Source organism: Cyanobium sp. FACHB-13342 (assembly GCF_014697415.1).
In the GTDB taxonomy this organism is placed as follows: domain Bacteria; phylum Cyanobacteriota; class Cyanobacteriia; order PCC-6307; family Cyanobiaceae; genus Cyanobium_A.
On record NZ_JACJRT010000016.1, the window covers coordinates 1 to 55585 of the forward strand.

Below are 55585 nucleotides of genomic sequence, written 5' to 3' on the forward strand. Positions count from 1 at the left end.
ATTTTCGCATCCAGTAATTCAAGCAGAACAGGCTTTTGGATTCAAAGCCCTGTCAGTGACGCACGCACAGAGCTCTTTTTAGACTTAGGCACCGCCGAGACAACTGGTGATGGCTATTTTATCATTAACGCATTTACCCTCTCGAATGGAACGATTCAATTTGCTACTCCGAACGACGGACTTGGTGGCAGAGATTTGTACTTTGGCTATGCCATAGATACTTCAACCAGCGTTGTCGATCCAAATATTGACCTAGACAATAATATTAATTCAGGTGTTTGGCAGATCAGCCCGAATCCCGCATATGGAGGAACATTTTTCAGTGGCACCAGCGGCTTGATTTCCACATACCTTCCCATATTTGATCAAGCTTACAGCAGCAATAACGTCCTATTTGGGTATTCACAGATTAAGTCAAGAAAAGGGTACGCAATCACTCTTGACACGCCCGCAGCGACTCCATTCTTTATTTCCAACAGTACTGGGGCTATTTACAGCGATGCGAGTACAGCATCGTGGGACGCCAAGGGAGCACGTGCTTTTGGAACTGGGTATCAAGTGCTGCTGGATGGCACGGGAACCTATGCAGGCAAGGGCCTGGTCTGGACCACCAATAGCGCTGGGGTCATTACCGGCAGCAGCGGTTGGCTTTCTGCCGAGCGGCTGTGGCAGTGGGAAAGTGCCTTTGGGGTGGAGCTGAACGATGATGGAACAACAGGGTATGCCGCTGTTGATGTGGTTGGTGGGCGCCTAGTGCGCCCGATCGGAGCTGTTTATGGGGGGACCTACTACATCGACCGTGATGGCGATGGGGATACGGATGACCTGCTGAAGCTGCGCAACAGCGAGGGTGTGAGTTACCGGGATTCCAGTTCGGGATCATGGGACGCCAAGGGAGCACGTGCTTTTGGAACTGGGTATCAAGTGTTGCTGGATGGCACGGGAACCTATGCAGGCAAGGGCCTGGTCTGGACCACCAACAGCGCTGGGGTCATTACCGGCAGCAGCGGTTGGCTCTCTGCCGAGCGGCTGTGGCAGTGGGAAAGTGCCTTTGGGGTGGAGCTGAACGATGATGGAACAACAGGGTATGCCGCTGTTGATGTGGTTGGTGGGCGCCTGGTGCGCCCGATCGGAGCTGTTTATGGGGGGACCTACTACATCGACCGTGATGGCGATGTGGATACGGATGACCTGCTGAAACTGCGCAACCGTGATGGGGTGAGTTATCGGGATTCCAGTTCGGGATCATGGGACGCCAAGGGAGCACGTGCTTTTGGAACTGGGTATCAAGTGCTGCTGGATGGCACGGGGGCCTATGAAGGTCAAGGCCTGGTCTGGACCACGAACAGCGCTGGAGTGATCACGGGCAGCAGCGGTTGGCTCTCTGCCGAGCGGCTATGGCAGTGGGAAAGTGCCTTTGGAGTGGAGCTGAATAATGATGGCTCACTAGGTGACCCCAAGCGAAGCGAAGCACCTTTAGATTTTGCAAAACACTTTTGGAGCGTGATAGCTCTATCATATGCATTTAGCGGCATTGGGTTTGAGGCCGATACCCAGCGGTCGACAACATCTCCGATTGCTCAGTACGTTGAGACATTCAAGAACGAGCTAGTTGATATTTCAGAGATATCAATAAACAGTCTTAAGTTCAGCAGCTCTTACAGCGAAAAGGCTATTGATTATGGCTACTTTGAAGAATACGCCGTCGCTGAAAACTTTAGCATGGGGCTATTTATTGATGGCGATATACGCTGGAGCTTTTATGGCGCAGACGATAATACTCTGTGGGCTGGCAATCCAGATAGCTATGAAAAGCTAAAATCGCTTGAACTTGCAGCAAGCCCTGGGGATGCGCCTTATTTATATGGCGGCAAAGCTTATGAGTTTATAGCAATGCTTAATGAGCAGAATCTCTTTAGCTCTAGCGGATTTAAAACTATATCTCGGGCGGCCGCCGATTTGTTGTCAGACAAATCTCTTTACCGTGAATACGATTGCTTATTTCCTAGCGAGGAGAAATCGGACATAGCCAGGTCATTTATGGTCCGACAAACCAGCTCGATCGAAACTTGGCTAAGCGATGGCATTTTCCTGGCTGACACCAATCAAACATCATACAATAATTACGAAGATTCGAGTTTCTCATCTTATTCTGCTAGTTTTCTATTTACGTTAAGCGGCGTTCTTCTTGGGACATATGAGGAAGATTATGAATACAAATATTACCTTCCAGAAGACCAATACAGATCAGTAGAGTTCGGCAATATTTTTTACAACCAAAATAGCCTGGGGACGCAGAGCATTGAGCAGCTAAAAGCTGTCTTCCCCTCAGAAGTATCAGCGATCCTCAAGGCGCAGCAGCCCTCTCCAATATTTGTTGGCTACGAGGGAGCCCAATTAGGCTTTGACTGGCTCACTGGCTTACCAAGCAGTAATGTCGCAGAAGAGGTAGAACTAGTTGCACTCATAGGAGCCGACGCCGCTGTATTTAATCCGAACCAAGTCTATATAGCACTTGAGGATTGTGATATCATGACAGGCAACGGTTTCGATCTCATCATCCTTGCTGATGACGTCAACAACGCTGATGCAAACTCTGTTCCGACCATCCTTGACTTTAATTCCAGCAACGACAAAATACTTTTACCCATCGACACCTTCTCGGGCTTGAGCGAGGGCAATCCTGGCATTATTAATCCAAACTTGCTTGCATTTGGGAAGGATGCAGACACCGCAAGCCAGAGAATTATTTACGACGCTACTATTGGACATTTGTATTACGACTCCGATGGCAATGGCAGCGGAAGCAAAGAACTTTTAGCGTATTTCTTGGATAATCCAGTTCTAACCGCAAATAATTTTCTGCTCGGCTGAAAACCCGCCAAAACGAGCTGGTCGACAGGATTTGTTTCAATCGGCACCAGCGGTGAGTTGCCCTTTCTTTGAGGGAAATTTCATTTTTTGCCGCGACGCGAGACGTAGAGCACAACTACTGTTTCGCAACATGAACACAAGGTGCATTGAAAGATCTACTTTGAAATCTAAAACTGCCTGAAGACTTGGGCGGATCACTGATCACTGAATAATCCCTGAGATTTACATAAATCTTGCAGATGCGGCCGCCTTTATTGGTTCAGATAGTGGTTCAGACGGTTCTTGCTGTTGACTCACAACTGGATCTGGATCAATCCAGTGTTCTTTTGCGACGCTGATAGTTTCCTCAAAATTAACGCCAGCACTGCCATCTGGCCTACTTCAAAGCCTTTCAGAAGCCAAACCATCTCCACATACCAATCCCCCCAATGGCTTGTGCCGTGGCTTTTCTGCCTCAACAGCCACCCTCTTTCCCTCTCCCGCAACCCTTCTGCCATCCCAGCTCGCTCAAGTGGCTGTGATCGACCACCGCACCGTGATCACCGGTTCCTTCAACTGGAGCCCATCCGCCGCCCATCAGAACGACGAAACCCTGCTGGTGTTCGACTCCCCTCTGCTCGCCGCCCACTTCACCACCGAAATCGACCGGCTCTGGAAAGGAGCTGAGCTGGGCATCACCGAGCGGCTGGCCCGCAAACAGGAGCGGCAGCGAAACCGGTGCGGGAGTGGGGTGCAGAGGGGGTGAGAGGCAGCAGGGGTGGGCAGGTCAACCACCACCCGTAGGCTTTGAGGAAACCTTGAACACCACATCTGGGGATCTGCCCCTACGATCCGGCGGTGCGGATGGGTCAACAACACCGATGAAGTCCTTGGTGAAGACCAGCAGCCTGGTGAAGTCCCTGGCGAACTCCCTGATCCTGCCGGCGGAGGACACCGCCCCCGCCCCACCGGTCGTGTACACCACGGCGATCCGCTGCGACGGCAGCCTCAGCGAGTCCCTCGCCGGCATCAGCCTGCTGGCCAACGAGTTGGGCTTCACCCACGCCCCGGAAACCCTCTACGCCGCCGACGGCCAGAGCGCCGCCTTCCATGCCGACCATGGCGCCCGCGCCGTGAGCCTGGCGGTGGAGTGCAACCCCCGCCAGCAGACCGTCTCCCTGGCGGTGAGCGGGCTCGACCACCAGGACGCCTTCGACACCTTCCACCAGGTGTCCAGCACCCTGTTCGGCGACTGCTGATCGGCAGCACTGAACCCGGCGGCCCGCCCCTACGCTGGGATCTCCCCGCAATGCTGTGGCCATGGTCAGTGGAACGGAGCGTGCCTCGGATGCCCCACCGGCCTCGCGCAACACCTCAGCCACCCTGGATGCCATCCAGCTGATGCTGCGCGACCTGCACACCCGCCACGACGAAATCCGTCACCGCGCCGCCTTCCGCGGCTGCACCAAGGAGCTGCTGGCTGTGCAGCAGGAGCTGGTGGAGTATCTGCTCGCCAAGAAAAGCCAGCTGATGGGGCATGTGGATCCAATCAGCGGCGGCACGCGCAACTACAACTCTTTCGTTTGAGTGAGCCGCTGAACCCGGCCCCCAGGGTCGTGGTGGTGGGCGCCGGGCCGGCCGGTGCCTGCCTGGCCCTGATGTTGGCCCGCGCCGGTGTGGCCGTCACCCTGGTGGAGGCCAGCACCAGCCTGCAGCGCCAATTTCGCGGCGAAGCCCTGATGCCCTCGGGCCTGGAGGCCCTGGCCGCCATGGGGCTCAGCCACCTGCTGGCCGCCCTGCCCCAGCGACCGCTCCAGGGCTGGCGCTTCGTGGTCAATGGCCGCCACCTGTTCACCGCCCGCGAACCCCTCGGCGGGGATCCCCAACGGCCCTGCACCCTGGTGAGTCAGCCGGCCCTGCTGGAAGCCCTGCTGGAGCAGGCGTCCCCCTCTCCCTGCTTCGCACTGGAGCGGGGCCAGCCCGTGGTCGACCTGCTCTGGCGGGAGGATCGCGTGGTGGGCGTGCAGCTGCGCGGCGGGCGCCAGCTTGAGGCCGACCTGGTGATCGGCGGCGATGGCCGCTCCTCCCTGCTGCGCCAGAAGGCTGGGCTGGAGCTGGTGGGAGCCCCCAGCTCGATCGACCTGCTCTGGTTCCAGCTGGCCTGCCCCGAACCCACACCCCTGGAGGGCTGCTTCACCACCCTGGTGGGCGCCGCAGGCGTGTTCAGCGCCTTCGAAAGCGCCGCCGGAGGCGTGCAAATCGGCTGGGTGCTGGAGAAGGGTGCCCCCGTTCCGGCCCTCGCCAGCGACGGCTGGATCGAACGGATGGCTGGCTTCTGCCCACCCGAGCTGGCGGCCTGGTTGCGGCAAGGGCCCGCCGGCCTGAGTGCCCCCACCCGCCTGGCGGTGCAGGTGGGGCTGGCGGCGCCGTGGTGGCGCCCGGGCCTGCTGCTGCTCGGGGATGCGGCCCACCCGATGAGTCCGGTACGGGCCCAGGGGATCAACATGGCCCTGCGCGATGCCTGGGTGGCCAGCGTGCACCTGGTGCCCCTGCTCCGCAGCGGGGCCACCGGAGACGCGCTCGATGGGGGGCTGGCCGCCATCGCGGCGGAGCGGCAACCGGAAATCACGGCGCTGCAGCAGCTCCAGGCCGCCGAAGCCAGCCGGGGCGAGCTGCTGCGCGATCAGGCCTGGCTCCGCTGTGGCCTGGCCCTGGCCGCACCGATCGTGGGCCCGGCCGTCGCCGCCCACTGGATCCACCAGCAGCAGCCGCTGCGCCAGGGGCTGGCCGCGCTTCCGGCCCCGCCATGATGGGGGCCACACCCCTGACACCATGGCTCCCCTCCAGCTCCATCCCGCCGCCGGTTTTGGTCGTGCGCTCAGCCTGGGGCTGATGGTCGGACTGGCCGCCCCCCTGCAGGCCGCCCCCCAGGATCCGCCCTACCCCTCGATGGAGCAGCTGCGTGAAATCCAGCTCAACACCTTCATCTGCGGCCGGGAAAACACGGCCGAAAGTTGCGACAAGGCACGCACCATGGCCGATCCGCTGATGGACCATCCCCGCCTGGGGGCCAGCTGCAAGGACGCCATCTGGGCGATCCGGGAACGGGCCAAACCGGCGCCCACCAACACCTATGAACGGCGCGAAGCCCTCAACCGGGCCGGCCAGGACGTGATTCCCTTCTGCAAACAGCAGACCCGCACGGTGGCCCCCAGCAAGGACAAAGACAAACCCCAACAGAAAAAGGGATTCGGCCTGATCCCCAGCTCGTGAGCTGAGCCCTAGGGAGTCGGCTTCGCCTCGATGAGATCGAGCACCTGGTGGGCGGTGGCATCCATGAACGCCATCGACCACCCCGTCTGCACCACCGCCTGATCGGCCAGGGCGCAGAGCCCACTGCGCTGGCCCACGGCCTCGCAGCTGGCCGACAGCCCCAGCAGGGCATTGGTGAGCTTGCCCCGCAGGCAGGTTTCCTTGCCGCGGCGATGGATCACCGCCTCGGCCGCCACCCGGCTGCGCTCCACCGCCTGCTCGAAGGGGATCACCCGGGCACCCCCGACCACGGCGGCCCGGCCGGGGCCCACAACGGCACCAACCACCACCAAAGCCAATCCGGCCAGCAGCAGGCGGGGCAGGGGGCTGGTGCGGGGGAACGCCCCGGGTTGCTCAACGGCCTTCACGGAGGGTTTCATCCATCGTTAATCGGACCCTAGCCAGCTCCAGGCGGGTCGCAAGCCAGGGCTAATTTGGTGCCCCCAACGCCCCGGTGGGCTCGGCCGATGACCAGCAGCAGTCCCGTGAGCGTCAGCCAGATTTCCCTGGCCCAGCCCTTCACCGACCAGAAGCCCGGCACCTCGGGCCTGCGCAAAAGCAGCCGCCAGTTCCAGACGCCCCACTACCTCGAGAGCTTCATCGAGGCGAGCCTCCAGGTGCTCCCCGGTGTGGCTGGCGGCACCCTGGTGGTGGGTGGCGATGGCCGCTTCGGCAACCGCCAGGCCATCGCCGTGATCGCCCGCATGGCCGCCGCCCACGGTGCGGCCCGGTTGATCACCACCACCGGTGGCATCCTCTCCACGCCCGCGGCCTCCCACCTGATCCGCCAACACGGGGCCGTGGGCGGCGTGATCCTCTCGGCCAGCCATAACCCCGGCGGCCCCGACGGCGATTTCGGCGTCAAGATCAATGGCGCCAACGGCGGTCCCACCCCGGAGTCGATCACCGACGCCATCTACGCCGCCACCTTGAAGCTGGACGGCTACCGGATCTGCGAAGGCGGAGCTGATCTCGACCTCTCGGCCCCGGGCCGCAGCAGCATCGGCGCCCTGCAAGTAGACGTGATCGACGGCGTCGACGACTACGTGGCGCTGATGCAGCGCCTGTTCGACTTCGACCAGATCGGCGATCTGCTGCGGGGCGACTTCCCGATGGCCTTCGACGCCATGCACGCCGTGACGGGCCCCTACGCCAGCCGCATCCTGGAAGGGGTGCTGGGTGCGCCCGCCGGCACGGTGCGCAATGGCATTCCCCTGGAGGACTTCGGCGGCGGTCACCCCGACCCCAACCTCACCTACGCCCACGACCTGGCCGAGCTGCTGATGGGCAGCGATGCCTACCGCTTCGGCGCCGCCTGCGATGGCGACGGCGATCGCAACATGATCCTGGGCACCCGCTGCTTCGTGAACCCCAGCGACAGCCTGGCGGTGCTCACGGCCAATGCCACCCTGGCCCCGGGCTATGCCGATGGGCTGGCCGGCGTGGCCCGCTCCATGCCCACGAGCGCCGCCGCCGATGTGGTGGCGAAAGAGCTGGGCTTGCTCTGCTTTGAAACCCCCACGGGCTGGAAGTTCTTCGGCAACTTGCTTGATGCCGGCCGCATCACCCTCTGCGGCGAAGAGAGCTTCGGCACGGGATCCAACCACATCCGCGAGAAGGACGGACTCTGGGCCGTGCTGTTCTGGCTGCAGATCCTGGCCCGGCGGCGGGAGCCCGTGAGCCGGATCATGGCGGAGCACTGGAGCCGTTTCGGCCGGCACTACTACTCGCGCCACGACTACGAAGCCATCGCCAGCGACGCCGCCCACGGCCTCTACAACCGCATCAAGGAGATGCAGCCCGCGCTGGTGGGCCAGTCCTTCGCCGGCCGCAGCATCGCCACCGCCGACGACTTCGCCTACACCGATCCGGTGGATGGCTCGCTCACCAGCGGCCAGGGCCTGCGCCTGCTGCTCGACGACGGCAGCCGCGTGGTGCTGCGCCTCTCCGGCACCGGCACCCAGGGCGCCACCCTGCGGGTGTACCTGGAGAGCTATGTGCAGCCCAACGGCAACCTGGGCCAGGATCCCCAGGCTGCCCTGGGCGATCTGATCACGGCGATCGACGCCCTGGCCGAAATCAAGACCCGCACCGGGATGGATCGCCCCACCGTGATCACCTGAGCCAACCGTCTTCGTCGTTGCTGCGGGCGATCACGGCCAGCTGCCGCATGGTTTCGCCCCAGGCACCGCAGCCGCCGGCCACCAGCACCACCACCAAGGCCCGCTCCAGCGAGGCGTGGGGCAAGACATTGCCGGCATGGGCCGCCGCCCGGCGCCCCAGCACCACCAGGCCGCCGGCGATCAGGCTGAGAATCACGCCGGCCAGCAGCACCCGGCGGCGATCCAGGCCGCTCTGACGCGGGGGCTCGTAACCGGGCGGGTGGGGCAGCGGCATCAGGAGGCGGGCAGGGAGGGCTTGGCAGCACTGGCGGGGAACCAGCTGGCCTCCAGCCGTTTCATCAACACATAGAAGGCCGGCACCACAAACAAGCTCATCGCCGTGGCCACCAGCAGGCCACCGAAGATCACCGAGCCGATCGAGCGCTGGCTCATGGCGCCGGCGCCGCTGGCCACCACCAGCGGAAAGAAGCCCGAGAGGGCCGCCGAGGCCGTCATCAGGATCGGCCGCAGCCGCGACTGGGCCGCCCCCATGGCCGCCTCCACATCGGAGAGGCCGGCCTCCATGCGCTGGTTGGCCAGGTCGACGATCAGGATGCCGTTCTTGGCCGCCAGGCCGATCAGCGTCACCAGGCCCACCTGGGCGTAGACGTTGTTCACCTGCTGGTTGAGCACCAGGAACAGCAGCGCGCCCAGGATCGCCAGCGGCACCGTCATCAGGATCACCAGCGGATCGATGTAGCTGCCGTACTGGGCCGAGAGCACCAGGTACACCACCACCAGGCCCAGGGCAAACACCAGGGCCGCCAGCGAACCGGCGGCCACCTCCGAGCGGCTCAGGGCCGACCAGTCCATGCCGATGTTGGTGAAGTTGAGCCGCTGGAAGGTGGCGGTGAGGGCATCAATCGCCTGGCCGGTGCTCTTGCCAATCGCCTCAAACCCCTGGATCAGCACCGTGCGGTTGAGGTCGAAGTGGCTGATGATCGGCGGTGCGCTGTCGAGCCGCACCGTCACCAGATTCAGCAACGGAATCTGGGCGCCTCCGGCGGCAGGCACATAGAGATTCTCCAGGCTCTCGATCGTTTCGCGCTTGCTGCCTTCGGCCTGCACGTACACCTGGCGGTACTGGCCGTTCTCGTAGGTCTGGTTCACAAACGCCCCCCCGTTCAGGGCGCCGAGGGCTTTCATCGCCGTGGCGAAATCCACCTGCAGCGAAGCCATGCGATCGCGATCGGGCTCAATCCGCCACACCGGCGCATCGCTCACAAACTGGGTGTAGAGGTTGTAGAAGGAGCCGGTGGCCTTGGCCTTGTCGATCAGCTGGTTGGCCATGGCCAGCAGGTTGGTGGGGCTGTAGCCGCCGTTGCTGAGGTCGTTGAACTGGAACGCCAGGCCGCCCTGGGCACTGAATCCCGGCACCGCCGCCGGCTGCTGGGCCATCACCTTGGCGCCCTCGATGCTCTGGAACTGCTTGTTCAGTCGCTGCACCACCGCTCGCGCCGACTGATCGGCGCCACTGCGCTCTTCGATCGGCTTGAGGCCGAAGAAGAACAAGCCCTGGTTGAGGGCACCGCCGTTGAAGCCGGCACCACCGATCAGCTCACCGCTCACGATCTCCGGCTCCTTGGCCAGGATCTGGCGGGCCTGGTCGGCCACCTTCATCGTCTGCTCCAGCGAGGCCTGGGGCGGCAACTGAATGATGCCCAGGCCGTAGCCCTGATCTTCCGTGGGCACAAAGCCCGAGGGGATCACCAGGAAAGCCAGGGCGGTGAGCACCACACCGCCCAGCACGGCACTCACCAACTGGCGCCGCCGCCGGATCGCCTGCTCCAGCAGGCGGCCATAGGCCGCAGCCATCCGCTCAAACTGCCTGTTGAACGCCGCGAAGATCGGCTGCAGATTGCGGCCCACCCCAGCACCGAGTGCCCCGAACAGCAGCAGCCACAGGACGCCTCCAAACAGGTAGCCATACCCCGCCCCAAAGGCTCCGCCGATGAACATCCAGGTGCGGCCGGAGGGGTTGGTCTTGCCGCCCCCCAGCAGCAGGGCCGACTGCAGCGGCTTGCCGCTGATGGCGTTGAAGGTGCTCACCAGAATCGAGAACACGATCGTGAGCGCGAACTGGCGGTAGATCACCCCGGTGGCTCCGGGAAAGAAGGTGACGGGGATGAACACCGCCAGCAGTACCAGCGCCGTGGCCAGGATCGCCCCCGTCAACTCCTTCATGGCATTGGAGGCCGCCGCAAACGGTTTGTCGCCCGCTTCAATCCGGGCCGACACCGCCTCCACCACCACAATCGCGTCGTCCACCACCAGGCCGGTGGCCAGGATCACCCCCAGCAGGGTGAGTTCGTTGATCGAGAAGCCAAACGCCTTCACGAAAATCATGGCCCCCAGCAAGGCGATCGGCAGGGCCAGGGCCGGCACCATCGTGGCCTTCCAGTCCTGCAGAAACAGGAAGATGATCAGCAGTACCAGCACCACCGCATCGCGCAGCGCATCGAGGGCGCCGAAGATCGAGGCGTTGATGAAGTCGGTCTGATCGAACACCTTCTCCAGCTTCACCCCCGGCGGCAGGGTGGTGCGGAATTGCGTCAGCACTTTGTCGACGGCAGCCGCCGTAGTGATCGCATTGCTGCCCGGCAGCTGGATCACCCCAAAGCCCACACAGGGATGGCCGGAGATGCCGTTGATCGCCGCCTGGTTGAAGTTCTGGAAGGCGTATTCGGCCCGGCCCACATCCCGCAGACGGATCAGGCTGCCGTCGGGGCCGCTGTCGCTCAGCAGCCCCGAGGGGCCACGGGTGAGCACGAGGTTTTCGAACTCCTCCACCGTGCGCAGGTTGCCCTGCACCAGCACCGGCAGGTTGGTGGGGTTGTCGGCTGACGCCGGCGGGCCGCCGATGCTGCCGCCCACCACGATCTGGTTCTGGGAGCGCAGGGCGTTCTCCACATCCAGAATCGTGAGGTTGAAACGGCTGAGCTTGGCCGGATCCACCCAGAGCTTGTAGGCCGGATCGCTGGCTCCGAACACGGTCACCTGGCCCACACCCTGGGCGCGGCTGAGCGGGTAGGCAAGGTTGAGCTGATAGAGGCCGTTGAGGTATTCGCGGCTGAACTGGCCTTGCGTGGAGGTGAGGTTGTACACCAGCAGATAACTGGTGGCGGTCTGCTGCACCGTCACGCCCTGGTTGTTCACCTGCTCGGGCAACTGGGCCGAGGCGGTCTGCACCCGGTTGAGCACATTCACCTGATCGATGTCGGCATTGGTGCCGGCCTTGAACACCACGTTGATCTGGCTAACGCCCTGGCTGGTGCTGTTGGAGCTGATGTAATCCATCCCGGGCGCGCCGTTGATCTGCTCCTCCAGCGGACCGGTCACGGCGCTCTCCACCGTGAGCGCATCGGCACCCGGCAGGTTGGCCGTCACCTGGATCGTGGGCGGCGCGATGTTGGGCAAGTTTTCGATCGGCAGCAGCGGCAGCGCGATCACCCCGGCCATCAGGATCAGGATGCTGCACACGGTGCTGAGCACCGGCCGGCGAATGAAGGTGTCAGAAAGGCTCATTTCCGCGGAATCACCATGCCGCTGCGCAGCTGGGCCAGGTTGCCGATCACCACGGCATCGCTGGCGCTCAGGCCGTTCAGCACGGCGAAACGGCCGGCCTGCAGGCTGCCGAGGGACACCGGCGTCTGCACCGCCACCAACGCCCCGGCCGGCGGAGCGGGAGTGATCGGTGCGCCGATCAGGTGCTGGGCCTCCCCGGGCGACACCGCCCGAAACACGAAGGTCTGCCCGGCCTGCAGCAGCACCGCCGCCTGGGGAAGCGCCAGCGTGTTGGTCGCCCCGAAACGCAAGCTGGCTTGCACGCGCTGTTGATCCCGCAGGGCGCCATCGGCGTTGGTGAAGGTGGCCTTCACCAGCAGCGTCTGGGTGCGCCGATCGAGCGAGGGGGCGATGAACGTCACGGTGCCCATCGCCTTGAGGGCAGGCTTGTCGGGCGCCTGCAGCTCCACCGGCATGCCGAGGCGCACGCGATAGGCCTGCTCACCCGGCACATCGAGCCGCACCCAGAGGCGGCGGTTGTCCACAATGGTGGTGATCGTCTCACCGCGACGCACCACAGCTCCCAGCTTGTGCTGGATGTCGCCCACCATGCCGGCGATCGGCGCCGTCACGTCCTTGTAGGCAAGGGTGGCCGCGCTGGCCTTCAGCTGCTCGGCGCTGGTGATCGCGGCCGTCACCTTGGCATCGCGCTGCTTGGTGGAGGCGGCGCCCTGCTCATTGAGAAAGATGTAGCGCTCCGCCTCGAGGCGATCCTCCCGGGCCTGGGCGGCGGCGGCGGCCACGCTGGCCTGCTGCTGGAGCTGGTCGAGCCGGAACAGGGGATCGCCGGGGCGCACCAGCTGCCCCTCACGCATCGGCATCGCCACGATGCGGCCATCGATCTCGGCCGCCAGGGGCACGTTGGCGATCGATTCGAGGGTGCTCTGGTAGGTGGCCTGGTCGGTAAAGGTCTGCCGCGTTGGGCTGACCAGCGAAAAGGTGGGCGGGGGAGGGGGCGGGGGTGGCTTGACACAGCCGCCGAGGCCGACCAGAGACAGCAAGCCGAGCCATGACAGCGTGCGCCTGGACTGGAACGGTCGGCGCACGGAAAGCTCCTGGGTATCGCAAAAACTAGGAACCCTGACCCACAGGGTCAAGCCAGCGCCGCACGCCCGAGGCGCGGGTGAACACGCGCGAGCAGGCCCAGCTGGCCTGGTTCTGACCCACCCGGATCGGCGATTGCCCCCGTTTGGGGGCATCGCTGATCCGCCACTGGGAGCAGACTGAACGAAACAGCAAATCGGGGGTCCGCCATGACGGACTTCAATACCTGCCTTGGGCGCACCTGCCTGAAGTGGAGCGACGACGGCGAACTCACCTCTCTGGATCTCAGCCTCGTGCTGGAGCGCCTAGCCCAAGTGGATCAGGAAGTGTCGGGCCTGCGCACCGACACTTCCGACTGCCAGCCCTGTCCCTCAATCAGCTGAAGGCCTTTCACGCCTGGGCCGCCCCTGCTTGGGCAGGGACTCAGAGGGGCGACTGCTCGGCGTGGGTCAGGGCGTAGCGGGTGTGGAGCTCAGTGCTGGCGCCCGGTGCCAGCTCGATCTTGCGGTCGCCACTCAGCAGCGATTGGCGCGGGCCGCTCCAGGGTTCGATGCACACCATCGGCCGAGGGGGTTCGGTCCAGAGCACCACCAGATCGAAGGGATGGCTGAGCTGCAGTTCGAGGGTGGCGCCGTCCGCCTCATCCACCAGGCGCACCGCACCGGTGGGACGCACCAGCAGATCGATGCCCTGGGGCAGTCGTTGCATCTGCTCGGCGGTGGACGCGGGAGCCATCGTGAGGTGATTCAGGCATTCGTCGGGCAGCCCCTCAAACCGCACCCCATCCAGGCTGGAGAGGTTGAAGTAGGGGTGCAGCCCGAAGCTGAACGGCATCGGGGCCGCGCTGCGGTTGCTCACCGTGGTGCCGATCTCCAGGGCACCGGGAGCCAGCCGCACCTCCATGCGCAGCAGGAACTGGAAGGGATAGGACTGGAGGGTCTCCTCGGTGTCGATCAACTCCAGGGCCACGCCGCGGCCGTCGGCGAGGGGTTCCATCCGCCAGGGCAACTGCCGCGCAAAGCCGTGCTGGCCAACGGTGAAGGTGCCCTGGGGCAGGGGCAATTGGTTATCCGGCAGCCCGCCGGTGATCGGGAACAGCACCGGAAAACCGCCCCGCACCGACTGGGCGGGATCGAGGAAACGCTCGAGATCGAGGTACACCACCTCCCGGTCGCCGCAGCGCCAGCCACTGATCAAGCCGCCGCGCTCGGGCACCACCCGCAGCAGGTCACCGCTGGTGGGATCGCTGAACTCCCAATGGGGATAGGGAAGGTCGCACTGTCTGAGGGGCATGGTGGTCAGTGCTGGTCGGATTCGAACCCACTCTGACGCTCAGCCTCACCAACCGATGCCCCCCATTCGGGGACATCGGTTGGTGAGGCCGGGTTGGCCACCAGCCATCGGCTGGATTGGAATGCCCTGCCGCTGCCTCCCCTGCCATGCGTTCTTCCCTGCGCCGCCAGCTGCTGCACCTGGCCACCGATCTCTCGGCCTTGGCAGCCCACCCGGACGACCTGGGCCATGGCTTCGATCTGCTCACCCGCAGCTATGCCACACCGGTGGCGGATGCCGCCCGCGCCGCCCTGCGCAGCGACCCGGCGATCGCGCCGCTGATCCGCGAGCGCTACTGGGGGCCCTGGCCCAGCCCGGCCGAGCTGCTGGCGTTGCCTGCGCAAAGCCTCGGCCACGCCTACGCCAGCTGGTTCGCCAATGCGGGCGGCCAGCCCCTGCCCGATCCGGTGTTGCACGCCGGCAACGATGGCGACGACACCTGGCTGCACCAGCGGGTGCGCCACACCCATGACCTCTGGCATGTGGTGTGCGGCTGCCCGCCCACGGCGGCCGGGGAAGCGGCGATGAGTGCTGTAACCGTGATGCAGCTGCGCTGGCCCGGCAGCGCCATGCTGCTGGGGGCCGATCTGCTGCATCGCTGCCTCGAGGGCCCCGTCGCCGGCGACGTGGACGTGGGGCAGGCAGCGGCCTACGGCCTGGAACTGGGCCGGGTCTGCGCACCGCTGCTGGCCCAGCGCTGGGAGCAGGGTTGGGACCGGGCCCTGGCCGACTGGCGCAAGCAGCTGGGCATCACCGCCCTGGTGGAGCGCTCGCCGTTCAGGACGGAGATGGCTCGGGGCTGAACGGCAGCAATCGGCGCAGCAGCAGCGGCTGCAGCAACAAATCCGCCAGCACCACCACGAACAGCAAGGCCAGCAGCTGACCCGCCAGGGGCTCCGCCAACGCCGGGACAACCCCGCGCAGGTGAGGCAGTTCCTCTGTCATCGACACCGCCAGCGCCAGGGGCACCGCCGCCCGCAGCCCGCCACCGGCAATTACCAGGCGATCGGGCCAGGGGAAGCGGGCTGCCGGCAGCAGGGCCCACACCGCCAACAACCGCGCCAGCGGCACCACGATCGCCAGGGCGAGCCCCAGCGGCAGCACCGTGATCAGCGCGGCGGGCTTCACCAGCAGGCCGAGCAACAGCAGCACCGTGATTTCGGCGGCCGTGTTCAGCGGATGCATCACCCGGCCCAGGGCCTGCTGCTCAAAGCGACCGATCCGGTAGCGGCCGTTGGAGAGCAATACCCCGGCCACGAACACCGCCAGCAGCCCACCACCCCCCAGCAGCTGGCCGAAGCCGAAGGCCACAAAGGCCAGCGCCACCGCCACCAGCAGCAGCATGGGCTCGGAGCGCACCAGGGCATCGATCAGGCGCGGCGCCAGGGCGCCCACGATCAACCCGGCCAGCAGGCCAGCGCCCACATGCAACCCAACCGCACCCAGCTGCTCGGGCAGGCGACTGGCCAACACCCCATGCAGGGCCTGATGGTCGCCATGGGGGTGGGCCTGCAACACACCGGCCACCAAGCCGAAGCCCAGCAAGGTCACCACCGTGTTCACCGCCACCTCGAACTGCAGGAGGTGGCTGAGGCGGCCGCGGATGGAATGGCCCAGCGCCACCAGCAGATCCTCGATGGCGCCGCTGTCGGTGGCGCCCAGGCAGCACACCGCCAGCACCGCGGCGGCCGGCGGCACCCCACCTGGAACCAGAGGCGACAGCACCAGGAGCGCCAGAGCCGCGACCGCCACGGTGATCAACGCACCACCACAGCCCAGCTGCAGGCCTGCGGCGGTCATGCCGCGGATGCGGCGCAGGTCGGTCTTGAGACCGGCGTAGAAGATCAGCAGCGCCAGGCTTACCCGGTGCAGGGTCTCCACCTGCAGCGGGCCGAGGGGCTGGGCCTGGGTCAAAAACTCCGTGGGAATCAGCAGGCCCAGCAGCAGCACGGCGGCCGCCCCCGGCAACCGCCAGGTCGCCGCCAGGCGATCCACGGCCAGGGCCGCCAGGTAGATCAGCCCCAGCCCCAGAAAAAATCCGCGCGGCAGCAGCGTGCCCTCCAGATGGGCGTGGGGCAGGGGCAGGGCGATCAGCACAGGGCTCAGCACCTGGATCTGCAGCAGCAGCGGCCTAATCCTCGCTCGGGGGCAGGACTGGCCGGGCTGAGCAAAGCACGCGCCGCCAGGAGACGGTGATGTGCTGATGCGCTGATGCAGTGATGCAGTGATGCAGAATGGCATTCATGCGCACCACGCTCGACATCGAAGACGATGTGCTGGCCGCTGCCCGGGAGCTGGCCCGCCGCCAGGGCACCACGGCAGGCCAGATGGTGTCGCGCCTGTTGCGGGCTGCGCTCAGCGGCGCCGCCTCCACGGGTCAGGCTGCGGTCGAAACACCTCCCACCATCGCCGGATTCCGCCCCTTCCAGGCCCGGGGCGGAGCGGTGGTGACCAACGAGCAGATCGATCAGCTGCGGGATGAGGCCGGCCTCTGATGGGCCGGGCCCTGCTCGACATCAACGTGCTGATCGCTCTGCTGGATCAGGGCCATCTGCTGCATCGGCCCGCCACCCGCTGGCTGGAGGGGCAACTCGAGCAGGGCTGGGCCACCTGCCCGATCACCGAGAACGGCGTGGTGCGGATCATGGCCCAACCCGCTTACCCCAATGCGCAACCGGCCGCCCTGGTGGCGGCACGCCTGGCGGAAGCCTGCAGCCATGCCAGCCATGCGTTCTGGCCGGAGCCGATCAGCCTGCTGCAGGAGGGGTTGATCCGCTGGGACCGGCTGCTGGGCCCACGCCAGATCACCGATGCCTACCTGCTGGCCCTGGCCGCCAGCCAGGGCGGCTGCTTCGCCAGCTTCGATCAGCGCATCACTCCTGAAGTGGTGCCCAGTGCCGAGGCCCACCATCTCTGCCTGATTCCGTGCAGCTGAACAGGCCCTCTCAAACGGATGAGCCGTGAACGGATGACCAGTGGCTCCAGCCTGGCCACCATGGGCGCTGGTGCGGTTGAGGCCGGATCCATCAGCCCCGAACGATGCTGTATTTCTTCCCGAACTTCGGCCTTGGGCCGGTCATCCTTGCGCTGATCGTCAGCGCGGCCCTCGGGCTTGGCGCCTACCTGATTGTTTTCAAGACCAGACTGTTCGACCACCTGATCAACAAGCCCTTGGTGGGGCCCTACGTGGGTGTCCCCATTACGGTCCTGGCCTTGCTGCTGGCCTTCATGGCGTCGTCCGTGTGGCAGAACACATCGGCAGCGGCAGCCGCCCTGCAGAACGAAGCGACAGCCCTGAGCAGGCTTGGGATCATCGCGGCGACATCCCCCGCACTCGCGAGCGAGCTGAAGGGCGAACTCTCGTCATACATCCAGCTGGTTGAGCAGGGCGAATGGGGCAGGGAGTACAACATGCGGCGCGCTCCAGAGATCGATCAAACCCTTTCCAACCTCTACAGGCGCGCCTGGACGATCGACGCTGGCGCCTGCACCGTGCGGGAGCCCGGATCCCTCTGCACGACCAAAGCCATGGCGGCGGAGATCCTCACCGAAATCAAGCAGCTCGAAGCAGCCCGGGAGCAACGCCTCTCGATCGGAAGCCAATCGAATCTGGGCTATGCGAGAAAGTGGGCTTTCATCTATCTGCTGACGCTGGTTTCCAACGTCACGCTTGGCGCCGTGCATCGTGCCAATCGCCACACGGCGATCACGGCCATCGTGCTCTGGTGCCTATGCACAGCCCTGGTCTTTTCCATGATCAAGCTGCATATCCACCCCTACAAAGGCTTCAACCCACTCACGCCTGATTTCACCAGCCTGGGCTGATCCTGCCGACCCATGCACCGCCAACCCATGCCCGTCCGACTGCCCCATCCCGGCCGGTTCGCCCAGCTCCCCCTGATTGTGCTGGCCCTGGCCGCCGGCAGCGCCGCATCGGCCACCCCCCTGCCCTGCAGCAACGCCACCCTTAAGGGCACCTACCTCTACAGCGAAAGCGGCGTGCTCAACGGCAAGCCCTATGCCGAGAGCGGCCGCGAGGTGTACGACGGCCAGGGCGGCATCGTGCTGAGCTATCGCGGCTCCGATGGCTCCGGTGGGGTGGAGAAGGCCACCTACCGCGTCAACGCCGACTGCACCGCCACGGCGACCTACCCCGACGGCCAGAAGGCCACCAGCTTCATCAGCCCGGACGGCAGCCGCTTCGTGTACACGATCACGGCCGCGCCGGGCAGCCAACCCACCGCCCTCTCCGGCTCGGAGGTGCGGGTGGCGCCCTGAGGCCTCAGCCTGGCAATCAGGCCGATGCGGCGGCTGTTTCGCGCAGCAATCGCCCAATCTCCTCCTGCTCCTGGTGAGCTGCAGCGATCGCCTGTCCAAACAGCACGAAATCGTGGAACACGCCGGGCACCGGTCGCTGCCACACGGTGCCGCCCTCCTGCTCCAACCGCTGGCCCAGGAGCAGCGCCTCATCGCGCAGGATGTCGTGCATGGCACTGATCACCAGGGTCGGCGGCAGACCCCGCAGGTCGCCGCGGAGGGGTGCGGCGCGCCAGTCGTCGGGATCCGGCGCGTAGTGGCCGTAGTACCAGCGCATGTCGGCGGCACTCAGGAAGGGAGCATCCGCCAGTTCGCGCCAGGAGGGGCAGGCCATGGAGGGATCCACCGTCGGGCAGATCAAAACCAGCAGAAGCGGCAGCGGCCATCCGGCGGCGCGCGCCTGTAGAGCGCTCACCAGGGCCAGGTTGCCGCCGGCCGAGTCGCCCATCAGGGCCAGCCGCTCCGGGTTGACGCCCAGCTTGGCGCCGTGCTCATGCAGCCAGTGCAGGGCTGAAGCCATGTCGTCCGGCGCCGCCGGCCAGGGATGTTCGGGGGCCAGGCGGTAGTCCACGCTCAGAAATGCCCAGCCGGAGCCCTGGCAGAGGGTGCGGCAGAGGCTGTCGTGGGTATCGACACTGCCGGTGACCCAGCCACCGCCGTGGGCGAACAGCACCACCGGCAGCGGTTCTCCCGTTGCGGAGGGGGGAAGGTAGAGGCGAGCCCGCAGGCCACCCGTGAGGGTCAGTTCGCGGGAGAGCAAGGTCTCTCGCGGCCGAAGCACCGCCGCCGGACCCTCCTCCGGCTCCAGTTTGCGCAGCAGATCTGGATGCTTGAGCGTGCGGCGCCGCAGGCTGAGCCGGGTGCTCCAGGTGACCGTTCCTTTCTGCCGCTCTGCGCGGAGCACGGTGCCCGAGGCGAGCATCTGCTCCAGGTGCTGCTCCACCTCCTCCAGACTGAAACCGCAGGCTGACGCCAGCTCGCTGGCGCTGAGACCCCGCTGGCGCAGCAGCTGCCGCAACAGCCGCATCTCCCCCTGGCGGCGATCGAGATCGAACAGCTTCATGCCCTGGCGCCTGGCCGCCTCTGGGCTGAGCTCATGCACCGCCCGCACGCCGGCACGCTCCAGCCGCACCAGCATCTGCTGGCAGTCAGCCGTCAGCAACGGGTCGCAGGCATGGGGGGCTGCGCTCACGTTCTCAGGGGCCCGCGAGAACGCGGTGGGCCAGCTGACGCACCCGCTCGCTCCAGGGGTGCTCGGGCTGGGCCAGCACGAAGGGGCGGCTCGAGGCGTTCATGGCGATGCCCTCATCCATCGGCAGGCAGGTCCCGAGCGGCACGCGATAGGTCGATTCCACCTGCTGGCGCACGGCCTCACCATCCATCTGCGACGGCAACTTGTTGAGAATCAACAGCATGTCGGGCACCTCCAGAAGGCGGGCGATCTCCACGGTGACGGCCGTGCCCTGGAAGTCCTGCTGATCGGGACGCAGCACCAGCAGCAGCACGTCGGAGAGGGTGAGCGAGAGCAGGGTTTCCTCGTTGAGCCCGGGATGGGTGTCGATGATCAGCACATCGAGCTCCAGGTCATCGAGCAGGCTCTGGAAGCCCTGCTGCAGCAGGCCCACGTCGTAGCCCTCCCGCAGCACCCGGGTGATCTCGCTGGCCTTGATGCTGGCCGGCACCAGCAGCAGCGCCCCGCCCTCCGGCAGGGCACCGATCCGTTCGGACACATCCACGGCCACCTCGGCGATGCCGCATTCCCCGTGGAGAAACTGGTTGATCGAGCGGTGGAGGTCTTCCGCCCCGAAGCCAAACGGCACATGCAGCCCGGGCGACTGAATATCGGTGTCGACGATCGCCACCCGCTTTCCCTGCTGGGCAAGCACCACGGCGAGGCTGGCCGTGGTGTTGCTCTTGCCGGTGCCGCCCCGGAACGAGTGCACGGAAACGATCAAGCTCATGGTCTCGGCGCGTCCGGGGGGGCGTTGCGGTCGATCGGTGGGGCTGGGGCGACGGCGTCGAGGCGGGGGCGCTGACGCTGGGCACGGAGCTGGGCAGCCGCGGCCTTCATGGCTCCGAAGAACTCACTGTCCACGATGACAGCAACATCCCGATCCCGCTGTTTCTGATCGACTTTGATATGCAAGGCCGCCACCTGGGCCCGCAAGCTGGCCTGTCGCTTGAGGCTTTCCCGCGCGGCCTGCAGCAGCTGCCGGCCCAGCACCCCGAGATCGTCCTTGCGGCGGATCACGGCGCTGAGCTGCTCCTCCTCCACGGGCTGGTCGGTTTCCAGCTGGGCAGCGGCCTGGGTGAGGCTGCGCAGGGGGCGGGAGATTCTCCGGCTGGCCACCACGGCCCCCCCGGTGGCGAGCAGCCCCAGCAGCGAGGTGAGCAGCATCACCCGCTGTTGCACGGCCCGGATCGCCTGGCGCTGCTCCTGCTGCGACTCCATCACCACCGCCTTGGCGCCATAGGCGTCCAGCGGCTGCCAGGCGGCCACCACCTCCTGCCCATCGATCGCCCCGGCGCCGACGCCGGCCTCGGTCGAAGCCAGCAAGGGCTGCAGAGGGGCGGACACCGGGTGATAGGTGAGCAGGCGCCGGAAGCGTTGGCCCTGGTCGATCCCGTCATTGCGGCTGATGCGCCGGCGGCGCGCCTCCGCCTGCCCATCGTCAGGCCCAAGAATCCCCATGGCCAGGCGGGAATCATTGGAGGAGGCGATCACCCCATCGTGTTCCAGCACCAGGGCGGTGAGGCCTGTTTTCAGATCGAGAGCCTTGGATTCAGCCAGGGAGTAGGTACCCACCACCGCCACACCCACCACCGTGCGGCCCTCACGGATCGGGCGGGCGATCGACACCGTCGCCCGCGGATTGGTGGTGCTCACGGGGTAGTAGATGCCACTCATGTAGGCCTCCTGCCGGAGCCCTTTCTGCACATAGGTGCGGAAGCTGTAGTCGTGGCCGATCAACTTGCGATCGGAGGAGGCGAAGCAGCGGCCGGTCCGATCGATCAGGTAGATGAAAGCGGCATCCGCGTGGCTGGCCTGCAGGCGATCCAACAAGCCCAGCACCTCCGGCTCCAGCTGCTGGCGCTCCCCAGCAGAGGCCCCCGCCATGCGGATCACCGCCGGGTTGCTGGCGAGGTAAAGCATGAGCTTGCCGTACTCGCTGAGGTTCTCGTCCAGCCGTCCGGCCACCGTGGCGGCGATCCCCTGCAGCTGTTTTTTCAGGGCCTGCTCGGCCTGCCCCTCGGCCAGCCAGGACCCCACGTTGCCCACGAGCAGGGCCGGCACCAGCGAGAACAGGAGCATCACACCGCCGAGCTTCACCCCCACGGGCCAGGCCGCCGGCGTCTGGAGCTGGAAGGTGGGCCGCCACGGGATCCACCGCCGGGTTCGGGGAGCGGCCAACCGCTGCAGGGCAGCGGCCTCGTTCGGTTGCAAACCAACGCGCTGTTGCAACTGCACCAGCACCTCCGCGCGCAGGAGCGGCTCGGTGGGGAGCAGATCCAGCCAGCGCTCCGGAGCCTCCAGCAGATCGCCAGCCTGGAGGGTCGGCAGGGGAGCGGACGCGCGCCGGCGCACCCCGGCGAGCTGGCGGGCCAGCGGGTCATCGGGCTCCGCCGCTGGCCACTGGGGAGCCTGCAGGCGCTCCAGGATGCGCTGCACGAGCAAGCGGGCCCGGCGCTGCCGCGACAGGGCGCCGGAGCTGATCTCGTCGCGGCTGATCGGCTTGGGCTGGGTCGGGCTGGAGTCCATGGGGCCCAACCGGGACTGGCATGAAAAATCTAGGTGGACCCAACGGGGCGCACCCAGACGGGATGGGCCAGCAGCACCCTGAAGCCTCAGCCCTGCCAGTCCGGCAGCAGATGGCGCTCCAGCTGGCGGTAGGCCAGCAGGGTGGGCACGGCCCAGATCAGGCCATAGAGCGCCGGCCCCTGCGGTAGGGCCAGGCCCACCTCCAGCCAGGTGGCGATCAGGGGCAGGGTGCCGCCAAGCACCGCCGTCACCAGGCTGTAGGACAGGGAAAAGGCACTGCAGCGCTGGGCCGCCGGAAACAGACCGGGCAACAGCGAGGGGTAGACACCCAGGTAGAGCATCAGCGGCACAAGCACGATCAACTGGCCCACCGCAAAGGCCAGCGGTGGGCCCGCCGCGATCAGCAGCATCCCCGGCAGCACGCCCACGGCCAGCACCAGGCTGAGGCGGCGCGCCAGCGCCACCGGCGCGCCGCGATCCGCCAGATGGCCGCCCAGCAGGATCAAGCCCACCCCGATCGCCTGGTTGAGGGTGGTGATGGCATTGAAGCTGGCGGCCAACGCCGGCAGCCGCGTCGACGCCTCCTGCACGGCAAACACCGTGGCCGCGTAGAAGCTCACCGCAGAGAGCGCCACCGCCGCCATCAGCCGCCCCATCGCCGGCCACTGGCCACGCAGCTCAGCCAGGTGGGCCGCCAGGCCGATTGGCGCCTGACCCGACCGTGTTTCCTCCAGGTGGGTGCGCAGGCTCAGGGCCCAGATCCCCAGCGCGGCGCCCAGCACAAACGGAACACGCCAGCCCCACTGCTGCACGGCCGGCGGATCGAGCCAGAGATGGATCAGCGCCGCCGCCAACGATCCCCCCACAAAACCCAGCACGGCCCCTGCGCTGGCGAAGCTGGCAGTGAGGCCACGCCGCTGGCGTGGAGCCGTCTCCACCAGGGCCACCACCGAGCCGGTGAACTCGCCGCCCACCGAAAGGCCCTGCAGCAGCCGCAGCAGCACCAGCAGCACGGCGGAGCTGGGGCCCCACTGGCTGGTGGGCGGCAGCAGGGCGATGCCGAGGCTGCAGGCCGCCATCACGGCCACGCTCACCAGCAGCAGCGCCCGCCGCCCCACCAGATCCCCGATCGGCCCCAGCAGCAACCCGCCGACCGGCCGCATCAGATAGCCCACCGCGAACACGGCGAAGGCACTCAGCAGCTGCAGCGACGGCACATCCGCCGGGAAGAAGGCCTCGCCGATCTCCTTGGCGAAGAAGCCGTAGACGGCGAAGTCGAACCACTCCACCGTGTTGCCGATCGCTCCGGCCAGGGTGCTGCGCGGGATCAGGGGAGCCATGACATCCAGTTTCGCGCGGCTGACAGGGCGATTCAGGCTTGCTAAGCCGTCGGCAGAGCAACGGCTGGGGCAACCATGCGTCAGACAGTGGCCAAACTCATGCTCCTGGGGGCAACGGCCCTGCTGGCCGCCCCGACCCAGGCGGAGCCGGTGCGCTGGAGTGGCAACGGCCATCTCTATGAGGTGGTGGTGGTGCCCGAAGGCATCACCTGGCTCGAGGCCAAGGCGGCGGCCAACGCCCGCGGGGGCTACCTGGCCACGCTCACCTCGGCCGAAGAAAACCGGTACGTCTGGTCGTTGATCGCCAAGCAACCCCGCGTCTGGACCACCAGCCTCCGCCAGGGCCAGGCCGACGCTGTCGGCCCCTGGATCGGCCTGGTGCAGATTCGCCACCAGGCGCAGGAACCCAAGGGCGGCTGGCAGTGGATCAGCGGTGAGCCCCTGACCTATACCAACTGGGCGGCGGGCAAGCCCAACAACCTCGAGCAGATCGAGGATTACGGCCACCTCTTCCGCGTGGCCGGCTCCAACGACCCAGCCACCTGGAACGACTTCGCCAACGATCCGACCCAACTGAGCGTGGTGCGCGCCCAGCGTCCCGTGGCCTACATCGTCGAGTTCGATCGAAAGCCTGCGCCATGACCCCCCAGCCAACACTGACCGTTGGAGCCATGCCGTACCGGTTGCGGCATCTGCCCCTCCTGCTCCTGCTCGCAGCCCCAGTCCCTGGGGCCTTGCAGGCCGCAGAACCGCCAGGCCAGCGCACCGTCGCCGCCGAACAGCAGCAACAACGCCAGCGCTACACCGGCGTCTGGGCCCTGGTGGACAACGCGAACAACCTCTTCAACGTGCGCCTCAGCGCCGATGGCCAGGCCATCAGCACCACGGGCACCGAGGGGGTACCCCTGGGCGGCAGCAGCCACCTGCGCGCCAACCAGCTCTACGAACACGGGCGCTGGACCCCCTGGGGCAACGGGGTGCGCATCGACTTCAGCGATGGCTGGAGTGATGCGATCCTCACCGGCCCGGCCGGCCCCGAGCAGTGGTCGTGGGCACCGGGGGCCAGCCGCCTCGACCCGCCCAGCAACGTCGGCAAGGCGGTGCAGCTGAGGGGAGCCGTGGCCGACGCAGTGGGGGTCTACCGGATCCAGCCGGCCCAGGCGGATCGGCCGGTCACCACCGTGAGCCTGATGTCGAACGGCCTGGCCTTCAACGCCATTGATGCGCTGGCCGGGGGCACCTGGCGGCTGGACAAGGGCGAGGTGGAAATCACCTGGAGCTCGGGCTGGCTCACCCGTTTCACGCCGAAGGAGCAGGGCCCGCTGCAGGTGCGGATCTGGGAACCGGCCCGGCGCCACCCTTCACCTCCCACAGCGATCCGGCCCGGCCAGCGTTTGCTAGCGCCCACGCCCTGAGGGGGGCAGCAGCCACGACCATGGCTAGAGAAGACGTAGCCAGGAGTGGCTCGATGCGCCTCCAATTCATTCCGATCCACCTGTTTCGCGAAACGCCGCAGGTGTGCTTCTTCGATGCCAGCGTGCCCCACAGCAACGGCACCGATGTGGTGGTGCACCACGGGCCTGCCATCTCACCGCCCGATCACGACGGTGCCGAGCAGTACTACGTGCATCAACACCAGGTGGATCACAACCTGGTGCTGCAAGGCCAGCGCACCTTCATCCTGCTCAACCCGGCCTGGGATCAGCCCCACCACGTGATCGCGCTGGAACGGGCCATGGGGGCGCTTGCAATTCCGGTGGGCACGTACCACCGCTCAATGTCAGGCGAGGAAGGCAGCCTCGTGCTCAACCAATCGATCCGTGATCCGGCCTTCAGCTACGCCACCGAGTTCATCCCCGTGTGCCTGGCCGACCGACCCGATCTGCAGACGGCTCGCGCTGTGGAGCCCTGGCGCTGGAGCTGGCATCACGGCCACATCCGCCGCCAACACGGTGACGTCGAGGATTGGCCCGTCAGATGAGCTGGAAACATGCGAAATGGGTGCTACTGGCCGGAGCAGCAGCGGCCGGAATCCTCTTAAGCAGCTATCCAACGACACCCCAGCTCTCGCGCTGCCCTGAGATCGGCAGCCTCCCGGGCATCGTGCTGGGAATGTTCATGGCCACAACGATCATCCATACATTGATGACGTCCATACAGGCCGACTCTGTGCACTCGAAACGTCTTAGCGCTTGGTGCTCAACAAGCAGCATTCGCTGCCACTTGCTGATTGCCATTGGAGCACTCATGACAGCAGCCACATTATTCCTGGAGATCCTTCTATGGGCTTGGGTTTATCGCCATGTCGGCGCGATTCAAGGCCTGGAAGCAAGCCTGTATTTTTCCGGCATCACATTCACAACGGTCGGCTATGGAGACATCACGCTGGCCAAATGCTGGCAATTACTCAGCGTGGCAGAAGCCGTGAATGGGGTTTTGATGGCCGGGTGGAGCGCCGCCCAACTGATTTTCCTCGTCCAGAGGATGATGATCTTGAGCGTACAACCTGAAGGGGCAAAACCAGATTGACCCTCCCAAATCTCAAGCCATCATCCATTTGCCCCGCCGGGACCAATCGCGCGACCGATGGTAGAGAGATAACGCCAATGAGCTGGCCTAGACCAGTACACAGCAACGGGGATCGCCACCAGCTCATTGAGCAACATGGCACGAACGTAGGACGTCAATCCAATGTCGCCTTGGCTAAGCAGCCAGAGTTGAACCATCAAGATCTTGAAAACCCCAATCCACAAAATCACCCGCAACCAGGAAAGAGCCTTCAGCGACTTCCTGCTTGCAACACCAACCATCGCGAGCAGTATGGCAAGCGAAACCACAATTCCCGTCAGACGGTGGAGCACAAGCTGCTCGACATCAGAAACTGAAGACAGCCGCAACCCTGCCACAAAGAAGGCCAAACAAATGGCCTGATGGACAAAGACAATCCTAGTCATCAGTCCAAACCCCCTGGGCTTTGACTGGCGAGAATCAGCGGCGATCAATCGTGTCCAGAGATGGTGGGAACAGAAACCGTTGTGGAATCACCGCTACCGCCCTCGCCGAACCAACGGGCCTCCAGCTGCTTGATCAACACATAGAAGGGAGGCACCACACCCAGCGACAGCACCGTGGCCACCAACAGGCCGCCAAAGATCACCGTACCCAGGGACTGCTGGCTGTTGGCACCGGCGGTGGTGGCCACCACCAGAGGCAGGAATCCGGCCAGCGAGGCGATGGCGGTCATCAGGATCGGCCGCATCCGGGATTCGGCAGCGGCCATGGCCGCTTCGACAACGCCCATGCCCTCCTCCAGATGCTGTTCGGCCACCTCCACAATCAGGATGCCGTTCTTGGCCGCCAGACCAATCAAGGTCACCAAACCCACCTGGGCGTAGATGTTGAGGTCGATCGAGCGCAAGGCCAGAAACACCAACGCACCCAACATGGCCAGGGGTACGGTCATCAGGATGATGACCGGGGTGACGTAGCTCTCGTATTGGGCCGATAGCACGAGGTAGACGATCAGGATGCCCAGGCCAAACACCAGAACGCTGGCGCTGCCCGCGGAAAGCTGCAAGGCGGCAAGGCCCGTGAAGGCATAGCCGATATTGTTGAAGTCCAGCTGGTTGAAGATTTGCTGAATGGCCGTGAGGGCCTGTCCCGAGCTCTTGCCGATGGCCTCAGCGCCCTGCACCAGGATGGTGCGGTACAGGTTGTAGTGGCTGATCACGGGCGGCGCACTGGTGAGCTCCGACGAGGCAAACTCACTCACCTGCACCAGTTTGTCGTCGCGGTTGCGCACGTAGTAACTGAGCACATCCTCAAGGGAGCTACGTCCCGAGGCCTCCGACTGCACGTAGATGTTGCGCACCTGTCCGTTCTCATAGGTGAGTCCGGAATAGTTGCCGCCAGCGAGCACGGCGATCGTCTGCATGGCCTGCTGGAAGTCGATGTTCAGGGCGCCCATGATCGAGCGATCCATCTTCAGCCCAAACGCCGGCGCACTGGGAATGAATTGGGTGTAGAGGCTGGAAAACTGATCGGAACCATTGCCGGCAGCCACCAGCTGCTGAGCCAGACCATCGAGCTGGTTGAAGCTGTAGGAGCCGTTGCTGAGGTCGTTGAACTGGAAGTAGAAGCCACCCTGGGCCGAGAAACCGGGAATCGCCGGCGGCTGGGCGGCCACGGCCAGGCCACTGCTGATCTTCGAGAGCTTGGCATTGAGCCGCTGCACGATGGCCGGGGCCTTCTGATCGGCGCCGCTGCGCTCCTCCAGGGGCTTGAGGCCAAAGAAAAACACCCCCTGATCCGGGCTGGAGCCGTTGAAGCCGTAGCCGCTCACCACGGAAGCCGCCGTGATGTCGGGCTCCTGCTTGAGCACCTTGGCGATTTCCAGGCCGGTCTTCTGGGTGAGGCTGAGGGAGGCGCCATTCTGCAGCTGGAAGATCCCCACGCCGTAGCCCTGATCTTCCTCAGGGATGAACGCCGAAGGCAGGGCAGAGAACGCCACAGCGGTGAGCACAATGCCGCCAATCAGCCCGGAGAACACCAGCTTGCGCTTGCGGATCAACACCGCCAGCAGCTGGGCATAACGCTGCTGCAACCAGGCAAAGAAGCTGTTGAAACGATCAAAGATCAGGGCCAGCCGGCTGCCGGCGATGCCGAACAGCACCACCCCGAACACGTAGGCGCCGACCCCGAAGGAGGCCGCGCTGAAGCGACCGAAGGCCAGACCCACCACCACACCGCCGATGGTCCAACCCCAACCCTTCGGCTTCGGGGGCTGCTCCTGCTTCAGGATCAGGGCCGACATCATCGGCGAGAAGGTGAGGGCGTTGAAGGTGGAAATGGCGATCGAGAAGGCGATCGTGAGGGCAAACTGCTTGTAGATGATGCCGATACCGCCCGGGTAGAACGCCACCGGCACGAACACCGCCATCAACACCAGGGAAGTGGCGATCAAGGCGCCGATCAGGGTGCCCATGCACTCCATCGCCGCCTTGCGGGGGCTCATGCCACTTTCGAGGTTCTTGGACACGGCCTCAATCACCACGATGGCGTCATCCACCACCAGGCCAGTGGCGAGCACCAAGCCCAGCAGGGTGAGCTGGTTGATCGAGAAGCCAAACGCCTTGATGAAGGCGAAGGTGCCGATCAGGGAGATCGGAATCGCCAGGCTGGGAACCACCGTGGCGCGCCAGTTCTGTAGGAACAGGAACAGGATCACCAGCACCAGCACGATCGCCAGGCCCAGGGCATCAGTTACCCCATCAACGGCCGACTCAATGAACTGGCCGATGTTGTAGATCTGCTTCACGCTGATGCCTGCAGGCACCGTCTGGGCGAACTGATCCATCACCGCCACAACGGCTTCGGACACATCCAGCGCATTGCTCTCGGGGGTCTGGAACACCGCCACGGTGATCGCCGGGTAGCCCTCAACACTCACGGCCTGCTGGGCAAAGGTGTTGAAGCCGTAGGTGGCCTGGCCCACATCCCGCAGCCGCAGCACGTTGCCCTGGGGCGACCTGCCCACGATCAGATCGTTGAGCTGCTCCACCGACATCAGGTTGCCGTTGTCGGCCACCAGGATCGGGTAGGCGAACAGCTGGTCCCCGCCGGCCGGTGGACCGCCCACCAGGCCGCCGATGGCGATGGTGTTCTGGCTCTTCACCGCATTGACCACCTGATCGGCCGTGAGCCGATTGGCCGTGAGCTGGTTGGGATCAACGAACAGCCAGAAGGCCGGATTGCTGCCGCCCAGCATGTTCACCTGGGCCACACCGGGAACCCGCTCCAACTGGTAATAGAGCTGTTCATAGATGAGGCCGTTGATGTAAGCCGCATCAAACTGTCCCTGGGTCGAGGTGACCTGATAGGCCAGCAGAATCGAGGGGGTGCTTTGCATCACCGACACACCCGTGGCTGAGACCTGCTGCGGCAGCTGGGGCATCGCCAGGGACACGCGGTTCTGCACGTTCACCTGGTCGATGTTGATATCGGTGTCTTCGTCGAAGTAAACCTGAATGATGCTCTGACCGGTGTTCGAGCTGGTGGAAGAGATGTAGGCGGCTCCCGGCACGCCGTTGATCTGCTGCTCGAGGGGATTGGTCACCGCCTGTTCGGTCACCACGGAGTTGGCGCCGCCGTAGTTGGCCGTCACCTGAATCAGGGGCGGGGCGATGTTGGGGAGGTTCTCAATCGGCAGGGTGGGGATCGCGATGATGCCTATCAGCACGATCAAAATGCTGCAAACGGTCGTTAGAACCGGCCGTTTGATGAACGTATCGGAGAGCGACATGGGTGGGCCTCAGTTCACACCCGGCTGGGCGGCAGCGCCGGCCAGCTTCACCGGCATGCCCGTGCGCAGGAGCGCTGTATTGCTCACCACCACCCGATCACCAGCCACCAGACCCGAAATCACCGGGTAGCGGTTGCCCTGCAACAGGCCGAGTTGGACAGGGATCTGCACCACGATCGGCGTTTCCACCGGCAGGGCTTCCAACTTCTGCTTCTGGGCGTCGGGGATCTGGGTGGAGGCCCGGATCTTGGCCAGCACCTGCTTGAGGGGGAACACGCGGTAGACGAAGGGCTGCTGGGCCTGCATCATCACGGCCTGCACCGGCACCGAGAGCTGGCGGCTGGTGCCGGTAATGATCCGGTTGCGGACGTACTGGCCGGTCTTGAGCTGGCCGGCAAGGTTGGGAAACTCGGCCTTCACCAGCACCGTGTTGGGAGAGGCGGAGCGGCCACTGATGCCGAAGTAGGGGGAGATGAACACCACCTTGCCCGTGCTGCTCACCGGTGGGGCCCCCTGCGATTGCAGCTGCACGGGCTGGCCGAGTTTCACCTGACCGGCCTGGGTGGCCGGTACATCCATCAGGGTCCAGAGGGTGGAGTTGTCAACAATCCCGGTGATCGCCTGACCCTGGCGCACGTAGTCGCCCAGCTTCACCGAGTCGAGGTCGCCAATCTCGCCACTGATGGGAGCACTCACATATTTGTAGCCGAGATCCGCTGCCTTGGCGCGGGCCTGATCACGGCTCTGAATGGCCTGGGTGACGTAGTAGTCGCGATCCTTGGTGGACACCGCGCCCTGCTCATTCAGGAAGATGTAGCGCTCCGCATTCACACTGTCCTTGCGCGATTCGGCCTTGCTGGCATCCAGGGCTGCTGACTGTTGCACGTTGTCGAGCACCAGGATCGGCTGGCCGGCCTTCACCCGCTGACCCTGGGTCGCCAGAATCTTCACCACCCGGCCATCCACCTCAGGGCTGAGCACCACATCGGTGGTGGAGCTCAGCTGACTCACCACCTCAATCGAGGGACTGAAGCTGGCCTCACCGATGGTTTCGGTCTGCACCACCAGGGGCTGGCGCGCCACCGGCTTGGCGGCGCAGCCCACCAGCAACACACCCACCAACGACAACGCCGGAACCGCTCGAACCACAAACCCTGGGCATGTGCGGGCAAATTAGAGGCAACGCTGCCCCTTGCCCACCTCAGGGACGCCCCTGGGCCGCCAGCTGCACCGGGGCCCCGTGGCGCAGATTGAGCAGGCCCGCGGTAATCACAAGGTCCCCCGCCACCAGGCCCCGCCGCACCGGGTAGCGGTTGCCCTGCAGATCCCCCAGCTGCACCGGCGTCTGCAGGGCAAAGCGGGTGCCCGCCGGCAGCTGGCGCAGCTCGGCCAGGGCGGCCTGTCCCGGCCGCCGTTCCAGATCGGCCAGGCTGCCCACCACATAGACAAACGACTGCCCCGCCAGCTGGGTCACGGCTGTGAACGGCACCGCCAGCTCCTCCCGTCGGTCCAGCACCAGGCGGGTGCGGCTGCGCTGACCGTTGCGCAGGCTGCCGCGGGGATTGGCAAAGGCGGCCTTCACGAGCAAGGTCTGGGTGGCCGCCGCCACCCCCGGATCCACCGAGCTCACCTGCCCCTCGGCCAAGGGCTGGGCTCGGGAGGCGTCGAGCAGGAGCACCCGCTGGCCGGGTCGCACCCGACCGGCGTACACCGCGGGAACGTCGATGCGGGCCAGCAGACGGTCGTTGCGGATCAGGCGGGTGAGCGGCACCCCCGCCTCGATCACATCCCCCTGCTTGACGCGCAGGTCGGCCACCGTGCCGGTGATCGGTGCCCGCAGATCCTTGAAGGCCAGATCCGCCTCGCGGGCCACCAGGGCTTCCCGTGCCGCGATGTAGGCCTGGCGGAATTCATCGCGCTGCAGGGCACTGGCCGCTCCCTGACGAGCCAGATCCTGATAGCGCTGGTAGTTGAGCCGGTTGGTCTGCATCTGGGCGCGCAGGCTGGCCACCTCCGCCCGCAGCTGGGTCTGGTCGAGCACGAGCAACAACTGGCCCTGGCGCACCCGGTCGCCCTGCCGCACCAGCAGACGCTGGATCCGACCGCCGGCTTGGGCCGCCAGATCCACCTCCTCCTCCGCCTCCAGGGTGCTCACCGTGTCAAAGCCAGCCTGAAACCCAGCGGGCTCGATGGGCTGGGTCTGCACCACGGGCAAGCGCCGGGGCGGCTCCTTCGCGGGGCCGCAGCCGAGCACCAGAGCGGCGGGCATCAAGGCCGCCATCAGGGCTGTCGCCAGCGCCAACCTCCTGGACCCCTGCAGCGCCGCCATCCAGCCCCGATCCAGCACCATCGCCGGAGCGTATCGCCGTTGGACGGATGATGGGAGCCGGTGGGACCTGCCCCAAGCCCCTTGAGCGACCTGTTCAGCCACCACCGCGACACCACCCTCGCCAAGGTGGCGCCCCTGGCCGATCGGCTGCGGCCCCGCACGCTCGACGACTTCGTGGGGCAGGAGGCGATCCTCGGGCCCGGCCGCCTGCTGCGCCGCGCCATCGCCGCCGACCGGGTGGGCAATCTGATCCTGCACGGCCCGCCGGGCGTGGGCAAAACCACCCTGGCCCGGATCATCGCCGGCAGCACCCGGGCCCACTTCAGCAGCCTCAACGCCGTGCTCGCCGGCGTCAAGGATCTGCGCTCCGAGGTGGAGGGGGCCAAGGAACGTCTGGCCCGCCACGGCCTGCGCACCACCCTGTTCATTGACGAGGTGCATCGCTTCAACAGTGCCCAGCAGGACGCGCTGCTGCCCTGGGTGGAGAACGGCACGGTGAGCCTGATCGGCGCCACCACCGAGAACCCCACCTTCGAGGTGAACAAGGCCCTGGTGAGCCGTTCCCGGCTGTTTCGCCTGCAGCCCCTGGAATCCGAGCACCTGCACCGGCTGCTGGAGCGGGCCCTGCGGGACCCGGAGGTGGGCTACGGCGATCGGCAGGTGGCGATCACGGCCGACGCCGCCGACCACCTGGTGGATGTGGCCGGCGGGGATGCCCGCAGCCTGCTCAATGCCCTGGAGCTGGCGGTGGAGACCACCCCAACCCAGAGCGATGGCCGCATCGTCATCGACCTGGCCATCGCCGAAGAGTCGATCCAGCAGCGGGTGGTGCTCTACGACAAGCAGGGCGATGCCCACTTCGACACGATCAGCGCCTTCATCAAGTCCTTGCGGGGCTCCGATCCGGATGCGGCCCTGTTCTGGCTGGCCCGCATGGTGGAGGCCGGCGAAAACCCCCGCTTCATTTTTCGCCGCATGCTGATCGCCGCCGGGGAAGACATCGGCATGGCCGATCCCCAGGCGGTGGTGGTGGTGGAAGCCTGTGCCGCCGCCTTTGAACGGGTGGGCCTGCCGGAGGGCCTCTACCCCCTGGCCCAGGCGGCGCTCTACCTGGCCGGGGCCGAGAAGAGCAACAGCGTGCTGGGCTTCTTTGATGCCCTCAAGAGCGTGCGCAGCACCAACCGTCAACAGGTGCCCTCCCACCTGCGCGATGCCCACCGCGATGGCCAGCTCTTCGGCGATGGGGTGGGCTATCGCTACCCCCATGCCTACGCCGAGCACTGGGTGGCGCAGCAATACCTACCCAGGGCGCTCCAGGGCGAGATCTTCTGGCAACCCGGAAGCCTGGGTTGGGAGGGCCAGCGGCGGGAACGGCTGCAGCAACGGCGGGCGGCCCAGCTGGCCGCCGCGGCCGAGCTGGCGGCGGATCAGGGGGACATCCTCAGCAGCAGCCCCGACGATCCCCAGCTGGAACGGTGGCTGCAGCGGCAGGCGGCCGCGGAGGGAGAACGGCTCGACAGCCTGAGACGTCGCTTCTGGGATGGGGTGGGCTGGCGGCGCCAGGACCGGGTGCTGGTGCTGGAAGCGCGGTCCCTGCTCTGGGCCCTCGACCCCCTCGAGGCCACCCCTGAAGGCGGCGTGGTGGTGACAGTGGCCCAGAGCTCCGACCGGGAGCGGCTGCAGGCCCAGCTGCAGGTGCTCGATGCCCTGCGCCAGCCCCAGCTGGTGGTGGTGCCGCCCGACACCCCTGCCGCCCTGGCTGGCCCCCTGGCCGCCGATGACCGGGCCCAGTTCGACTGGGTGGTGGCGCGGCAGCCCTGGCAGGGCCAGTCCGCCGACCAGATCGACGCCTGGATCCGCGCAGCCGGCTCCCTGCTGGAGGCCACGGGCCAATGGCGCCTCCTATTCAGCACCCCCCAGCTGGGGCCGGCCGCCGGCCTGCTGGCCCTGGTGGGCACGGCCGACTCCCCGCTCCGGCCCCTGCTCGAGGAGCTCCGCGACCTGGAACGGCAGCGGCTGGGCCCGGAGCACAACAGCGCTCCAATGGCCCAGCGCAGCCTGATGGCCCAGGGCTGGCAGGTGCAGCCCCAGCAGTGGCAGGAATCCCTCCAGCTCGAGCTCTCCGATCAGCTGATCGAGCGCTGGCTGGGACCCAACAGCACCTATCTCATCCAACTGGCCAGCTTGCGCGGCAGCCCGCTCGACGCCGAAACGGTGGCCGCCCTGCGGGAGGGCTTCAGCCGACAGCGCGGCCAGCTGCTACCCCAGACCCTGGAGCACACCCTGCTGGTCGCCCACACCGCCAAACCCATAAAAAAGCCCCGGCAACGCCGGGGCTCCTGAGCAGCGCTGGCCGCAGGCCAGCACCCCCTCACCAAAGGCCGCGGATGGCTTCGGGCTGGGCCTGCTGAACGGGGGCAGGGGTGGAACGCACCTCAGCCACGGGATCGGCCATCTGGTTGGCCTGGATGCAGGCGGGCAGGAACACGTACCAGGAGAGCAGGGAGGTGCACTGGGCATCACCCTGGCAACGGCCCTCGGCGCAGACGTTCTGGGCACCGGTGTAGGTGTTGCAGAAGTCGGCCAGACGCATGTCGGTGGGCAGGGCATTCATGATGCCGGCCGAGGAAATCTGGCCATCCTTAGCGTCGGACACGATCGCCGAGCGCAGAGCTTGCACCGCATAGGTGTTCATGCTCCAGTACGGGAAGTAGCTGGTGGTCTGGTTCTTGAGGAACTTGACCCCGGCATCGGAATAGAGGAAGCGGGACACACCAACGAAGTCGACGTTGTACGACTTGTTCATGCCTTCGCGCACTTCTTCGGCGGTCCAGCCGGAGCGGTTCAGACCACCTTCGAGGCCGCGGTCGGTGACGTCACCGGACTCGAGGAAAGTGTTGAAGGCGTCCTGGTTGGTCGACCACACGGCACCGCCGGTGTTCCAACGAACGGGAAGGTTGTTGTCAACGGCGGCGGACGCTGGCAGGGCCACCGCGGAGAGGGCCGTACCCACGAAAAGGCCGGCCAGCAGACGCTTGATCACGAGACGAGTTGGATCAGTTCATCCCAAAAGGTAGTCATCCCTCCCGCATTGGCACATCCATGGCAAGTAGAGGGGACACATTGATACAGAACTGCAAGATTCCGTGCCGTCTTGGCCCTCTGACTTGCGCTTTTGGCACGATCATGCGTCGTGAATGGATCGTGCCTCGCCACGGATTGGCAGGGTCAGGGCCACCGCTCCAACACTGCCCCCCGGGAACCCTGGCCCACCACGGCCCAGCGCCAACCCTCCAGCACCCCCCAACGGCACTCCGGCTCGGCGCCATCGCCGTGGTGGTGCAATCGCCCACTGAAATGGTCGTAATCCCACAGGCTGAGTTCGGCCGCGAGGGTGCGCTGGCGCCACTTGATTGCCGCCTCTTTCAACACCCAACTGGTGAGCACCGCATCGCGCAGGCCCTCGCCCTCCATCCGTTCCAGCTGGGCCTGCTCGGGGCCGGGGAAGAAACGGCGCATCACGCCGGCCCCATCCAGGGGTCGGGCGGTCGGCTCCAGATCCACCCCGATCGGCTCCGGGGAGTAGCCGATCAGCAAAGCATCGCCGCCATGGCTGAGGCTGATCCAGCCCAACGGGCCATCGAGGCGGGGGGGCTCCCCCGGAGGGCTGTGCAGCGGAACGGCAACCGGAGAGCAACGGAGCACCCCGGCCAGCACCTGGCGCAGGGCCGCCCGGCTACGGCGGTATCGGCTGCGTCGCAGCGGCGGCAGGGCCTCACTCCAGCACCGCTCCGGAGCTGAGAGGCAGGCGACATCTCCCCCGGCCGAGGGCAACAACCAGAGCAGCGGCCACCGGTCCCAGCCCGTGCCTAGGCTCACGCGATTGTCCTTCCCGCGCTTCGGCTGGAGAGTTGCATGGTCTTGCAGATCGGTGATGCCGCCCCCGATTTCAGCCTGCCCGATCAGGCCGGCACGCCCGTGAGCCTGTCGGCGTTGAAAGGCCAGCGGGTGGTGATCTATTTCTATCCGAAGGACGACACCCCCGGCTGCACCAAGGAAGCCTGCAACTTCCGCGACCAGTGGAGTGTGCTGGAGCAGCACGGCATCACGGTGCTGGGCATCAGCAAGGACGGGGCCGCCAGCCACGCCAAATTCATCGCCAAGTACGACCTGCCCTTCACCCTGCTCACCGATGCCGAGCCCTGCCCGGTGGCCACGGCCTACGAGAGCTATGGCCTCAAGAAATTCATGGGCAAGGAGTACATGGGCATGATGCGCCACACCTTTGTGGTCAGCCCCGAAGGCAAGCTCGAGAAGATCTACACCAAGGTCAAGGCCGAGACCATGGCCGATGACATCCTCAGCGATCTGGGACTGGCCTGAGGGCGGCCAGGGCCTCCAGCGCCAAGGCGGGGTCGCACTCCACCACCAGGGAGCTGTCAGCCAGCAGCTCCCGCACCAGGGGGGCCAGCATCGGCCCGTCGCCCCCGGTGAGCCAGAGCGTGCAGCGGGGGGCCTCCGCCAGCGCCTCGCGGCCGGCCTGGGCGACTGCCGCCGCCAGGCCGCGCAGCACACCGCAGGCCATGGCCTCGGCGGTGGCCTGCGGCCAAGGCTGGGCGGTTAGAACCGGCGGCCCGTCCAGAGCGGGTAAGCCTGCGGTGCCCGCCCGCAGGGCCTGCAGCTGCAGGCGGGCACCGGCGAGCAGCCGCCCGCCTGCAAACCCCCCATCGGCATCGACCCGGGTGAGGCTCAGGGCGGTGCCACCATCGGCCACCAGCACGGCCGTTTGGCTCCGCTGCCAGGCACGCCATCCCACCAGGGCCCGATCCACCCCCAACCAGGAGGGCATCCGCGCCAAGGGCACCTCGGCCGTCTCCAGCCGGGATCCAGAGGGCCAGGACCCATCGGCGGGCACCGGACCCACCGCCGCCCAGCCGGTCAACGCCCCCCTCACCCCCCGGCCCGGGGCATCACTCCAGGTGTGCAACGCGCCTGGATGGCCCTTGGCCCAGTGCCATCGGCTGTTGCCGATCAACAGCCACAGCCCCGGGCTCAGATGCCCTCGCCCATCAAGCCGGGCAGATGGATGCCGCATTCCTGCTTCAGCCCCCCGAACCGGGTGGCCCGGCCGCTCACCTCTCCGGCATCGGGAGCGCTGGAGTGCCAGTCGCCCACGGTGGAATAGCCCTGCTCAAACAGGGGGTGTTGGGGGAGCTGCTGCTCCTCCATGTAGTAGTACACGTCGCGCTTGGTCCAGGAGAGGAGGGGCCGCAGCGACCAGCGCTGGCGCACCGGATCGAGGGGCTCCATGGCCCGGCGATGGTCGGTCTGGTTGCCGCGGACCCCACTGGCCCAACAGGTGACCCCCCCATCGGTGAGGGCCCGATCCAGGGGTTCCACCTTGCGTATCCGGTGGTAGAGCTCCAGATCGGCCACCTGTTCGGTTTCCCACAGCCGCCCATGGAGCGCTTCCATCCGGGCCGGGCTCATGGCGGACTGGGCCACCACAAGTTTGAGCTGGAGGCGCTGCACCAGCAGGTCGGCGTATTGGTAGGTCTCCGCGGGGAGATAGCCCGTATCCACCCAGATCACCGGCACCGGCCGGCCGGTCTGCTGGCCCAGCTCACTGACCATGTGCAGCAGGACGGCCGCCTGGATCCCGAAGCTGGTGGTGAGCGCAAACCCCTCACCAAAGGTCTCTTGGGCCCAGCGCAGGCGCTCCTGGGCCGATAGGGGAGCCAGCCGCTCCCGGACCGCCGCCAGGTCAATCGCCCGCCCGGCGCCGTCCGGGGGAAGGGTGGGAGCGGAAGCGGTCTGCATCAGGCCATCATCGCCCTTGGCCTGAGTCGCTGGTTAGGGTTCGGTCGACGGTGTCGGCAGCGGACCACAAAACCATGGCGGAGTCCGCGGCGACGCCGGCAACAGCCCCGGTCGTGATTGTGGGGGGGGGCTTCGGAGGGCTCTACACGGCCCTGGCGCTGGCATCCCGCCGGCAGCACCCTCCGATTCTGCTGATCGAACCGAACGATCACTTTCTCTTTCTGCCCCTGCTCTACGAGTACCTCAGCGGCGAACTGCGCAGCTGGGAGATCGCTCCCCGCTTCGACGCCCTGCTGGCGGGCAAGGGGGTGGCCTGGCTGCAGGACCGGGTCGACCAGATCGACACCACGGCCGCTGTGGTCCAAACCGCCGGCGGACGGCGCCTGCCCTTCTCCCGCCTGGTGGTGGCCACCGGGGCCCGGGCCAACAGCTTCGGCATCCCCGGTGTGGTGGAGCACGGCCTGGGGTTCCGCACCCTGGCCGATGTGGAACGGTTGCAGCGCCTGATCCGCAGGCTGAAGGACCAGCCCAGACCCCTGCAACGGCTCGCCGTGGTGGGGGCGGGAGCCAGCGGCGTGGAACTGGCCTGCAAGCTGGCCGATCAGCTGGACGGCCGGGCGATCCTCGAACTGATCGAGCAGGGCCCCGGCCTGCTGCCCCAGGCCAAGGCCTTCAACCGGGAGCAGGCCGATCGGGCCCTGCAGCGCCGGGATGTGCGCCTGCGCACCCATACCCGGGTCACGGCGGTTGGGGCCAGCAGCATCGACCTGCAGGGTCCGGGAGGGGCAGAACAACTCGGCGTTGAGGCCGTGATCTGGACCGCCGGCCTCCAATTCAGAGCCCCCGCCTTCACCCCCGCCGCCCCCACCGACCGACTGGGCCGGCTGGTGTGCGAACCCAGCCTGCAGCTGCGCGACCAGCCCCGGATCTTCGCCGTGGGGGACATTGCCCACGTGGAGCTGGCGGAGCGCGACCCGGACGCCGCGCCCCTGCCCGCCACCGCCCAGGTGGCCTTCCAACAGGCCGACTGCCTGGCGAACAACCTGCTCCATTCCCTGGCTGGGGAACCGCTGGATGCCTTCCAGTACAACGACCTCGGCGAAATGATGAGCCTTGGGGAGGGTGAGGCCAGTCTCACCGGCGCGGGCTTCACCCTGGCGGGACCGGCTGCCTTCCAGATCCGCAGACTGGCCTACCTGGCCCGCCTGCCCGGCAAATCCCACCAGTTGCGGGTGGCTGCCGGCTGGCTGGCGGATTGGCCGCGATGACCCCTCGGGGGCTGCTGCTCGATGCCATGGGCACCCTGATCGGCCTGCGGGCCGGCGTGGGCCACACCTATGCGGCGGTGGCGGGCCGCCATGGCCTGGCGGTGGAGGCGGCCGCCATCGACCAGGCCTTCCCCCGCATCTATCGCCAGGCACCGCCCCTGGCCTTTCCCGGGCTCACCGGCCAGGCCCTGCAGGCGGCCGAGGTGGCGTGGTGGAGTGCCCGAATCGCCGAAGTGCTTGCCGCCGTGGGTGCAGTTCCCGAGCCCGCCACGCCGCTGCCTCCGGAACTGGGCCCTGCGTTGTTCGAGCGCTTTGCCCAGGCCGACCTGTGGCAGGTGTATGCCGATGTGCCAGCCCAGCTGGAGGCCTGGCACCACCGCGGCCTGAAGCTGGCGGTGGTGAGCAACTTCGACAGCCGCCTGCCCGGCCTGCTGGAGGCCCTGGGTTTGGCCCGCTGGCTGGACGCGGTGGTGGTGTCCTCGGCCGCCGGTGCGGCCAAACCCGATCCCTTGCCGTTTCAACAGGCCCTGGCCAGGCTGAGCCTGGACGCCGCGGAGGTCTGGCACGTGGGAGACAGCCCGGAGGACGGAGCCGGAGCCCGGGCCGCCGGCATCCGCTGGATTCAGGTGAAGCGCCCATGAGCCAGGCCGTAGCCCCGGGTCAGCCGTGGTGAAGCAGGGCGTACTGGCGGGGCGCACGGCCGGTTTGCGCCCCGCCCAGAAGCGGCGGCTGGAGCGGCTCTGCCATCGACGCCATCCCGACGACCAGGTGGCCGAACTGCTCTGCCTGCAGCGCCTCGCCAGCGAAAGCCGCGAGCTGGAACTCCCCCTCACCCTGGTGGTGGACAGCCGCGGCCTCTGCCGGCTGCTGTGGGTGGGGCCCCTGGAGCAATCGGGCCGCCTGCTGGAGCGGTTGCCCGGCACGGAGCGGCGCCAGGGCACCGACCTGCGCCTGCTCACCTGCTGCGGCCGCTCCAAGCACCTCCAGCCCGACCGCCAGGAGGGAATCGTGGGGCTGGATCTGGCCCCCCGGCTGTGGCTGCGCTTCGGCGACCAGGCCAAGGCTGGAGGGCACTGGCCCGCCGAACTGCTGGTGGCCCAACCCGACGCCCCGGAGCCCTGGCAGGTCGAAGCCAGCGCGGATCTGGCCCAGCTCTGCAGCCAGGATCCCCTGTCCATCGCCCCGGCATCCCCATCTGAACCATCCACCAGCACCGCCGACCCCGGCGGCCAGGAACGGGTGCTGCTGCTAGCCCTCACCCCAGGCGATCGGGGCGCCGCCCAGCGCCTGATCGCCGAACTGGAGGGCCTGGTGAGCAGCGCCGGCGGGGTGCCGGTGGGGGTGGTGGAACAGCGGCGCAGCCAGGTGGCACCCCAGACCCTCTGGGGTGAGGGCAAGGTGCTCGAAGCGGCCCTGGAAGCCCGGCGCCTGAGGGCCACCCTGGTGGTCACCGACCGGGAGCTGACGCCGGTGCAGGCCCGCAACCTGGAGCGGCTGCTGGATCTACCGGTGAGCGACCGCAGCGAACTGATTCTCGACATCTTTGCCCAGCGGGCCGCCAGCGCAGCTGGGCGGCTGCAGGTGGAACTGGCCCAGCTGCGCTATCGGCTGCCCAGGCTCACGGGCCGGGGGCGCAGCCTGTCGCGGCAAGGGGGCGGCATCGGCACCAGGGGCCCGGGGGAAACCCAGCTGGAGAAAGACCGCCGCGCCATCGCCCGCCGAATCGAGCGCCTGCAACGGGAGGTGGGCCAGCTGGGCGAGCACCGGGCCCGGCTGCGCCAGGGCCGCCAGGGCCTGCGGCGCCTGGCGCTGGTGGGGTACACGAACGCCGGCAAGAGCTCCCTGCTCAATGCCCTCACCCGGGCCAGTGAACGGGATGCGGTGCTGGCGGAAAACAAGCTCTTCGCCACCCTCGATCCCACCACTCGGCGGCTCGAGCTGCCCGAGCCGGTGTTGCTCACCGACACCGTGGGCTTCATCCGCAACCTGCCCCCGCCCCTGCTCGAGGCTTTCCGCTCCACCCTGGAGGAAACCCTGGAGGCCGATGGACTGCTGATCGTGGTCGACCTGGCCGATCCGGCCTGGCCGGAGCAGTGGCGCACCGTCAACACCATCCTGGACTCCCTGGGCGCCACGGCGCCCCGACGGTTGGTCGCCAACCAGATCGACCGCTGCCCCGCCGGCGAGGTGGAGCGGGCCCGGGTGCTGGAACCGGCGGCCCTGTTCATCTCCGCCACCGCCGACCTGGGTCTGCAGCACCTGCGCCAGGAGCTGCGCCACTGGCCTGCCGATGGGGGAGGGATCACGAACACCGCATCCGGGCACTGACTTGTGGCACGATCAGCGCTTCGTTCCACCCTGCCCCGCAGCGGCCATGACCCTCCAACTCGGCGACACCGTCCCCGACTTCACCCAGGACTCCCAGCTGGGTCCGATCAACCTCTACGACTTCGCCGGTGACAGCTGGGTCGTGTTGTTCTCCCACCCCGCCGACTACACCCCGGTGTGCACCACCGAGCTGGGCGAGGTATCCCGGCTGCGCCCCGAATGGGAGAAGCGCAATGTGAAGACCATCGCCCTGAGCGTCGATTCCGCCGAGAGCCACAACGGCTGGATCTGCGACATCAACGAGACCCAGAACACATCCGTTGACTATCCGATCCTGGCGGATGCCGACAAGAAGGTGGCCGATCTCTACGGGATGATCCACCCCAATTCGCTCAACAACCTCACGGTGCGCTCGGTGTTCATCATCGACCCCAACAAGAAACTTCGCCTGCAGATCACCTATCCCGCCAGCACCGGCCGGAATTTCCACGAAATCCTGCGGGTGATCGACTCCCTGCAGCTCACCGACCACCACTCTGTGGCCACTCCGGTGAACTGGACCGATGGCGAGGACTGCGTGGTGGTGCCCTCGATCTCCACCGAGGATGCCCGGGCCAAGTTCCCCAAGGGCGTCACGGAGATCAAGCCCTACCTGCGCATGACCCCCCAGCCCAACAAGTGAGCCGGCTCTGATGCGGGTGTTGGGGTTGATGAGCGGCACCAGCGCCGATGGCGTTGATGCCGTGCTGGCCCACTTCTCGGGCCAGCCCCAGCGCCCGCGCTGGAGGCTCGAGGGCCACCACTTCAGCCCCTATCCCGCCCCGTTGCAACGCCGACTGATCCAGGTCGGCCAGGGCACGCCCCTGCCGGCGGCCGAGCTGCTGGAGCTGGCCGAAGCGGTGACCGAGCAGCAAGCCGTGGCGGCACGGGCCCTGGATCCAACGGCCAGGGCCCAGTTGGTGGGCTGCCACGGCCAGACCCTCTGGCATCGCCCACCCCAGCCCGGCCGGCGGGGCGCCAGCTGGCAACTGCTGCAAGGTCCCCTGCTGGCCGAACTGCTCGGCAGGCCGGTGGTGTTTGATTTCCGCAGTGCCGACCTGGCCCTGGGAGGCCAGGGAGCGCCGCTGGTGCCCCCGGCAGACCAGGCCCTACTGGGCCGCTGCGGCGGCTGGCGGGCCGTGTTGAACCTCGGCGGCATCGCCAATCTCACCCTGATTCCCCCGGCCACCGGTCCCGAACGGCACGAACCGGTTCGGGGCTGGGACTGCGGGCCGGCCAATACGCTGCTGGATCTGGCCACCCGCCACTTCAGCGAGGGCCGCCTGGCCTACGACGCCGGGGGAGCCTGGGCCCGGCAGGGCCGCGAGGATGAGGCCCTGATCCAACGCTGGCTCCGCGAGCCCTACTTCCAAACCCCGCCCCCGAAATCCACGGGCCGCGAACTGTTCGGCCAGGCCGACCTCGAACGGCGGCTGGGGGAACTGGGCCCACGGGACCCGGCCGATGCCCTGGCCACCTTGACGGGATTCAGCGCCGCGGTGGTGGCTCAAGAGCTCGGTCATGGCCCCCAACCGGTGGAGTTGCTGGTGGCGGGGGGCGGCTGCCGCAACGCCCTGCTGCTAGAGCAGCTGCGACTCCGCTGCCGCGGCCTGATCGTGCGCCCGCTGGCGGAGCTGGGCATCGGCGATGCGGAGCGCGAGGCCCTGGCCTTTGCCCTGCTGGCCTGGTGGCATGTCCGGAGCCATCGCGGCAGCCTGCCCTCCGTCACCGGGGCCCGCAAGGCCGCGGTGCTGGGCCTACTGGCCAAACCCCAACACGCCAGCAACCCACGCTGACCTTCAACCGCTAGACCGGCCGGTGCAGACGGAGCCGGCGCGGAGCGCCACGCAGGCGCTGGGGCTTTTGAGCCTGGCTCTGCTCCAGCCCCTGGCGAAACAGGGCGACCCCTGCCCCGCCCAACTGGGCCCGCTCCAGGCGTTCGACACCCTGCTGGATCAGCACCTTGGCCATGTTGCTGACGGTGCGCGACTCGGCCTCCGCCAGATCCGCCAGGCGCTGACAGAGCTCCTCGGGCATCACCACCTGAATGCGGGGGGACTTGGCCTTGCCGCTGGAAGAGGTCTGCCGGGTCGCCACGGATCGATCAGGAGGGGAGATTGATCAGGAGGTAGAGGACTACCGGATACCTCAGAGTGTACTGAGATGCGCAAGGGTAGTATCCATGACTATGCTGAGGGCACCCATCCCATCGGAGGTGCACCCCGTGCCCCGTTCCTCCACCCCCTCCAAGCCAGCCAGCCGCAAGCGCCGCACCGCCGAACGCAGTGACGTTCTGGTGTCGGCTGTGATCAGCACCTACCTGCTCACCCACCTGCACCACGTGCTGCAGCGGGCTGAATACGGCGCCCAGCAAGAGGGCCGCCAGGCCCTCGCCGCCAATTACGCCGAGCTGCGCAAGGTGCTCTGCCTGGATGCCCGCAGCATGGAAGATGCCTCCGCCTGCGGCACCCTGGAAACCAACGACAACCGTCGCGCCGCCTGATCCGACTCCACCCCGCCAGCACGGCTTAGCAACCAGGTTTTGCCGTCAGGATTCAGGGGGATTGAAAGGACCTACGCTCAGCCCACTCAGCTGTCTGCAATGACCGCCAGCAACGTCGGCGCCGGACGTCCGCTCCACGCCAGCCATGCCGCCGAGCTCTACGGACGGATTAGCCGCGACCATGCCCTGACCCAGGCCCTCTTCCGCCAGGCCCTGCAGGACCCCCAGGGTGCGGTGCGCCGGATCGTGGAGCTGGGCCAGGAGTTCAACCTGCCGGTCACTCCCCAGGAAGTGCGGAGCTACGTGGTGAGCCTCGAAGACAGCGAGAGCAAGCAGTGGCTGATCAAAGCCCGCGGCGGACTCTGAGCTGCGCAGCCTTTGCGGGCGCTGATCCTGGCCGCCGCCGGCCCAACTGAAGAACAGCCAATAACTGACGATCGCCAGGCCAGCTGCAACCACCAGGGCTGCCACCTGCTCAAGGCGTTTGATCATCTCCGGCAACGGGCCACGTAAAGACGAGTCTGCACGGGCCGGGGGCCCAACGGGCCACCCCCTCAGCAGGGATGATGGTTCCGAGCTGCTGGAGCGGCTCCGCACCACCCCCTCGCCAGCCCTGACTCCGTGCTCCGCCTTGAACGCATCGGCAAGATCTATCCCACCGGTGAGGTCCTGCGCGACGTCACTTGGGAGGTCAAGGCCGGCGACCGGATTGGCCTGGTGGGCGTCAACGGCGCCGGCAAATCCACCCAGATGAAGATCATCGCCGGGCTGGAAGAACCCAGCAGTGGCCTGGTGGTGAAACAGGGCGAACCCCGGATCGCCTATCTGCAGCAGGAATTCGACGTGGATCCGGCCCGCACCGTGCGGGAAGAGCTGTTCCAGGCCTTCGGGGAAGCGGCCGAGGTGCTGATCCGCCAGCACCAGGTGGAACACGCCATGGCCGAGGAGAAGGCCGCCAACGATCCCGACCATCTCGACGCCCTGATCCACGAGCTCGGACGGCTGCACAGCCGTTTCGAAGCCCTGCATGGCTACGAGCTCGACGCCCGCATCGACAAGCTGCTGCCCACCATCGGCTTCACCCCGGAAGGAGCCGAGCAACTGGTGGGGGATTATTCCGGCGGCTGGCAGATGCGCATCGCCCTGGGCAAGATCCTGCTGCAGGAGCCGGATCTCCTGCTGCTCGACGAGCCCACCAACCACCTGGACGTGGAGACGATCCAGTGGCTGGAGGGCTACCTGGTCGAGCAGACCGCAGCCCTGGTGGTGATCAGCCACGACCGCACCTTTCTCGATCGGGTCTGCAACCAGATCGTGGAAACCGAACGGGGGGTGTCTCGCACCTACCTGGGCAACTACAGCCAGCACCTCGAACAGAAGGCCTTGGAGCGGGAAGCAACCCAGGCCGCCTTCGAACGCCAGCAGAAGGAGCTCGGCGCCCAGCAGGCCTACATCGACCGGTTCCGGGCCAGCGCCACCCGCTCCACCCAGGCCAAGAGCCGCGAAAAGCTGCTCGAGAAAATCGAACGGGTGGAAGCCCCGATCGAGGGAGTCAGCGGTCCTCGGTTTCGCTTCCCGGATGCCCCCCGCTCCGGGCGCCTGGTGGCTGAGATCCGGGATCTCAGCCACAGCTACGGCGACCAGATCCTGTTTCTGGGAGCCGACCTGGAGGTGGAACGGGGCGACCGCATTGCCTTTGTCGGGCCCAATGGGGCGGGCAAATCCACCCTGCTGCGCCTGATCATGGGCATGGAGCAGCCCGCGGAGGGCCTGGCCCAGCTCGGGGAGCACAACGTGGTGGCGGGCTACTTCGAGCAGAACCAGGCCGAAGCCCTCGACCTCTCCAAAACCGTGATCGACACGATCTTTGAGGCGGTGCCCGACTGGACCCAGACCCAGGTGCGCTCCCTGCTAGGCAGCTTCTGCTTCTCCAACGAGAGCGTGTTCAAGGAGGCCGGCAAACTCTCCGGTGGCGAGAAAGCACGGCTGGCCCTCGCCTTAATGCTGCTCTCGCCCTGCAACCTGCTGGTGCTGGATGAGCCCACCAACCACCTCGACATTCCAGCCAAGCAGATGCTGGAAGACGCCCTGATCGACTACGAGGGTGCGGCCCTGGTGGTGAGCCACGACCGCTATTTCATCTCCCGGGTAGCCAATCGGATCGTGGAGATCCGCGATGGCCAGCTGGTGCTCTACCGGGGCGATTACGCCTACTACCTCAGCAAGAAGGAGGAGGAAGCTGAGCTGGCACGGGCGGCCCAGGAGGCGGCACTCAAAGCGGCCAAGCGGGCGGCCAACAAGGCCAAGCAGAGCTCCCGCAAGGCCCAGGCCAAGGCGGGCTGAACCCGCCCCTACATACAACTTCACCGTTGCTTAGGCAGGAAGACTCATTTCCCTGGTGTGTCCGGTTTGGTGTGCATAGGCTGACAAGACGTCGCTGCAGCAGGAGATCATGGGTTTTGCGCACATGGGCACGGGCAACTTCGGCCATGGGGCCATGGGTTTTGAAGCCGCGGGTTTCGAACCCATGGGCCAAGGGCTTCAGATGGACCAGACCCAGTCCGGTGACGCCTTGGAGGTGTACTTCGAGTGCATCACCACCTGTTCCCTCGACGACGGGGCCTGCGTAACCCGTTGCGTGGAGCAACTGCGCGAGCAGCCCTGAATCAACCCCGCCCCCCGGGCGACTGGCTCGCAAAACAGCGATTCGACACAGAAGGCCCCGCCCTGTTGCAACCGCTACGCACGCAAATGAAACACTTTGTAGCGTTAGGTCATCCACAGAGCCATGCGGTGCCCCATGTCGGAACCACTCGCCCTCAGCCTCGGCCAGCAATTTGAGCTGGAACGGATGAGCCGTGCCATCGAGGCCACCGCTGACCTGCAGACCCTCCAGGGGATCGCCAAGCAACTGCTGCAGGCCTGGCACAGCCAGAAGGCCGCCACCCAATGGGTGATGCGCCAGCAACTCGGTGCACCACCCCAGATCTCCACCACCCTGGCCCAGCAGTGGGGCCAGGAGGCCTAGCGCGGGACCAACTGGGCTGGCACCACAGTCACCTGCAGCAGTTGGCCAGCCCGGTTCAGGGTGAGCGGCAGGCTTCCCCCCACCCCCGTCCGCTCGACCGCTGCCACCAGTTGGGCGGGGCTGGCGATGGGCTGACCCGCCGCGGCCACAATAACGTCGCCCTGCTGGAGACCAGCCCGGGCCGCCGGGCCGCCGGGCTGCACCGACATCAGCCGAACTCCCTGGCTCAGGCCTGAGCCATCTCCGGGCTTCACACCGGCGAGACCCACGCCGATCATGGGGTGGCTCACCTTGCCGGTGGCAATCAGCTGGCGGGCGATCTCCCGGGCCCGGTTGATCGGGATTGCAAAGCCCAGGCCTGCCCCCGGCCCCGTGCGCACCAGGGTGTTGATGCCGATCACCTCGCCCTCGGCATTGAGCAGGGGGCCGCCGGAGTTGCCAGGGTTGATCGCCGCATCCGTCTGAATCAGATCCAGCCGCTTGTCCGTGATCCCGAGCTTGCTGGCGTTGCGGTTGAGGCTGCTGATGATGCCCATCGTCACGGTGTTGTCGAGGCCGAAGGGGTTGCCCACCGCAATGGCCCACTCCCCCACCTGGAGGGCGTCGGAGTTGCCAAGGGGCGCCACGGGCCAAGGGCCGGCCCCCGCCAGCTTCACCACCGCCAGATCGGTGAGGGGATCCAGTCCCACCACCGTGCCCTCCACCCGCCGTCCGTCCTGGAGCCCCACGGTCACCCGGTCGCTCTTCTCCACCACGTGGGCGTTGGTGAGGATCAACCCATCGGCTTGAACGAGGAAACCACTGCCCTGGCCGCGCTCCTTGCGTTGCGAAGGCTGCTGCTGCAGCTGGGGCATGCCGAAGAATTGACGGAAGAAGGGGTCGTTGAGCAGCCCCCGCGGCAGGCCGCCGCCCCCCCCGCCCGGCACCACCACGGTGCGCTCGGTGTCGATGGTCACCACCGCCGGGCCGGCCCGGCGCACGGCAGCGGCCACGAACGACTGCCGGGCCAGGCCCGCGCCGGCCAGCCCCTGGGCCCGGGCGGCGCCCGCTCCAAAGCCGAGAGCGGCTGGTCCGAGCCACGCGCCCGATGGCAGCAGCAGGCCCGCAGCCAGCACACCAGAGCAAACCCAAGACCGGGTGCGCGATCCAGCCATCGTCATGGAGCACAACTATCAAAAACCGTACGCAGCCTGGTCGCCCCTGCCCAGGCCGGTTGACCACCCCTGGGACCGCCCCATAGCCGCCCAGCTCGGCAACCACGCCTCGCCCAAACAGGGCCTAGGGTGCATGAAGAATCCCAACAATTCATGGACACCGGTCGGCTGCTCCTTGCGTTTCTTGCCTTCGGCGCAGCCTGCACCACCCTGTGGGCCTGGATGCTGGCCAACAGCGGTGCCAATGGGACCGGCGCTTCCGTCTCCCCCCGGATCAGGCAATGATGGGGTTGCGGCTCGACTCTCCTGATCTGCGGCCAGCCCCCCGGCCATGAACGCCTTGCTCTCCCAGCTCTTTCCCCTGCTCTACGGAGCCTGCTTCCTGGCTCTGCTCTGGCAAGCCTTCAAGGTGATGGGCCGGGGCTTCAATGCCATTCCCCGACCGGGCGACCAAGGGGCCGCCGGATCAGGCCTCGCGAGTCAGCCCCAGGTGCAGTCCAACAGCGACCGCACCGGCCGACTCACCATCCACCCCGAGCTGCTGGATGCCGATGGCCAGCTCACCCAGGAAGACCTGCTCACCGTGCGGTTCAGCGGTGACAACGAACAGCCGGCTGTCCCCGGTGACGCCAGCTGAATAGGCTCACCGTTGAGCACGTGCTTTTCAGCGGAGACAGACGGTGGATCAACGGACCCGAATCGTGGCTGCAGTGCTGCGCAACCTCAAACTGCCGCCCCGTTTTCGCCTCAAGCTGATCAAGGAGGATCCGATCCGGCTCGAGCTGAGCATCACCCCGGCCTACGGCAAGGATCCGATCCTGGTGGGTCTGGTGGAATCCCAGGATCTGGTGGCCCGGCGGGATCGCGAAGGCCGCATCCCGCGGGACCTGCAGGGCACCTGGGACTGGACCGTCCGTCATGGCAAGGTCAGCACCGGTGGCTGGAACCCTTACCTGAAAGAAGCTCTCCAGACGATGTTCGAGACCGGCCTGCCGGCGATCGTCTACGAGGAACTCACCGGTGAGGCGTACCACCCAGTGGATGGCGTTCGCCACGTGCGCTGAGGTCCCACGCCGACGCCCCTGCCGATCGATGGCCTGCTCGGGCCGCTGGGCCAGGCCTGCGGCCCTGGAGCGACGGTGTTGCTGCAGGCACCGCCGGGCGCCGGCAAAACCACCCGCGTCCCCCTCGCCCTGCTGAACGCCCTGGGAGACGGCGGCCCCGCGGCGCCCAGGATCTGGATGCTGGAGCCCCGTCGTCTGGCCGCCAAGGCGGCTGCCCAGCGCCTGGCCAGCGAGCTGGGCCAAGCCGTGGGGCAGCGGGTTGGGTACAGCGTGCGGCTGGAGTCCTGCACCTCGGCGGCCACCAGGATTGAGGTGCTCACCGACGGCCTGTTCCTGCGGCGCCTGCAGGCCGATCCGGCGCTGGAGGGGGTCGACTGCCTGATCTTCGACGAGTTTCACGAACGGGGTGCCGACACCGACCTGGCCCTGGCCCTGGTGCGCCAGGCCCGGGAGCTGCTGAATCCCGACCTGCGGCTGGTGGTGATGTCGGCCACCCTCAACCTGGCTCCGCTGGCCCAGCAGCTTCCCGAAGCCACCGTGCTGACCAGCGAAGGGCGCAGCCACCCGGTGTCCATCAGCCACCAGCCCCCGCGTCCCCACGAGCGGTTGGAGCAGCAGGTGGTGCGCGCCCTCGAGCAGCACTGGCTCGACCAGCGCGGCGATGGCGAGACCGTGCTGGTGTTTCTGCCCGGGCTGCGGGAGATCCAGGCCTGCACTCGGGCGATCACCGCCACCAGCTGGGGCACTGATCGCCTCACCTGCGTGCCCCTGCACGGCAACCTCTCCCTCGAGGCCCAGAGCCGCGCCATCGAGCCCGCCGGCCAGGGCACCGGCAAGGTGGTCCTGGCCACCTCGATCGCCGAGAGTTCGCTCACCCTGGGCGGCGTCACCCTGGTGCTCGACAGCGGCCTCAGCCGCCGCAACCGCTTCGATCCCGGCAGTGGCCTGGACGGCCTGGTCACCGTTCCCGCCAGCCAGGCCAGTGCCGAGCAACGGGCCGGCCGCGCCGGGCGCCTCGGCCCGGGGCGCTGCCTGCGCCTGTGGTCCCCCGCCGAACAGCAACGGCGTCCGGCCTTCGACCCTCCCGAACTGCTGGAGGTGGATCCCCTACCCCTAGCCCTGCACCTGGCCCAGTGGGGCGACCCCCTTGGCAGCAGCCTGGCCTGGCTCGACCCACCCCCGGCGCCCCCGCTCCAGGACGCCCGCCAACGGCTCGAGCAGCTCGGCGCCCTGGATCCCCAGGGCCGCCTCACGGCCCATGGCCAGCGGTTGTCGACCCTTGGGGTGCATCCGCGCCTGGCCCAGCTGTTGCTGCTCGGTCAGGCGATGGGGGCGTTGGATCTGGCCTGCGCCCTGGCGGTGCTGCTCAGCGAGCGGGATCCCCTGAACCGTCAGGACGCAGGCAGCGATCTGCTGCGCCGGGTCGACTGGCTGAACCAGGACCAGCCCGCCGATAGCCGGCGACGGCAACTGCGACAGCTCCAGGCCCAGCTGCGCCGCCAGGTCAGCCAGCGCAACCAGCAGCCCCCCCAGGCGCACCCTTCTCCTGCCGAAGCCGCAGCCCAGCTGGTGGCCGCCGCCTACCCGGAACGCCTGGCTCTGGCGCGCCCCGGCAGGCCCGGCCGGTTTCTGCTGAGCAGCGGCCGCGGCGCGGTGCTCCATCCCGACGACCCCCTGGTCGCCTGCCCCGCCCTGGCCGTGGCCCAGCTCGACGGCCAGGGGCCGGAGGCCCGCATTCAGCTGGCGGTACCCCTCGATGCCGCACACCTGCGGGAGCTCGCCGAGCAGCCGGGGGGCCAGGGCCACAGCCAGGTGGAAGCCCGCTGGGATGGGGAGGCCCAGCGGGTGCGTTGCGAGCGCAGCCTGCGTCTGGGGGCGCTGGTGCTGGAGCGGCGCCCCTGGAACGATGCCGACCCCGACCTGATCCGCAGCGCCCTTCTGGACGGCTTGCGGGACATGGGACTGGAGGCGCTGCCCTGGGATCGCCCGAGCCGGCAGTTGCAACAGCGCCTCACGCTCGCCCACCAGCAGCTGGGAGATCCCTGGCCCGACCGCAGCCCCAACCGGCTGATGCAGGAACTCGACAGCTGGCTGGGCCCCCACCTGGCCGGACTGGTCAGCCGCGACGACCTGCAGCGCCTGCCCTTGAGCGAAGCCCTCTGGGGCGATTGCCCCTGGGCTCTGCGGCCGGAGCTGGATCGGCTGTTACCCGTGGCGCTGCCCGTGCCCTCCGGCCGCCAGGTGGGCCTCGACTACAGCGGGGGGCCGCCGGTGCTAGCGGTGAAAGTGCAGGAACTGTTCGGCGCTCGCACCACCCCGACGGTGCTTGACGGCCGATTGGCCGTGACGGTGCATCTGCTCACGCCAGCGGGGCGACCGGCGGCCATCACCCAGGACCTGGCCGGCTTCTGGGAGCGGGGCTATCCCGAGGTGCGCAAGGAGCTGCGGGGGCGCTATCCCCGCCATCCCTGGCCCGAGGATCCCCGCCAAGCCCAGGCCACCGCCCTCACCAAAGCCCGGTTGCAGCAGCGGGATCAGAGCTGAGCCAGGAGATGGCCAAAGCCGAAGTGGTGCAGGCCTTCACAGATACCCGCACAGCCAGGCGCCCGAGCCCCATAGGTGCGGGGCAGGTGCAGCGCTTTGGCCCGCAGGGCTGGTTCGGCATTGCCCACCATCACCCCCGCCAGGCCCGTCTCAAACATGGCCAAGTCGTTGAGGCTGTCCCCCGCGGTGACCACGAGGGCTGGGTCGATCTCCAGGGTTTCGAGCAGGGCCAACAGCGTGCTGCCCTTGTTCACCCCAGCAGGAAGGACATCGAGGTAGCGGTTGTCGGACAGCAGGCAATCGACACCATGGGCCTCCAGCTCGTCGATCAGGCCGTGGTCGAAGGAATCGGGGTCGTAGTAGTAAGCGAGTCGCCGCTGGCTGCTGATGGGCTGGGCCGACACGCCGGCCGCCCCCGCCATCACCGTGAGCACCCGATCCGGCTTCCCCTGCCAGCGGGCCTCAATCGGATCCACGGCCAGGGGCAGGGGCTGCAAGCTGGCGCCACAGGCCACGGTGCAGCCCACATCGCCGATCACCAGGTGGGGGGCCCGCAATCCCAGGTGCTCGTCCTGCACCAGGAGGCGAGCCACGGAATTCAAGTCACGGCCGGTGCAAAACACATGCAGCACCCGGCTGCGCTGCTGCTCCAGCCAGGCATAGAAACGCCGTCGCTCTGCCAGGGAACCCCCCAGCAAGGTGCCATCCAGGTCGGTGACCAGCACCAGCTCCGGCTGCTGGGGCAACGGCGCCGACAACTGGGCCTGTAGGCGACTCCGCCGCGACGGACCGGACGGCTGGGCAGGACCGGGGATGGCTGGGATCGCAGACCCTTCCTGCCTAGGGGAGGTGCCGATCCCTGTCAAGGCCAGACCATGGATCAGCAGGCCCGCAGCTGGGCCAGACTGCAGGGCTCCGGTGTTGCCCGCTTGGCCCGCTTCTTCGTCAACAACCGCCGGGATGGCTCCAGGCTGCTCAGCAGTGCCCTGGTGATCTGCGGAGCCGGCCTGATCCGGATCGACCACCCCATCGGTCAGGCCGTGGCCCTGCTGGCGGGCCTGGTGAGCCTGTACTGGTGGCTCTGCTACCGCCAGCTGTCGTCATGAACGGAGCGGCCGAGGGGCCTGGGTTTCCGCGCTACAGCGTGGCCGAACTGAATGGGGCCGTGGCCAGCCTGCTGGAGCGCGGCTTTGCCCCCCGGTTCCTGCTGGACGCCACCGTCAGCCGTCCCCAACTCAAGAAGGGGCACCTCTGGATGACCCTGGTCGACGACCAGGCCTCCATTTCGGCGGTGGTGTGGGCCTCCCAGCTGGCCAAGCTGAGTTTTCGTCCCGAAGACGGCGACGGCGTCGTGGTGGTGGGCAAACTGAATTTCTGGAGCAGTCGGGCCACCCTCTGTGTCCAGGCACTCGACATCCGGCCCAGCCTCAGCAGCGTGCTGCGCCAGTTCGAACAGGTGAGCGCACGGCTGGCGAGCGAAGGCCTGCTCGACCCCAGCCGCAAACGGGCCTTCCCCCCCTTCCCACGCCGCATTGCCCTGCTCACGAGCCGGCCCAGTTCGGCCCTGGCGGACATGCTGCGCACCGCCGCGGAACGCTGGCCTGCCACCTCCATCCTGGTGGTGCCGATCCCGGTCCAGGGTCCGGTTCAGGACGAGATCTGCCAGGCGCTGCTCCAGATCGGGCAGCAGGCCGAAGCCCTGGAACTCGACGCGGTGGTGATCGCCCGGGGGGGCGGCAGCCGCGAGGATCTGGCCGTCTTCGACAACGAGACCTTGGCGCGCTGCCTGGCCGCCTGCCCCCTGCCGGTGGTGAGTGGCATCGGCCACGAGGACGACACCACCGTCGCGGACTTGGTGGCCGACTACCGAGCCGCCACCCCCACGGCGGCGGTGGTGGCCCTGCTGCCCGATCGCGGCCTGGCCCGCCGGGAGTTGCGCCAGCAGGCTGGCCATCTGCGGCAGGTCGTGCGGTTGCACTTGCAGGGCGAACGGGGGCGGATCAGGCGTTACGAGGAGCAGTTGCGCACCCTGCACCCCCGCGCGCTGATCGCCGCGCGGCGCCAGGCCCTGGCCCATGCGCGACAGCTGCTGCATGCCCTCTCGCCGGATCACCAACTGGCCCGCGGCTACAGCCTGCTGCGACGTCCCGACGGGACGCTCCTGCGCTCGCTCACCCAGCTGGAGGTGGGGCAGACGGTCCTTGCCCAGCTGGCCGATGGACAGGCCGACCTCAAGGTGCGCGAGATTCATCCCCTCGCCGCAGCGGCCCCTGCCGAAGCCTGATCCATGCCCAAAAAGGTCCAACCCGCCGCCGACCTGACCTACAACGAGGCCCACACGGCGCTGCAACTGACCCTGGCCGCCCTGCAGGCAAATGACCTGGATGTGGAGCAGCTCACGGACCTCTATCGCCAGGCCCGCACCTACCTCGAACGCTGCGACACGGTGCTCAGCGCGGTTGAACAGGAGGTCCTGCTCTGGGACGAAGCAAACCAGGAGGACGACGTGATCGCGGATGCGGGGTCGGAGGATGGGACCTCAAAACCGAAGTCGTAAATCCCCAAGGCCTTACCCCCTGTCCATCGACCCCGCTGCCCCCAACCATGAGCCAAGATCCCCAGACCTCGCCAAGCCCCAGCGGGTTCTCCCCAGCCACGCTGCTTCCAGGCACCACACTTCAATGGATCTACCTGGCCCTGGCCGTGGCCGGAGCCGTGCTGCCCTGGATGGCCAATCTCGAGTTCATTGGCCTCACCGGCGGACGCTTTGACCTGGGCCTGTTCGTCCAGCTCGCCAACGCCAATCCCGCCGCCAGCTCGCTCTCCCGCGACCTGGCAATCGGAGCTACGGCGGTGGTGATCTGGATGGTGCAGGAAAGTCGACGTCTGCAGATGCGGGGCTTGGCCTGGGTTCTGCTGAGCTGCGTGACGGTGGCCTTCGCCTGTGGCGCACCACTCTTCCTCTATCTCAGGGAACGCAGGCTGCAAGAGCTGGCGCGTGCGTGATGGCAACCACGCGAACGTGAGGGGCCCGCGGTCTCCTAGGGATCAGAGCTCGTGGGGTCCCCATCCACCACCTGAACGTCGATGGTGACGTTGCTGACATCCAGTTGATCGGTGCCGGGCTGGGCAGAACTCTCCCCGCCCAGGGAACTGCCACAGGCGGGGCACTGGTCGGTCGCCATGCTGGTGAACCCACAGGTTTCGCAGGTACGCAGCCGCCTTTGAATCACCTGCCAAGCCACAAAACCAGCTGCTCCCAGCAGCAACGGCAGCAGCAGAAGGGCCAGGGTGATGCCCCCGACAAGATCCAGCAGAAAACGACCCGCCGGTCCCGGAGCCAGCAGCACCACAGCAACGAGCAGCAACCAAATCCAGGTGTTGGAGCGCTGCATCACAGCTGGCCGGGCAGGCCCTCAGGGTGTTCCCATCCTGACGCGGGGACGTCGATCCAGAACGACACACAAGCACTGGCCGTAGTAGAGGATCACCCCCACCAGCCACACCCAGAGACTGAGCACCA

58 protein-coding genes and 1 pseudogene (1 of these 59 cut by a window edge) are annotated in these 55585 nt (G+C 66.9%); 36 read left to right on the forward strand and 23 right to left on the reverse strand.

Features of this window, described 5'->3' with window-relative positions:
- The 6 genes and pseudogenes from H6G16_RS12355 to H6G16_RS12380 all read left to right on the forward strand — a co-directional run.
- Positions 1-2874: hypothetical protein (locus tag H6G16_RS12355; protein WP_199289405.1), on the forward strand; the 2874-nt coding region annotated here is incomplete at its 5' end.
- A 514-nt stretch (positions 2875-3388) separates the two neighbouring features.
- Positions 3389-3619, forward strand: a pseudogene (locus tag H6G16_RS13160) (phospholipase D-like domain-containing protein); the annotation flags it as partial.
- A 115-nt stretch (positions 3620-3734) separates the two neighbouring features.
- Positions 3735-4112, forward strand: a complete 378-nt coding sequence (locus H6G16_RS12365; RefSeq protein WP_190390641.1) for a hypothetical protein — start codon at positions 3735-3737, stop codon at positions 4110-4112.
- Between the two features lie 61 nt (positions 4113-4173).
- On the forward strand, positions 4174-4440 hold the full coding sequence (locus tag H6G16_RS12370; protein ID WP_190390642.1) for a hypothetical protein: 267 nt from the start codon (positions 4174-4176) through the stop codon (positions 4438-4440).
- Complete coding sequence (locus H6G16_RS12375) at positions 4437-5663, forward strand: FAD-dependent monooxygenase (protein ID WP_242036429.1); 1227 nt, start codon at positions 4437-4439, stop codon at positions 5661-5663. The genes H6G16_RS12370 and H6G16_RS12375 overlap by 4 nt, the downstream gene beginning before the upstream one ends.
- A 22-nt stretch (positions 5664-5685) precedes the next feature.
- Entirely contained in the window at positions 5686-6126 is a 441-nt protein-coding gene (locus tag H6G16_RS12380; RefSeq protein WP_190390643.1) for a hypothetical protein, read from the forward strand.
- Positions 6127-6134: 8 nt separating this feature from the next.
- Here the strand turns inward: H6G16_RS12380 and H6G16_RS12385 are convergent, their stop codons facing one another.
- Complete coding sequence (locus tag H6G16_RS12385) at positions 6135-6545, reverse strand: hypothetical protein (protein WP_190390644.1); 411 nt, start codon at positions 6543-6545, stop codon at positions 6135-6137.
- An 87-nt stretch (positions 6546-6632) separates the two neighbouring features.
- On the opposite strand from H6G16_RS12385, the gene H6G16_RS12390 reads away from it, so the two are divergent.
- The gene (locus tag H6G16_RS12390; protein WP_190390645.1) at positions 6633-8288 is read left to right on the forward strand and encodes an alpha-D-glucose phosphate-specific phosphoglucomutase; all 1656 of its coding nucleotides are present in this window, start codon (positions 6633-6635) and stop codon (positions 8286-8288) included.
- On the opposite strand, the gene H6G16_RS12395 is transcribed toward H6G16_RS12390, so the two are convergent.
- From H6G16_RS12395 to H6G16_RS12405, 3 genes are read right to left on the reverse strand one after another with little or no spacing between them, the layout of a single operon-like run.
- Positions 8281-8562, reverse strand: coding sequence for a hypothetical protein (locus H6G16_RS12395; RefSeq protein WP_190390646.1), 282 nt, complete (start codon positions 8560-8562; stop codon positions 8281-8283). The two genes, H6G16_RS12390 and H6G16_RS12395, sit on opposite strands and share 8 nt — an antisense overlap.
- Positions 8562-11852: an efflux RND transporter permease subunit gene (locus tag H6G16_RS12400; protein ID WP_190390647.1), complete on the reverse strand. Its 3291-nt coding sequence runs from the start codon at positions 11850-11852 to the stop codon at positions 8562-8564. Before H6G16_RS12400 ends, H6G16_RS12395 begins: the two co-directional genes overlap by 1 nt.
- Positions 11849-12892 (reverse strand): efflux RND transporter periplasmic adaptor subunit, encoded by a 1044-nt coding sequence (locus tag H6G16_RS12405; RefSeq protein WP_190390648.1) that lies wholly within the window; start codon positions 12890-12892, stop codon positions 11849-11851. Before H6G16_RS12405 ends, H6G16_RS12400 begins: the two co-directional genes overlap by 4 nt.
- Positions 12893-13144: 252 nt before the next feature.
- Here H6G16_RS12405 and H6G16_RS12410 point away from each other — a divergent pair, with 252 nt between their 5' ends.
- Positions 13145-13318, forward strand: coding sequence for a hypothetical protein (locus tag H6G16_RS12410; RefSeq protein ID WP_190390649.1), 174 nt, complete (start codon positions 13145-13147; stop codon positions 13316-13318).
- Positions 13319-13358: 40 nt separating this feature from the next.
- On the opposite strand, the gene H6G16_RS12415 is transcribed toward H6G16_RS12410, so the two are convergent.
- Positions 13359-14228 (reverse strand): galactose mutarotase, encoded by an 870-nt coding sequence (locus H6G16_RS12415; RefSeq protein WP_190390650.1) that lies wholly within the window; start codon positions 14226-14228, stop codon positions 13359-13361.
- 146 nt (positions 14229-14374) lie between these two features.
- Here H6G16_RS12415 and H6G16_RS12420 point away from each other — a divergent pair, with 146 nt between their 5' ends.
- Entirely contained in the window at positions 14375-15070 is a 696-nt protein-coding gene (locus tag H6G16_RS12420; protein WP_190390651.1) for a Coq4 family protein, read from the forward strand.
- On the opposite strand, the gene H6G16_RS12425 is transcribed toward H6G16_RS12420, so the two are convergent.
- Positions 15045-16376: a cation:proton antiporter gene (locus tag H6G16_RS12425; protein ID WP_190390652.1), complete on the reverse strand. Its 1332-nt coding sequence runs from the start codon at positions 16374-16376 to the stop codon at positions 15045-15047. The genes H6G16_RS12420 and H6G16_RS12425 overlap by 26 nt on opposite strands.
- A gap of 134 nt (positions 16377-16510) precedes the next feature.
- Here H6G16_RS12425 and H6G16_RS12430 point away from each other — a divergent pair, with 134 nt between their 5' ends.
- The 4 genes from H6G16_RS12430 to H6G16_RS12445 all read left to right on the forward strand — a co-directional run bounded on the left by H6G16_RS12430 (position 16511) and on the right by H6G16_RS12445 (position 18545).
- On the forward strand, positions 16511-16762 hold the full coding sequence (locus tag H6G16_RS12430) for a hypothetical protein (protein WP_190390653.1): 252 nt from the start codon (positions 16511-16513) through the stop codon (positions 16760-16762).
- On the forward strand, positions 16762-17202 hold the full coding sequence (locus tag H6G16_RS12435) for a TA system VapC family ribonuclease toxin (RefSeq protein ID WP_190390654.1): 441 nt from the start codon (positions 16762-16764) through the stop codon (positions 17200-17202). Before H6G16_RS12430 ends, H6G16_RS12435 begins: the two co-directional genes overlap by 1 nt.
- A gap of 104 nt (positions 17203-17306) precedes the next feature.
- The gene (locus H6G16_RS12440) at positions 17307-18092 is read left to right on the forward strand and encodes a hypothetical protein (protein WP_190390655.1); all 786 of its coding nucleotides are present in this window, start codon (positions 17307-17309) and stop codon (positions 18090-18092) included.
- A 12-nt stretch (positions 18093-18104) separates the two neighbouring features.
- The gene (locus tag H6G16_RS12445) at positions 18105-18545 is read left to right on the forward strand and encodes a hypothetical protein (RefSeq protein WP_190390656.1); all 441 of its coding nucleotides are present in this window, start codon (positions 18105-18107) and stop codon (positions 18543-18545) included.
- Between the two features lie 16 nt (positions 18546-18561).
- On the opposite strand, the gene H6G16_RS12450 is transcribed toward H6G16_RS12445, so the two are convergent.
- The 4 genes from H6G16_RS12450 to H6G16_RS12465 all read right to left on the reverse strand — a co-directional run bounded on the left by H6G16_RS12450 (position 18562) and on the right by H6G16_RS12465 (position 23684).
- Positions 18562-19776 (reverse strand): alpha/beta hydrolase, encoded by a 1215-nt coding sequence (locus tag H6G16_RS12450; RefSeq protein WP_190390657.1) that lies wholly within the window; start codon positions 19774-19776, stop codon positions 18562-18564.
- 4 nt (positions 19777-19780) lie between these two features.
- Positions 19781-20545 (reverse strand): MinD/ParA family protein, encoded by a 765-nt coding sequence (locus H6G16_RS12455; RefSeq protein ID WP_190390658.1) that lies wholly within the window; start codon positions 20543-20545, stop codon positions 19781-19783.
- Positions 20542-22344, reverse strand: coding sequence for a cache domain-containing protein (locus tag H6G16_RS12460; protein ID WP_190390659.1), 1803 nt, complete (start codon positions 22342-22344; stop codon positions 20542-20544). Before H6G16_RS12460 ends, H6G16_RS12455 begins: the two co-directional genes overlap by 4 nt.
- Positions 22345-22430: 86 nt before the next feature.
- On the reverse strand, positions 22431-23684 hold the full coding sequence (locus H6G16_RS12465; RefSeq protein WP_190390660.1) for an MFS transporter: 1254 nt from the start codon (positions 23682-23684) through the stop codon (positions 22431-22433).
- Between the two features lie 75 nt (positions 23685-23759).
- On the opposite strand from H6G16_RS12465, the gene H6G16_RS12470 reads away from it, so the two are divergent.
- The 4 genes from H6G16_RS12470 to H6G16_RS12485 are packed head-to-tail and all read left to right on the forward strand — an operon-like array spanning position 23760 to position 26213.
- Positions 23760-24326: a lectin-like protein gene (locus H6G16_RS12470; protein WP_190390661.1), complete on the forward strand. Its 567-nt coding sequence runs from the start codon at positions 23760-23762 to the stop codon at positions 24324-24326.
- 29 nt (positions 24327-24355) lie between these two features.
- Positions 24356-25099, forward strand: coding sequence for a hypothetical protein (locus tag H6G16_RS12475; RefSeq protein ID WP_190390662.1), 744 nt, complete (start codon positions 24356-24358; stop codon positions 25097-25099).
- A 53-nt stretch (positions 25100-25152) separates the two neighbouring features.
- Positions 25153-25665 carry a hemagglutinin gene (locus H6G16_RS12480; RefSeq protein WP_190390663.1) on the forward strand — a complete coding sequence of 171 codons (513 nt, stop codon included), beginning with the start codon at positions 25153-25155 and terminating at the stop codon, positions 25663-25665.
- Positions 25662-26213 (forward strand): potassium channel family protein, encoded by a 552-nt coding sequence (locus H6G16_RS12485; protein ID WP_190390664.1) that lies wholly within the window; start codon positions 25662-25664, stop codon positions 26211-26213. The genes H6G16_RS12480 and H6G16_RS12485 overlap by 4 nt, the downstream gene beginning before the upstream one ends.
- A 20-nt stretch (positions 26214-26233) precedes the next feature.
- Here H6G16_RS12485 and H6G16_RS12490 read toward each other — a convergent pair whose 3' ends face one another.
- The 4 genes from H6G16_RS12490 to H6G16_RS12505 all read right to left on the reverse strand — a co-directional run bounded on the left by H6G16_RS12490 (position 26234) and on the right by H6G16_RS12505 (position 32335).
- Positions 26234-26602, reverse strand: coding sequence for a hypothetical protein (locus H6G16_RS12490; RefSeq protein WP_190390665.1), 369 nt, complete (start codon positions 26600-26602; stop codon positions 26234-26236).
- 80 nt (positions 26603-26682) lie between these two features.
- Positions 26683-29985: an efflux RND transporter permease subunit gene (locus H6G16_RS12495; RefSeq protein WP_190390666.1), complete on the reverse strand. Its 3303-nt coding sequence runs from the start codon at positions 29983-29985 to the stop codon at positions 26683-26685.
- 9 nt (positions 29986-29994) lie between these two features.
- The gene (locus tag H6G16_RS12500; protein WP_190390667.1) at positions 29995-31134 is read right to left on the reverse strand and encodes an efflux RND transporter periplasmic adaptor subunit; all 1140 of its coding nucleotides are present in this window, start codon (positions 31132-31134) and stop codon (positions 29995-29997) included.
- 52 nt (positions 31135-31186) lie between these two features.
- A complete protein-coding gene (locus tag H6G16_RS12505) occupies positions 31187-32335 on the reverse strand; it encodes an efflux RND transporter periplasmic adaptor subunit (RefSeq protein WP_190390668.1) in 1149 nt (382 codons plus the stop codon).
- A gap of 60 nt (positions 32336-32395) precedes the next feature.
- Between H6G16_RS12505 and H6G16_RS12510 the strand changes: the two genes are divergently transcribed.
- Complete coding sequence (locus H6G16_RS12510; RefSeq protein ID WP_190390669.1) at positions 32396-34657, forward strand: AAA family ATPase; 2262 nt, start codon at positions 32396-32398, stop codon at positions 34655-34657.
- A 28-nt stretch (positions 34658-34685) separates the two neighbouring features.
- Here the strand turns inward: H6G16_RS12510 and H6G16_RS12515 are convergent, their stop codons facing one another.
- Positions 34686-35357 carry an alpha/beta hydrolase gene (locus tag H6G16_RS12515; protein ID WP_190390670.1) on the reverse strand — a complete coding sequence of 224 codons (672 nt, stop codon included), beginning with the start codon at positions 35355-35357 and terminating at the stop codon, positions 34686-34688.
- Positions 35358-35542: 185 nt separating this feature from the next.
- Positions 35543-36193 (reverse strand): 4'-phosphopantetheinyl transferase superfamily protein, encoded by a 651-nt coding sequence (locus tag H6G16_RS13305; protein WP_190390671.1) that lies wholly within the window; start codon positions 36191-36193, stop codon positions 35543-35545.
- A 36-nt stretch (positions 36194-36229) separates the two neighbouring features.
- On the opposite strand from H6G16_RS13305, the gene bcp reads away from it, so the two are divergent.
- On the forward strand, positions 36230-36697 hold the full coding sequence (gene bcp, locus H6G16_RS12525; RefSeq protein ID WP_190390672.1) for a thioredoxin-dependent thiol peroxidase: 468 nt from the start codon (positions 36230-36232) through the stop codon (positions 36695-36697).
- Here bcp and H6G16_RS12530 read toward each other — a convergent pair.
- On the reverse strand, positions 36675-37409 hold the full coding sequence (locus tag H6G16_RS12530) for a type III pantothenate kinase (protein ID WP_190390673.1): 735 nt from the start codon (positions 37407-37409) through the stop codon (positions 36675-36677). The genes bcp and H6G16_RS12530 overlap by 23 nt on opposite strands.
- Positions 37367-38134 carry a phosphoadenylyl-sulfate reductase gene (locus tag H6G16_RS12535; RefSeq protein ID WP_190390674.1) on the reverse strand — a complete coding sequence of 256 codons (768 nt, stop codon included), beginning with the start codon at positions 38132-38134 and terminating at the stop codon, positions 37367-37369. The genes H6G16_RS12530 and H6G16_RS12535 overlap by 43 nt, the downstream gene beginning before the upstream one ends.
- Positions 38135-38208: 74 nt before the next feature.
- Here H6G16_RS12535 and H6G16_RS12540 point away from each other — a divergent pair, with 74 nt between their 5' ends.
- Genes H6G16_RS12540 through H6G16_RS12560 form a run of 5 tightly spaced genes read left to right on the forward strand, consistent with a single transcriptional unit; the run spans position 38209 to position 43565 of the window.
- Positions 38209-39402, forward strand: coding sequence for an NAD(P)/FAD-dependent oxidoreductase (locus H6G16_RS12540; protein ID WP_190390675.1), 1194 nt, complete (start codon positions 38209-38211; stop codon positions 39400-39402).
- A complete protein-coding gene (locus H6G16_RS12545) occupies positions 39399-40043 on the forward strand; it encodes an HAD-IA family hydrolase (protein ID WP_190390676.1) in 645 nt (214 codons plus the stop codon). Before H6G16_RS12540 ends, H6G16_RS12545 begins: the two co-directional genes overlap by 4 nt.
- Before the next feature lie 28 nt (positions 40044-40071).
- Positions 40072-41730 (forward strand): GTPase HflX, encoded by a 1659-nt coding sequence (hflX, locus tag H6G16_RS12550; protein WP_190390677.1) that lies wholly within the window; start codon positions 40072-40074, stop codon positions 41728-41730.
- Between the two features lie 46 nt (positions 41731-41776).
- Positions 41777-42412 (forward strand): peroxiredoxin, encoded by a 636-nt coding sequence (locus H6G16_RS12555; RefSeq protein WP_190390678.1) that lies wholly within the window; start codon positions 41777-41779, stop codon positions 42410-42412.
- A 10-nt stretch (positions 42413-42422) separates the two neighbouring features.
- Positions 42423-43565: an anhydro-N-acetylmuramic acid kinase gene (locus H6G16_RS12560; protein ID WP_190390679.1), complete on the forward strand. Its 1143-nt coding sequence runs from the start codon at positions 42423-42425 to the stop codon at positions 43563-43565.
- Positions 43566-43575: 10 nt separating this feature from the next.
- Here H6G16_RS12560 and H6G16_RS12565 read toward each other — a convergent pair whose 3' ends face one another.
- Positions 43576-43866, reverse strand: coding sequence for a hypothetical protein (locus tag H6G16_RS12565; RefSeq protein ID WP_190390680.1), 291 nt, complete (start codon positions 43864-43866; stop codon positions 43576-43578).
- 91 nt (positions 43867-43957) lie between these two features.
- On the opposite strand from H6G16_RS12565, the gene H6G16_RS12570 reads away from it, so the two are divergent.
- The 5 genes from H6G16_RS12570 to H6G16_RS12590 all read left to right on the forward strand — a co-directional run bounded on the left by H6G16_RS12570 (position 43958) and on the right by H6G16_RS12590 (position 47300).
- On the forward strand, positions 43958-44272 hold the full coding sequence (locus H6G16_RS12570; protein ID WP_190390694.1) for a hypothetical protein: 315 nt from the start codon (positions 43958-43960) through the stop codon (positions 44270-44272).
- A gap of 99 nt (positions 44273-44371) precedes the next feature.
- Positions 44372-44638 (forward strand): hypothetical protein, encoded by a 267-nt coding sequence (locus H6G16_RS12905; RefSeq protein ID WP_199289406.1) that lies wholly within the window; start codon positions 44372-44374, stop codon positions 44636-44638.
- Positions 44639-44893: 255 nt separating this feature from the next.
- Positions 44894-46615, forward strand: coding sequence for an ATP-binding cassette domain-containing protein (locus H6G16_RS12580; protein ID WP_190390681.1), 1722 nt, complete (start codon positions 44894-44896; stop codon positions 46613-46615).
- A 109-nt stretch (positions 46616-46724) separates the two neighbouring features.
- Positions 46725-46937, forward strand: a complete 213-nt coding sequence (locus tag H6G16_RS12585) for a hypothetical protein (RefSeq protein ID WP_190390696.1) — start codon at positions 46725-46727, stop codon at positions 46935-46937.
- Between the two features lie 135 nt (positions 46938-47072).
- Positions 47073-47300, forward strand: a complete 228-nt coding sequence (locus tag H6G16_RS12590; protein ID WP_190390682.1) for a hypothetical protein — start codon at positions 47073-47075, stop codon at positions 47298-47300.
- On the opposite strand, the gene H6G16_RS12595 is transcribed toward H6G16_RS12590, so the two are convergent.
- Positions 47297-48415 (reverse strand): trypsin-like peptidase domain-containing protein, encoded by a 1119-nt coding sequence (locus H6G16_RS12595; protein ID WP_347238884.1) that lies wholly within the window; start codon positions 48413-48415, stop codon positions 47297-47299. The two genes, H6G16_RS12590 and H6G16_RS12595, sit on opposite strands and share 4 nt — an antisense overlap.
- 370 nt (positions 48416-48785) lie before the next feature.
- Here H6G16_RS12595 and H6G16_RS12600 point away from each other — a divergent pair, with 370 nt between their 5' ends.
- The 3 genes from H6G16_RS12600 to hrpB are packed head-to-tail and all read left to right on the forward strand — an operon-like array spanning position 48786 to position 52062.
- Positions 48786-49091, forward strand: coding sequence for a DUF2973 domain-containing protein (locus H6G16_RS12600; RefSeq protein ID WP_190390684.1), 306 nt, complete (start codon positions 48786-48788; stop codon positions 49089-49091).
- Positions 49092-49134: 43 nt separating this feature from the next.
- Entirely contained in the window at positions 49135-49518 is a 384-nt protein-coding gene (locus tag H6G16_RS12605) for a hypothetical protein (RefSeq protein ID WP_094561644.1), read from the forward strand.
- 24 nt (positions 49519-49542) lie between these two features.
- On the forward strand, positions 49543-52062 hold the full coding sequence (gene hrpB, locus H6G16_RS12610) for an ATP-dependent helicase HrpB (RefSeq protein WP_347238885.1): 2520 nt from the start codon (positions 49543-49545) through the stop codon (positions 52060-52062).
- Here the strand turns inward: hrpB and H6G16_RS12615 are convergent.
- Positions 52053-52820 (reverse strand): HAD family hydrolase, encoded by a 768-nt coding sequence (locus H6G16_RS12615; protein WP_190390685.1) that lies wholly within the window; start codon positions 52818-52820, stop codon positions 52053-52055. The genes hrpB and H6G16_RS12615 overlap by 10 nt on opposite strands.
- Before the next feature lie 117 nt (positions 52821-52937).
- Between H6G16_RS12615 and H6G16_RS12620 the strand changes: the two genes are divergently transcribed.
- From H6G16_RS12620 to H6G16_RS12635, 4 genes are read left to right on the forward strand one after another with little or no spacing between them, the layout of a single operon-like run.
- Entirely contained in the window at positions 52938-53168 is a 231-nt protein-coding gene (locus H6G16_RS12620; RefSeq protein ID WP_190390686.1) for a hypothetical protein, read from the forward strand.
- A complete protein-coding gene (gene xseA, locus H6G16_RS12625) occupies positions 53165-54346 on the forward strand; it encodes an exodeoxyribonuclease VII large subunit (protein WP_190390687.1) in 1182 nt (393 codons plus the stop codon). The genes H6G16_RS12620 and xseA overlap by 4 nt, the downstream gene beginning before the upstream one ends.
- 3 nt (positions 54347-54349) lie before the next feature.
- Positions 54350-54619, forward strand: coding sequence for an exodeoxyribonuclease VII small subunit (locus H6G16_RS12630; protein ID WP_190390688.1), 270 nt, complete (start codon positions 54350-54352; stop codon positions 54617-54619).
- 47 nt (positions 54620-54666) lie between these two features.
- A complete protein-coding gene (locus H6G16_RS12635) occupies positions 54667-55068 on the forward strand; it encodes a DUF2834 domain-containing protein (RefSeq protein WP_190390689.1) in 402 nt (133 codons plus the stop codon).
- Between the two features lie 35 nt (positions 55069-55103).
- Here H6G16_RS12635 and H6G16_RS12640 read toward each other — a convergent pair whose 3' ends face one another.
- Positions 55104-55457 carry a hypothetical protein gene (locus H6G16_RS12640; RefSeq protein ID WP_190390690.1) on the reverse strand — a complete coding sequence of 118 codons (354 nt, stop codon included), beginning with the start codon at positions 55455-55457 and terminating at the stop codon, positions 55104-55106.
- A gap of 21 nt (positions 55458-55478) precedes the next feature.
- Positions 55479-55585 carry the 3' portion of a YhjD/YihY/BrkB family envelope integrity protein gene (locus H6G16_RS12645; protein ID WP_190390691.1) on the reverse strand. The gene runs 802 nt beyond the window's last position, so the window shows 107 of its 909 coding nt (coding positions 803-909); the start codon falls outside the window, past its right edge — the gene reads right to left on this strand; it ends in the stop codon at positions 55479-55481.

Coding starts and splice junctions, on each gene's coding strand:
- H6G16_RS12585 (WP_190390696.1), top strand. CDS start 46,725: ATGGGTTTTGCGCACATGGGCACGGGCAACTTCGGCCATGGGGCCATG.
- H6G16_RS12555 (WP_190390678.1), top strand. CDS start 41,777: ATGACCCTCCAACTCGGCGACACCGTCCCCGACTTCACCCAGGACTCC.
- H6G16_RS12475 (WP_190390662.1), top strand. CDS start 24,356: ATGCCGTACCGGTTGCGGCATCTGCCCCTCCTGCTCCTGCTCGCAGCC.
- H6G16_RS12495 (WP_190390666.1), bottom strand. CDS start 29,985: ATGTCGCTCTCCGATACGTTCATCAAACGGCCGGTTCTAACGACCGTT.
- H6G16_RS12415 (WP_190390650.1), bottom strand. CDS start 14,228: ATGCCCCTCAGACAGTGCGACCTTCCCTATCCCCATTGGGAGTTCAGC.
- H6G16_RS12455 (WP_190390658.1), bottom strand. CDS start 20,545: ATGAGCTTGATCGTTTCCGTGCACTCGTTCCGGGGCGGCACCGGCAAG.
- H6G16_RS12395 (WP_190390646.1), bottom strand. CDS start 8,562: ATGCCGCTGCCCCACCCGCCCGGTTACGAGCCCCCGCGTCAGAGCGGC.
- H6G16_RS12400 (WP_190390647.1), bottom strand. CDS start 11,852: ATGAGCCTTTCTGACACCTTCATTCGCCGGCCGGTGCTCAGCACCGTG.
- H6G16_RS12430 (WP_190390653.1), top strand. CDS start 16,511: ATGCGCACCACGCTCGACATCGAAGACGATGTGCTGGCCGCTGCCCGG.
- H6G16_RS12635 (WP_190390689.1), top strand. CDS start 54,667: ATGAGCCAAGATCCCCAGACCTCGCCAAGCCCCAGCGGGTTCTCCCCA.
- H6G16_RS12465 (WP_190390660.1), bottom strand. CDS start 23,684: ATGGCTCCCCTGATCCCGCGCAGCACCCTGGCCGGAGCGATCGGCAAC.
- H6G16_RS12560 (WP_190390679.1), top strand. CDS start 42,423: ATGCGGGTGTTGGGGTTGATGAGCGGCACCAGCGCCGATGGCGTTGAT.
- H6G16_RS12535 (WP_190390674.1), bottom strand. CDS start 38,134: ATGCAGACCGCTTCCGCTCCCACCCTTCCCCCGGACGGCGCCGGGCGG.
- xseA (WP_190390687.1), top strand. CDS start 53,165: ATGAACGGAGCGGCCGAGGGGCCTGGGTTTCCGCGCTACAGCGTGGCC.
- H6G16_RS12630 (WP_190390688.1), top strand. CDS start 54,350: ATGCCCAAAAAGGTCCAACCCGCCGCCGACCTGACCTACAACGAGGCC.
- H6G16_RS12905 (WP_199289406.1), top strand. CDS start 44,372: ATGACCGCCAGCAACGTCGGCGCCGGACGTCCGCTCCACGCCAGCCAT.
- H6G16_RS12640 (WP_190390690.1), bottom strand. CDS start 55,457: ATGCAGCGCTCCAACACCTGGATTTGGTTGCTGCTCGTTGCTGTGGTG.
- H6G16_RS12380 (WP_190390643.1), top strand. CDS start 5,686: ATGGCTCCCCTCCAGCTCCATCCCGCCGCCGGTTTTGGTCGTGCGCTC.
- H6G16_RS12505 (WP_190390668.1), bottom strand. CDS start 32,335: ATGGTGCTGGATCGGGGCTGGATGGCGGCGCTGCAGGGGTCCAGGAGG.
- H6G16_RS12410 (WP_190390649.1), top strand. CDS start 13,145: ATGACGGACTTCAATACCTGCCTTGGGCGCACCTGCCTGAAGTGGAGC.
- H6G16_RS12390 (WP_190390645.1), top strand. CDS start 6,633: ATGACCAGCAGCAGTCCCGTGAGCGTCAGCCAGATTTCCCTGGCCCAG.
- H6G16_RS12440 (WP_190390655.1), top strand. CDS start 17,307: ATGCTGTATTTCTTCCCGAACTTCGGCCTTGGGCCGGTCATCCTTGCG.
- H6G16_RS12385 (WP_190390644.1), bottom strand. CDS start 6,545: ATGAAACCCTCCGTGAAGGCCGTTGAGCAACCCGGGGCGTTCCCCCGC.
- H6G16_RS12480 (WP_190390663.1), top strand. CDS start 25,153: ATGCGCCTCCAATTCATTCCGATCCACCTGTTTCGCGAAACGCCGCAG.
- H6G16_RS12485 (WP_190390664.1), top strand. CDS start 25,662: ATGAGCTGGAAACATGCGAAATGGGTGCTACTGGCCGGAGCAGCAGCG.
- H6G16_RS12470 (WP_190390661.1), top strand. CDS start 23,760: ATGCGTCAGACAGTGGCCAAACTCATGCTCCTGGGGGCAACGGCCCTG.
- H6G16_RS12420 (WP_190390651.1), top strand. CDS start 14,375: ATGCGTTCTTCCCTGCGCCGCCAGCTGCTGCACCTGGCCACCGATCTC.
- H6G16_RS12370 (WP_190390642.1), top strand. CDS start 4,174: ATGGTCAGTGGAACGGAGCGTGCCTCGGATGCCCCACCGGCCTCGCGC.
- bcp (WP_190390672.1), top strand. CDS start 36,230: ATGGTCTTGCAGATCGGTGATGCCGCCCCCGATTTCAGCCTGCCCGAT.
- H6G16_RS12600 (WP_190390684.1), top strand. CDS start 48,786: ATGAACGCCTTGCTCTCCCAGCTCTTTCCCCTGCTCTACGGAGCCTGC.
- H6G16_RS12545 (WP_190390676.1), top strand. CDS start 39,399: ATGACCCCTCGGGGGCTGCTGCTCGATGCCATGGGCACCCTGATCGGC.
- H6G16_RS12445 (WP_190390656.1), top strand. CDS start 18,105: ATGCACCGCCAACCCATGCCCGTCCGACTGCCCCATCCCGGCCGGTTC.
- H6G16_RS12570 (WP_190390694.1), top strand. CDS start 43,958: ATGCTGAGGGCACCCATCCCATCGGAGGTGCACCCCGTGCCCCGTTCC.
- H6G16_RS12460 (WP_190390659.1), bottom strand. CDS start 22,344: ATGGACTCCAGCCCGACCCAGCCCAAGCCGATCAGCCGCGACGAGATC.
- H6G16_RS12620 (WP_190390686.1), top strand. CDS start 52,938: ATGGATCAGCAGGCCCGCAGCTGGGCCAGACTGCAGGGCTCCGGTGTT.
- H6G16_RS12530 (WP_190390673.1), bottom strand. CDS start 37,409: ATGCGGCATCCATCTGCCCGGCTTGATGGGCGAGGGCATCTGAGCCCG.
- H6G16_RS12590 (WP_190390682.1), top strand. CDS start 47,073: ATGTCGGAACCACTCGCCCTCAGCCTCGGCCAGCAATTTGAGCTGGAA.
- H6G16_RS12365 (WP_190390641.1), top strand. CDS start 3,735: ATGAAGTCCTTGGTGAAGACCAGCAGCCTGGTGAAGTCCCTGGCGAAC.
- H6G16_RS12540 (WP_190390675.1), top strand. CDS start 38,209: ATGGCGGAGTCCGCGGCGACGCCGGCAACAGCCCCGGTCGTGATTGTG.
- H6G16_RS12435 (WP_190390654.1), top strand. CDS start 16,762: ATGGGCCGGGCCCTGCTCGACATCAACGTGCTGATCGCTCTGCTGGAT.